Annotated in this window: 52 protein-coding genes and 4 pseudogenes (1 of these 56 running past the window's edge); 14 read left to right on the forward strand and 42 right to left on the reverse strand. The window is 33.6% G+C overall.

What is annotated here, in order from left to right; translation table 11 throughout:
• Positions 1-26 precede the first annotated feature (26 nt).
• On the reverse strand, positions 27-881 hold the full coding sequence (locus FG390_RS03060; RefSeq protein ID WP_141189573.1) for a hypothetical protein: 855 nt from the start codon (positions 879-881) through the stop codon (positions 27-29).
• Positions 882-1,396: 515 nt separating this feature from the next.
• Positions 1,397-1,906 (reverse strand): sigma-70 family RNA polymerase sigma factor, encoded by a 510-nt coding sequence (locus FG390_RS03065; protein WP_141189574.1) that lies wholly within the window; start codon positions 1,904-1,906, stop codon positions 1,397-1,399.
• Positions 1,907-2,570: 664 nt separating this feature from the next.
• Between FG390_RS03065 and FG390_RS03070 the strand changes: the two genes are divergently transcribed.
• From FG390_RS03070 to FG390_RS03080, 3 genes are all read left to right on the forward strand, one after another.
• Complete coding sequence (locus FG390_RS03070; RefSeq protein WP_141189575.1) at positions 2,571-2,789, forward strand: DUF1659 domain-containing protein; 219 nt, start codon at positions 2,571-2,573, stop codon at positions 2,787-2,789.
• Positions 2,790-2,813: 24 nt separating this feature from the next.
• A complete protein-coding gene (locus FG390_RS03075; RefSeq protein WP_309147167.1) occupies positions 2,814-3,038 on the forward strand; it encodes a DUF2922 domain-containing protein in 225 nt (74 codons plus the stop codon).
• A 63-nt stretch (positions 3,039-3,101) separates the two neighbouring features.
• The gene (locus FG390_RS03080) at positions 3,102-3,263 is read left to right on the forward strand and encodes a YvrJ family protein (RefSeq protein WP_141189577.1); all 162 of its coding nucleotides are present in this window, start codon (positions 3,102-3,104) and stop codon (positions 3,261-3,263) included.
• Between the two features lie 108 nt (positions 3,264-3,371).
• Here the strand turns inward: FG390_RS03080 and FG390_RS03085 are convergent, their stop codons facing one another.
• The 3 genes from FG390_RS03085 to FG390_RS03095 all read right to left on the reverse strand — a co-directional run bounded on the left by FG390_RS03085 (position 3,372) and on the right by FG390_RS03095 (position 6,585).
• Positions 3,372-3,698: a hypothetical protein gene (locus FG390_RS03085; protein ID WP_141189578.1), complete on the reverse strand. Its 327-nt coding sequence runs from the start codon at positions 3,696-3,698 to the stop codon at positions 3,372-3,374.
• 777 nt (positions 3,699-4,475) lie between these two features.
• Entirely contained in the window at positions 4,476-5,042 is a 567-nt protein-coding gene (locus tag FG390_RS03090; protein WP_141189579.1) for an REP-associated tyrosine transposase, read from the reverse strand.
• A gap of 4 nt (positions 5,043-5,046) precedes the next feature.
• A complete protein-coding gene (locus FG390_RS03095) occupies positions 5,047-6,585 on the reverse strand; it encodes a YifB family Mg chelatase-like AAA ATPase (protein ID WP_141189580.1) in 1,539 nt (512 codons plus the stop codon).
• 148 nt (positions 6,586-6,733) lie between these two features.
• Between FG390_RS03095 and FG390_RS03100 the strand changes: the two are divergent.
• Both FG390_RS03100 and FG390_RS03105 read left to right on the forward strand, forming a co-directional pair.
• Positions 6,734-6,877 (forward strand): annotated as a pseudogene (locus tag FG390_RS03100) (DUF2922 domain-containing protein); the annotation flags it as partial.
• 63 nt (positions 6,878-6,940) lie between these two features.
• A complete protein-coding gene (locus tag FG390_RS03105) occupies positions 6,941-7,102 on the forward strand; it encodes a YvrJ family protein (protein ID WP_141189582.1) in 162 nt (53 codons plus the stop codon).
• A gap of 346 nt (positions 7,103-7,448) precedes the next feature.
• Here the strand turns inward: FG390_RS03105 and FG390_RS03110 are convergent, their stop codons facing one another.
• The 8 genes and pseudogenes from FG390_RS03110 to FG390_RS03140 all read right to left on the reverse strand — a co-directional run bounded on the left by FG390_RS03110 (position 7,449) and on the right by FG390_RS03140 (position 15,573).
• Entirely contained in the window at positions 7,449-8,198 is a 750-nt protein-coding gene (locus tag FG390_RS03110; protein WP_141189583.1) for an HIRAN domain-containing protein, read from the reverse strand.
• A complete protein-coding gene (locus FG390_RS03115) occupies positions 8,199-9,101 on the reverse strand; it encodes a HipA domain-containing protein (RefSeq protein WP_246092812.1) in 903 nt (300 codons plus the stop codon). It abuts the gene before it with no gap.
• Between the two features lie 186 nt (positions 9,102-9,287).
• A pseudogene (locus FG390_RS03120) lies at positions 9,288-9,644 on the reverse strand (ATP-binding protein); the annotation flags it as partial.
• A 357-nt stretch (positions 9,645-10,001) separates the two neighbouring features.
• The gene (locus FG390_RS16010) at positions 10,002-10,301 is read right to left on the reverse strand and encodes an ATP-binding protein (RefSeq protein WP_258311559.1); all 300 of its coding nucleotides are present in this window, start codon (positions 10,299-10,301) and stop codon (positions 10,002-10,004) included.
• A 120-nt stretch (positions 10,302-10,421) separates the two neighbouring features.
• Positions 10,422-10,904 (reverse strand): magnesium chelatase domain-containing protein, encoded by a 483-nt coding sequence (locus tag FG390_RS16015; protein WP_258311547.1) that lies wholly within the window; start codon positions 10,902-10,904, stop codon positions 10,422-10,424.
• Positions 10,905-11,293: 389 nt separating this feature from the next.
• Positions 11,294-12,526 carry an MFS transporter gene (locus FG390_RS03130; protein ID WP_141189585.1) on the reverse strand — a complete coding sequence of 411 codons (1,233 nt, stop codon included), beginning with the start codon at positions 12,524-12,526 and terminating at the stop codon, positions 11,294-11,296.
• Positions 12,527-12,556: 30 nt separating this feature from the next.
• Entirely contained in the window at positions 12,557-14,167 is a 1,611-nt protein-coding gene (locus FG390_RS03135; RefSeq protein WP_141189586.1) for an N-acyl-D-amino-acid deacylase family protein, read from the reverse strand.
• Positions 14,168-14,265: 98 nt separating this feature from the next.
• Entirely contained in the window at positions 14,266-15,573 is a 1,308-nt protein-coding gene (locus FG390_RS03140; RefSeq protein ID WP_141189587.1) for a helix-turn-helix domain-containing protein, read from the reverse strand.
• Positions 15,574-16,318: 745 nt separating this feature from the next.
• On the opposite strand from FG390_RS03140, the gene FG390_RS16020 reads away from it, so the two are divergent.
• Positions 16,319-16,582, forward strand: a complete 264-nt coding sequence (locus FG390_RS16020; RefSeq protein ID WP_258311548.1) for a hypothetical protein — start codon at positions 16,319-16,321, stop codon at positions 16,580-16,582.
• 157 nt (positions 16,583-16,739) lie between these two features.
• Here FG390_RS16020 and murQ read toward each other — a convergent pair whose 3' ends face one another.
• The 8 genes from murQ to FG390_RS03185 form a co-directional block, all read right to left on the reverse strand.
• A complete protein-coding gene (gene murQ, locus FG390_RS03150) occupies positions 16,740-17,624 on the reverse strand; it encodes an N-acetylmuramic acid 6-phosphate etherase (protein ID WP_141189588.1) in 885 nt (294 codons plus the stop codon).
• Between the two features lie 53 nt (positions 17,625-17,677).
• Positions 17,678-18,535 carry a MurR/RpiR family transcriptional regulator gene (locus FG390_RS03155; RefSeq protein WP_141189589.1) on the reverse strand — a complete coding sequence of 286 codons (858 nt, stop codon included), beginning with the start codon at positions 18,533-18,535 and terminating at the stop codon, positions 17,678-17,680.
• A 71-nt stretch (positions 18,536-18,606) separates the two neighbouring features.
• A complete protein-coding gene (locus FG390_RS03160; RefSeq protein ID WP_141189590.1) occupies positions 18,607-19,572 on the reverse strand; it encodes an ABC transporter ATP-binding protein in 966 nt (321 codons plus the stop codon).
• A gap of 41 nt (positions 19,573-19,613) precedes the next feature.
• Positions 19,614-20,570 (reverse strand): ABC transporter ATP-binding protein, encoded by a 957-nt coding sequence (locus FG390_RS03165; protein ID WP_141189591.1) that lies wholly within the window; start codon positions 20,568-20,570, stop codon positions 19,614-19,616.
• Entirely contained in the window at positions 20,567-21,760 is a 1,194-nt protein-coding gene (locus FG390_RS03170; RefSeq protein ID WP_181406350.1) for a serine hydrolase domain-containing protein, read from the reverse strand. The genes FG390_RS03165 and FG390_RS03170 overlap by 4 nt, the downstream gene beginning before the upstream one ends.
• A gap of 28 nt (positions 21,761-21,788) precedes the next feature.
• Positions 21,789-22,622, reverse strand: coding sequence for an ABC transporter permease (locus FG390_RS03175; protein WP_141189593.1), 834 nt, complete (start codon positions 22,620-22,622; stop codon positions 21,789-21,791).
• A 10-nt stretch (positions 22,623-22,632) separates the two neighbouring features.
• Positions 22,633-23,574, reverse strand: a complete 942-nt coding sequence (locus FG390_RS03180; protein WP_141189594.1) for an ABC transporter permease — start codon at positions 23,572-23,574, stop codon at positions 22,633-22,635.
• Between the two features lie 127 nt (positions 23,575-23,701).
• Positions 23,702-25,222, reverse strand: a complete 1,521-nt coding sequence (locus FG390_RS03185) for an ABC transporter substrate-binding protein (RefSeq protein WP_141189595.1) — start codon at positions 25,220-25,222, stop codon at positions 23,702-23,704.
• A gap of 225 nt (positions 25,223-25,447) precedes the next feature.
• Between FG390_RS03185 and anmK the strand changes: the two genes are divergently transcribed.
• Positions 25,448-26,617 carry an anhydro-N-acetylmuramic acid kinase AnmK gene (anmK, locus tag FG390_RS03190; protein ID WP_141189596.1) on the forward strand — a complete coding sequence of 390 codons (1,170 nt, stop codon included), beginning with the start codon at positions 25,448-25,450 and terminating at the stop codon, positions 26,615-26,617.
• A gap of 141 nt (positions 26,618-26,758) precedes the next feature.
• Here anmK and FG390_RS16025 read toward each other — a convergent pair.
• A pseudogene (locus FG390_RS16025) lies at positions 26,759-27,082 on the reverse strand (IS21 family transposase); the annotation flags it as partial.
• Between the two features lie 179 nt (positions 27,083-27,261).
• On the opposite strand from FG390_RS16025, the gene FG390_RS03200 reads away from it, so the two are divergent.
• The 5 genes from FG390_RS03200 (at position 27,262) to FG390_RS03220 (ending at position 32,145) form a co-directional block, all read left to right on the forward strand.
• Entirely contained in the window at positions 27,262-29,229 is a 1,968-nt protein-coding gene (locus FG390_RS03200; protein ID WP_141189597.1) for a BglG family transcription antiterminator, read from the forward strand.
• Between the two features lie 12 nt (positions 29,230-29,241).
• A complete protein-coding gene (locus FG390_RS03205) occupies positions 29,242-29,679 on the forward strand; it encodes a PTS sugar transporter subunit IIA (RefSeq protein WP_181406352.1) in 438 nt (145 codons plus the stop codon).
• Positions 29,680-29,696: 17 nt separating this feature from the next.
• Positions 29,697-29,984: a PTS sugar transporter subunit IIB gene (locus tag FG390_RS03210; protein WP_141189599.1), complete on the forward strand. Its 288-nt coding sequence runs from the start codon at positions 29,697-29,699 to the stop codon at positions 29,982-29,984.
• Positions 29,985-30,069: 85 nt separating this feature from the next.
• Positions 30,070-31,344, forward strand: a complete 1,275-nt coding sequence (gene ulaA, locus FG390_RS03215; protein WP_141189600.1) for a PTS ascorbate transporter subunit IIC — start codon at positions 30,070-30,072, stop codon at positions 31,342-31,344.
• A 54-nt stretch (positions 31,345-31,398) separates the two neighbouring features.
• Positions 31,399-32,145, forward strand: a complete 747-nt coding sequence (locus FG390_RS03220) for a sugar isomerase domain-containing protein (RefSeq protein WP_141189601.1) — start codon at positions 31,399-31,401, stop codon at positions 32,143-32,145.
• Positions 32,146-32,602: 457 nt separating this feature from the next.
• Here the strand turns inward: FG390_RS03220 and FG390_RS03225 are convergent, their stop codons facing one another.
• The 20 genes and pseudogenes from FG390_RS03225 to FG390_RS03320 form a co-directional block, all read right to left on the reverse strand.
• The gene (locus tag FG390_RS03225) at positions 32,603-33,442 is read right to left on the reverse strand and encodes a DUF6236 family protein (protein WP_141189602.1); all 840 of its coding nucleotides are present in this window, start codon (positions 33,440-33,442) and stop codon (positions 32,603-32,605) included.
• A 395-nt stretch (positions 33,443-33,837) separates the two neighbouring features.
• A complete protein-coding gene (locus FG390_RS03230; RefSeq protein ID WP_141189603.1) occupies positions 33,838-34,641 on the reverse strand; it encodes a hypothetical protein in 804 nt (267 codons plus the stop codon).
• Positions 34,642-34,848: 207 nt separating this feature from the next.
• Entirely contained in the window at positions 34,849-35,706 is an 858-nt protein-coding gene (locus FG390_RS03235; RefSeq protein ID WP_141189604.1) for an aldose epimerase family protein, read from the reverse strand.
• 36 nt (positions 35,707-35,742) lie between these two features.
• Positions 35,743-36,698: pseudogene (manA, locus tag FG390_RS03240) on the reverse strand (mannose-6-phosphate isomerase, class I).
• A gap of 186 nt (positions 36,699-36,884) precedes the next feature.
• Positions 36,885-38,264 carry a sugar phosphate nucleotidyltransferase gene (locus FG390_RS03245; protein ID WP_141189605.1) on the reverse strand — a complete coding sequence of 460 codons (1,380 nt, stop codon included), beginning with the start codon at positions 38,262-38,264 and terminating at the stop codon, positions 36,885-36,887.
• Positions 38,265-38,291: 27 nt separating this feature from the next.
• Positions 38,292-39,440 (reverse strand): glycosyltransferase family 4 protein, encoded by a 1,149-nt coding sequence (locus tag FG390_RS03250; RefSeq protein WP_141189606.1) that lies wholly within the window; start codon positions 39,438-39,440, stop codon positions 38,292-38,294.
• Positions 39,441-39,636: 196 nt separating this feature from the next.
• Complete coding sequence (locus FG390_RS03255; protein WP_141189607.1) at positions 39,637-40,917, reverse strand: glycosyltransferase family 2 protein; 1,281 nt, start codon at positions 40,915-40,917, stop codon at positions 39,637-39,639.
• Between the two features lie 56 nt (positions 40,918-40,973).
• Positions 40,974-42,500, reverse strand: coding sequence for a polysaccharide biosynthesis protein (locus tag FG390_RS15700; RefSeq protein ID WP_181406353.1), 1,527 nt, complete (start codon positions 42,498-42,500; stop codon positions 40,974-40,976).
• Positions 42,501-42,536: 36 nt separating this feature from the next.
• Positions 42,537-43,616: a polysaccharide pyruvyl transferase family protein gene (locus FG390_RS03265; RefSeq protein ID WP_141189608.1), complete on the reverse strand. Its 1,080-nt coding sequence runs from the start codon at positions 43,614-43,616 to the stop codon at positions 42,537-42,539.
• 64 nt (positions 43,617-43,680) lie between these two features.
• The gene (locus tag FG390_RS03270) at positions 43,681-44,664 is read right to left on the reverse strand and encodes a glycosyltransferase family 2 protein (RefSeq protein WP_141189609.1); all 984 of its coding nucleotides are present in this window, start codon (positions 44,662-44,664) and stop codon (positions 43,681-43,683) included.
• Between the two features lie 219 nt (positions 44,665-44,883).
• Positions 44,884-46,188 (reverse strand): hypothetical protein, encoded by a 1,305-nt coding sequence (locus FG390_RS03275; protein WP_141189610.1) that lies wholly within the window; start codon positions 46,186-46,188, stop codon positions 44,884-44,886.
• 10 nt (positions 46,189-46,198) lie between these two features.
• Positions 46,199-47,041 carry a glycosyltransferase family 2 protein gene (locus FG390_RS03280; RefSeq protein WP_141189611.1) on the reverse strand — a complete coding sequence of 281 codons (843 nt, stop codon included), beginning with the start codon at positions 47,039-47,041 and terminating at the stop codon, positions 46,199-46,201.
• Positions 47,042-47,352: 311 nt separating this feature from the next.
• Positions 47,353-48,441: a glycosyltransferase family 4 protein gene (locus FG390_RS03285; RefSeq protein WP_141189612.1), complete on the reverse strand. Its 1,089-nt coding sequence runs from the start codon at positions 48,439-48,441 to the stop codon at positions 47,353-47,355.
• A gap of 190 nt (positions 48,442-48,631) precedes the next feature.
• Positions 48,632-49,318, reverse strand: coding sequence for a sugar transferase (locus tag FG390_RS03290; protein ID WP_141189613.1), 687 nt, complete (start codon positions 49,316-49,318; stop codon positions 48,632-48,634).
• Between the two features lie 3 nt (positions 49,319-49,321).
• Positions 49,322-50,206, reverse strand: coding sequence for a UTP--glucose-1-phosphate uridylyltransferase GalU (gene galU / locus FG390_RS03295; protein ID WP_141189614.1), 885 nt, complete (start codon positions 50,204-50,206; stop codon positions 49,322-49,324).
• Between the two features lie 27 nt (positions 50,207-50,233).
• Positions 50,234-51,001: a tyrosine-protein phosphatase gene (locus FG390_RS03300; RefSeq protein ID WP_141189615.1), complete on the reverse strand. Its 768-nt coding sequence runs from the start codon at positions 50,999-51,001 to the stop codon at positions 50,234-50,236.
• A 26-nt stretch (positions 51,002-51,027) separates the two neighbouring features.
• Positions 51,028-51,708 (reverse strand): CpsD/CapB family tyrosine-protein kinase, encoded by a 681-nt coding sequence (locus tag FG390_RS03305; protein WP_141189907.1) that lies wholly within the window; start codon positions 51,706-51,708, stop codon positions 51,028-51,030.
• Positions 51,709-51,727: 19 nt separating this feature from the next.
• Entirely contained in the window at positions 51,728-52,474 is a 747-nt protein-coding gene (locus tag FG390_RS03310; protein ID WP_141189616.1) for a YveK family protein, read from the reverse strand.
• A gap of 290 nt (positions 52,475-52,764) precedes the next feature.
• Complete coding sequence (locus FG390_RS03315; RefSeq protein WP_141189617.1) at positions 52,765-53,010, reverse strand: hypothetical protein; 246 nt, start codon at positions 53,008-53,010, stop codon at positions 52,765-52,767.
• Between the two features lie 430 nt (positions 53,011-53,440).
• Positions 53,441-53,707 carry a hypothetical protein gene (locus FG390_RS03320; protein WP_141189618.1) on the reverse strand — a complete coding sequence of 89 codons (267 nt, stop codon included), beginning with the start codon at positions 53,705-53,707 and terminating at the stop codon, positions 53,441-53,443.
• A 630-nt stretch (positions 53,708-54,337) separates the two neighbouring features.
• Between FG390_RS03320 and FG390_RS03325 the strand changes: the two genes are divergently transcribed.
• Both FG390_RS03325 and FG390_RS03330 read left to right on the forward strand, forming a co-directional pair.
• Positions 54,338-55,897 carry an alpha/beta hydrolase gene (locus FG390_RS03325; RefSeq protein WP_141189619.1) on the forward strand — a complete coding sequence of 520 codons (1,560 nt, stop codon included), beginning with the start codon at positions 54,338-54,340 and terminating at the stop codon, positions 55,895-55,897.
• A gap of 322 nt (positions 55,898-56,219) precedes the next feature.
• Positions 56,220-57,671, forward strand: partial view of an alpha/beta fold hydrolase gene (locus FG390_RS03330; protein WP_141189620.1) — the 5' portion only. It continues 24 nt past the right edge of the window; 1,452 of the gene's 1,476 nt are visible here — the first part of the coding sequence; the start codon lies at positions 56,220-56,222; its stop codon lies off the right edge, out of view.

Below are 57,671 nucleotides of genomic sequence, written 5' to 3' on the forward strand. Positions count from 1 at the left end.
ATAGCCGTATATTTGATTTGAGAAAATCATGATATACGGCCATTTGCGATGCGTACCGTAAAGGTGCGCATATTTTTATAGTTCGGGCTTACAGTTGTTCCTGTAACAGTAAATTCTCCACCACTGAGTTTATTATCCGGATCATCCCAATCCCATACTGATATTTGGTTCTCGGATGTATCATAAATAGTTACGTAGCTTACTTTATAAGTTCCAGATTCTGAGTTTGATTGTATTGGTATACTTCCCTCGTACATTCCTCTTGTAGGATTATAATTCATCGAAACATAAACTGATTTATTTGTTATTGGAGTTTTATAGTATAGACGTACCCTGCTTATCCCTACATCATCTGTCGCCTTCACACTCACCTTCACAGTATCATTTATTGTAGCCTTAGACTTGTCTACCTGAATACTCTCTAATGTAGGTTTTGTGATATCTGCTTCAGTTGTTCCTGTAACAGTAAATTCTCCACCACTGAGTTTATTATCCGGACCATCCCAATCCCATACTGATATTTGGTTCTCGGATGAATCATAAATAGTTACGTAATTTACTTTATAAGTTCCAGATTCTGAGTTTGATTGTATTGGTATACTTCCCTCGTACATTCCTGTTGTAGGATTATAATTCATCGAAACATACACTGATTTATTTGTTATTGGAGTTTTATAGTATAGACGTACCCTGCTTATCCCTACATCATCCGTAGCCTTCACACTCACCTTCACAGTATCTCCAACTGTTGCTTCAGTCTTATCTACCTGTATGCTTTCTAATGTAGGATTGGTTACATCGGCTACCGCCTTTACATTATTTATTTGCAATGTTCCTGTTAAAAGTATAAATACGATTAATGCTACAACGTTCTTCTTCACCCATGTATCCCCTTTAATTTATATATTTCTTACTGATATTATTAATGGTCGTTTCTCTTTCTCCTATTTAACTTTTATTTCCGAAGACTATTATCTTTTCATCTTATCAATTTCACAATCTTCTTTATGTATTAATGAATAACGAGGTAGATGAAAGCAACATAAATTACTCTTCAGTGCTTTCCCTTAGTCCATCTTTCCTAAGTTCTAAATTCCTATATTGTATCTCAATCATACTAACACCTCTTTTGATCTATCAAAAATCTCCTATGTTCTACATCGTTCATTATACCTGTTACTTTACGACTTGGAAATCATTGATTTTAATGTAAAAGATTCATATAAGAGCATCCCTCTCTAAACCTAGAAATCTATACATAAAGGATATATCTAATTAGGTATGTTGATTTAAAAAGAATTCATTTACGATATAAAAACCCGAATAACAGTATATTATTAATCGATCCATTATTCGGGTTAGATTTTATTTTTTTTACAATATGTAACAAATTCATTTATGACTGAAAAATCTCTATCCCAGCTTTTTTCATCTTCTTCATGGCTGATTTCTTCCATGATCTCACGGTATGTGGAGATACATGATGCTTTTTTGCAATGGTGTTAGTCTCTTGATCTTCAATAAATTGGAGTTTGAACCATAGAAGTTCACGTGGTGTAAGAATTGTGTCGAGTCTTTGGAGGATATCACAAGGGAAGTAGTTGTCTTGATGAGTTTCAAGTAATTGCTCCTTTATTTCATCTGTATAGACATGACGTGAATAGTGACGCTTTTTTGCTCGAATGTCTGATATTATTCGGCAGCGAATTTTTAATTCTGCATATGAAGGAAAGGCCCCCTTCTTTGGATCAAAGGAAATCGTCGCTTCATATAAGCCGATAAGCCCACTCTGAAACATTTCATCAAAGTCATTCTGACAATAAAGTTGTTTTATGATTTTTTTTATTAATGGTTCATACGCATTTGCCATTTCTTCAAATGAAGGTATCATCATTTTTCTATCCATGTATTCGCTCCAATAAGCGCGCGCTATTAAATTTACCGGTTACTAATAATTTATCAGATGTGTAATTAGTTGTGTGTCTTTTTCACCTCGATTCACATAATATTCACAAATTTTCTACACTTTTCGATATTTTTCGATTTCTCTCACCAAAATGAACTAGTTCTTGCGACTTATAATAGTGGGGTTATTGATTAAGCAAGAAATATTAATCAAAATAGGAGTCTACTCAAAAATCATGCTGCTCTTCTTTTACTCTGTGGGTAATAGACTCACAATAAACTTCTTATCTGAAAACTCGCAATGTAACGAATATAAAGCACCAACCACTCTTTCCTTTGATTTTTTCGCACAAGCATCCGTCAAATCAACAATACAAATACTCTCTTTCCCGGCATCACACGAACCTTGATATTTACCTTATACCCTTCCAATCCTTTTTAACAAATACTCGAACAATCATTGCCACATGATTAATCTCCTATAAAACAAATATTGTTCTTGTATTTAAGAGGTAAAGGTACTCTTATTAACAACAACTTCACACACTTGATTTTCAATATTTTTCGATCAAATTCGAGTGGCGACTAAACTATTAAAATTAATGACGTCCACTCACCATTTCTATCGACTACCTGCGATTTATAGAGTGAAGGAGGTGATCAACATGGCAAGTGCAGATACATTATCATCCGCTCTTACTTTAGTGCTTGATGGTGGGCTTGATGAGAAAGGAAAGCAAATCTTGAAAAAGAAAAGTTTTCGAAATGTTAAGGCAACAGCTTCTCAAGATGCGGTTTATGCTGTGGCACAAGCTCTCGCTCCACTCCAAACGCTCCCGTTAATCGACATCGAGCGTACGGACGTTGTCCAAATCCACGAGTAAAACTGATTTTATTAAGGAAAGGAGGTGAAGATCTTGAAAACTCTTCAACTTCAATTTGAAAATGTCCAAGGCGGCACGGCCACCGTTTCTTTAGACAACCCGGTTGAACCTGTAAATCCAGCAGCTATTCAGCTCGCGCAAAATGCCATTCTTACGCAAAACATTTTCAACTCCACTGGAGGCGATTATGTCAAAGTGAAAGGAGCTAAATTACTAGAACGTAATGTCACAGATATTGCATTAAGCTAAAGCAAAAGAGGGGTTTGCGGTCCCCTCTTTTCTTATGACTATTTGAAAAGGGAGGTCAAGCCGATGGATCAATGGATCGCTATGGCCAAGGATGTCGGTTTTCCCATCATGGTTACCTTATATTTACTTTACCGGATTGAAGGTAAGCTTGATGAACTCAACCGTTCCATTCGGCAGCTGCCGAATGCGATTGTCCAGACGTTGCCGAAGGATAAAGTGTCGTAAATAAAGCCCCATATCATCATTAGGAATCACGATGGTATGGGGCTATTTACTTTTCGATATAAGTATTTTCGGAAAAATTTGGGTGGTGACAGCACGCCAAACTATTCTTTATCCCATATATAAAGAGTAATATGTACTCATAAATAATTTTAAATAATTATTAAAACTAACTTCCGTTAATTGATGTGAATTTGACCACTCATAATATTTAATTTCACATTCTATAGCTTCTTCGATGATAATTTGAGCATTTATACTACTTAATTTCCCGTAGTTTCTTAATAATCCATAAACGATTCTTTCTGGTAACTTCATGTAGATGGTAGAATCACAAAGATTTTTATCTACATCTTTAAAATTTTTGGATTTTTCTTCGATAATTGATTGATCGTAATAGATGACATTCATTTTAACAAGTTGGTAATGATCTAACATTGTTTTAACTATCTTGGTTATAATCTTTCTTTCAATGCCATCACCATCGTAATTATTCCAGTGAATTTCTTTTTTAGCAATTACGGGTTTTAATCTTCAAATATGGGTAAAGAATAAATATTATTGGGTATAGATAGAGCCCCCATTAAATGTGGCCTGTCCTGATTTTTACCACTTTCATCATAGAATATAGATAAGTTGGCCATAAAATCCCTCTTTACATAGTTTAGTAAATAATGCATAATATAATTACAAATTATATAGTATATAACTATAACTCGTTGCGCCTTAGATCAGCGACGCGTTAATTCAACGTATGAGAGTATCTCGTGAAGCCATGACTTTTCGCGCGATACTCTTTTTTAATATATTATCACTCATAATGCACGTTAAATTAGAATTTTAACGTGAAATATCTATTAGTCACTAAATCTGATTTTGCTCTAAACAATCTTGTTTTTTTTAATTCAGGTTAACTTTAATTCTATAGAATTAACTACTCCCCTCCCAGTATGTGCTTTTTAAGAGTGGTAGGACGTCACACTATTGACCCAAAGCAGAATATTTGTGTTTCTTATTAAAAATCACATTTAATTTCGGCCTATTACCAGTGCCGCTTACAGTTAAAAGCAAATAAACCATCCTCATTGTGGATAACAGATACCACGTATATTCCGACAAATGAGGGCTGGTTGTATTTGGTGACTGTTATGGACTTGGTTCTCGTTAAGTAGTAAGGATTTTAATCAATTCCCTAAGCAGGCAAAGTGCTTAATCTTAAGTACTTTCTTCAATTTGAAGTTCTATAACATACTGACAATACTTTTCTACCTTTTGATCTAATTCTCCAAGAAAATGTTCCAATACTATGTCATGATTGATAAAAGGATGACGTATGAAAGTTTGATTCTGATAGTAAGAGAAACTACTCCATGGATATTCTTGAGGAAGGTTAACCATGTTCGCACGAACGGGGTTTAAGTGGATATAGCGGCTCACTTCAATCATTCCTGTTCTCGAATCGATCATCTTGTCATAGTATCGTTTCTCGTATACATGGCCTGTCAGATGGTAACGTGTATTGTAATAATTCGTATAGCGTTTGTTGATGAGTGACATGATTTTTGAAATGGGGTAATCTCGTGATCTTAACTGTAAATGAAAATGATTGGTCATTAAACAATAGGAGGCTAATTCAAAAGGGGTCTTTTCATATACTTTTCTAAGAATATACATGAAGGTCAGAAAGTCCGCAGCATCTTTGAATAGCGGATCTCTGCGATTTCCACGGCAGACAACATGGTAAAAATAGTTTGGTAGCCAAATGCGCTTTTTCCTTCCCATAATTTTACCTCACCTTGATATTATGTCTGTCGTTTGTTTTCTTCCCTCTTCTTAACGACATAGCTTCCCAAAGGGCTTCATTAGTGATCTTTTCATCGCCATTTAAATCGGCAATCGTTCTTGCTAATCTGTATATTTTTGTTTGAACACGGTTACTCCAGTGGTAGTGACTAAACCATTTTTGAACCATTTTTTGCTGCGTAATGGATATTGTTTGTAGGATGTGATCGATGGATATGGTGGCGTTATATCGATCTTTGCCATACCTCTGATATTGTCTTATTCGGCCCTCTATCACGCGATCACGAATGTCAGATGATCTTTCTCTCTTTTCTCTAGACTCTAAATCGAAAGAAACAGAAGTAAGATTTAATAGGATATCCATTCGATCGAGAACCGGTCCAGAAATTCGATTCTGATAAGCCTGAATTTGTTTCGGTGTACAGGTGCAATAGCGATCTCTTGCTCCTAGATAACCACAAGGACAAGGGTTCATGGCACCAATGAGAATGTATCTAGCGGGATAGGAAACGGTAGATGCTGCCCGGCTGATGGTCACCTTCCCTGATTCCATTGGCTGCCGAAGCATATCTAATGTTCGTTTCGGAAATTCAGCCATTTCATCTAGAAATAGGACACCCCGGTGAGCTAATGAAACTTCCCCAGGCTTGGGATTCGTTCCCCCACCTACCAAGGAAACAGCAGAAGAAGAGTGATGGGGCGATCTGAATGGCGGTTGATGAATAATTGGTAAGGATACTCCAGAAAGTTGATAGATACTCATGACCTCAAATTGATGATCTAGCGTTAATGGCGGTAATATAGAAGGAAACGTCTCCGACAAAAGACTCTTTCCACAACCAGGTGGGCCTATGAGAAGCACATTGTGACCACCAGCAGCGGCAATCTCTAATGCCCGTTTCGCTTTACTATGTCCAATAATATCTTGAAAGTCTTTTTGAAATGTAGGGGTTTGCTTAATAGCTAAATTTGAAGGTGAAACTTTGGGTTCCGTTTGAAGAGGTATAGAAAGCTGTCCAGAAAGTGTTTGCAGAAGTTCCGCTAATGAATGGACAAAATGAAGATCAATGTCTTCAATACTTGTCAAAGGCAAATCTGGAATAACAGGAAGATATAGTTGTTTAACCTTCTCTTTCTTAGCTGCAAGAACGGCGGGAAGCATGCCTTCTACTGGCTTAATGGTTCCATCGAGAGACAAAGCACCTAAAAACGCCGCATCATCAGGTATTTCATCTTGAAAATGATTAACCTCTTTCATCATTCCAATAGCCATTGCTAAATCAAAAATAGGGCTATTCTTCCTTTGCTCTGCGGGTGATAGATTCACAATCACTTTCTTATCTGGGAACTCACAATCTAATGAATATAGAGCGCCAACCACTCTTTCCTTTGATTCTTTCACACAAGCATCCGGCAAACCAACAATACAAACACTCTCTTTACCCGGCATCACTTGTACCTCGACCTTAACCTTATATCCTTCCAGACCTTTTAAACCAATACTCTGAACAATTGTTGTCACATGATACCCCTCCTATAAGAAACGAATGTATGTTCTTATTTTTATAATATAGGGCGCTTATAAACTTGTCAATAACTTTTTAATTTAATTTTCTATATTTTTCGACAAAATCGTGGTGACAGGCATGCAAAAATGAGATAATCCTGTTGAACCTGTGAATCCTGCAGTCATTCAAGCTGCACAAACTGCGATTCTGACGCAAAACATTTTCAACTCCTCAGGAGGCGATTATGTCAAAGTGAAAGGAGCTAAAATCGTGGAACGTAATGTCACGGATATTGTCTTAAGCTAAAGCATAAAGAGGGGTTTGCGGTCCCCTCTTTTATTATATTTAACCGATAAGGAGGCTAAAACGATGGATCAATGGATCGCTATGGCAAAGGATGTTGGTTTCCCCATCATGGTTACCCTATATTTGCTTTACCGAATTGAAGGGAAACTGGATGAACTCAACCGTTCCATTCAGCAGCTGCCGAATGCGATTGTCCAGACGTTGCCGAAGGATAAAGTGTCGTAAATAAAGCCCCATATCATCATTAGGAATCACGATGGTATGGGGCTATTTACTTTTCGATAAAAATAATTCTCGACAAAATTCGGGTGAGACTGGCACCCGAAACTGATGAAAAAAAAAAGTTCTACAGTCTACCAATTTGATAGACTGTAGGACTTTCTAGTGCAACCAGTTAGTGTTAGTTGTTAGAGTTAGCTATGAAATTGTGAGGAATATTTTTCTTGAACCTTCTCTACAGACATTCAAGAGCTTTGCCTTCAAATACCTTAGAAAACAAGCAATGTTCAGGTTTTGAGCCCATTAATAGGATTATAAATCAGGGGCGGCAGCAGACACAAAGAACCATTCCCTAGACATATTGTACTGGCTCAACATCTTCATTACTTGTTGAAGAATAACCCTTTTTTAATCGACCAACAATTGAAATATTAACTTTTAATTGTGGTTTTGCATAAGGGTTGATCTTCTCAATTTTCGCTTCATAAATATCTTTATTTCTGATAACATCAAACATAAATCCACTATAAAATGCCGGAATATATCCTAGCTTGTATCCTTTTTTACCCGATAATACAATTACTGCTTTGTTATCCTCGTCATTTAAAGGCTCTAACTCAAAAGTTACATGAGACTCTGCCTGTAATTGATTTTCTATTTTATCTCCTTCATAGTAACGCCAACCGGCAACAAAAAAATCAAAATGGAAATGGTCACCTAAAACACTAATAGGAGCTACAAACTCATATGGATCAGTAGCCAAGCGTCCACCTGTCGCGCGTAATAAGTCCATTTCTGTATAGTCTAGAGGCAGAGCAAAATCTTTTAAGATTTCTTTAAAGTCTGGCCTTCTTTTATCCGGTAATCTGCGTGCAAATGGTCCGAACAAGCGGTTAGAAACATATGACTTTTCTATATTACGAAATGACAAATGAGGCTGATATCCATTTTCCATCGCTTCAAATAAAGTTCGGCGCCTTCCACTCAACTCATAGGAAAAAGTATATTTTCCATCTTCATGAAATAAATTACCTACATGGTAGCGTTGTCTAGTCTCTTGATTTTGCCAAATTAACCATAAGACATAAGGTTTCTTTACCATTTAAACACTTCCTTTATACCAACTTAACAACCAGTTTTTACGATAAAACAGTAACTTTTTAACCCACATTTTATAAGTTAAACTCATAACTTCCTCTGGTATGGACTTCATTATTCCTTCGAGTAAATCCTCATCTATAATATTAAGTAAGTGCAATGCCTCTTGCACTTCTGTAGGATAATATTTTCTAATAACAGTCAACAAATCCAGATATCGTGGTTTCTTTTTATCTGGCAAGCCAATTAAAGAAAAACTACGGTTGCTAAAAGCCTTGAACATGTTTATATCTTTGAACATTAAATTAATTCTGTCTTCCTTTAATTGAAATCCTAATGATGCACCACTATCATAAATAGGTGCTAGTCGATAACCATCTCTCCCATATATTATACCCCAATTATCACAATGTCTATCCTGATTTCCGATAAATGCATCAAATACAGGGATTTTTATAAAGTCACGTTCAAGTTTAAATTCAGATAGAACTTTCATGATATTGAAGATATCATAATACTTTAGATTATAGCGATCAAAGTCATCAGCAACATTAAAAAAAAGGTCTCCACCTTCAAATAACTCTTCCTGCTTATCTATAAAATTTGCTGCTAAGATTGCTACTGTGTTATCTCTCTTTGCTAAATTTACATCCATAATAGAAAGCCCCATAGCTTTTCCTACTTCAGATGCAATTTTTTCTGCCCAGGCTTCTCCAGTATTTTCTTTAGGAATTTTAAACAGAAAACGCTGCTCTGTCTCAGGATGGATCAACCAATACTTCGCTCTAGTTCCTGAAACTTGCTTTCTTTCATCAATATTCCAATTCGTTACATCTATTAAGCCCATTTTTCCATCCTTTTTAAAGTTCTTAGCACTAATTATAATTAACCACCATTCAGTTGTCACTCATTTGATTTCGTTTCCTTTTATAATTATCACGTCAATACATAATATGATAACTTTTTGTATAAGATACTGAATATTGTCAACCAATAGGACCAGCTTTACCATTTGAGCCATCCATGCCAAGAAAATGAGCCACTACTGACAGAGAGTAAGCCACTATATCTATAGATAGCGGCTTAAGATTAATTATTTTTCTATTCCATTTCGCTCTCTCATTGATACTTTTCCATCTATTAAGATACTATAAGAATCGTGTACAATATGATCTAGTACCGCATCTGCTAATGTGTCTTCTCCTATTTTTTCATGCCAACCTCTAGGATCAAATTGTGAACAGAAAATTGTCGAACTATTAAGATGTCTCGATTTATAATTTCTAAAATCATGTGTTTCATTTCCTTTTAAAGGTGTTAGGAGCCATTCATCTAAAATAAGTAGATTGACATTCTTAAACAGCTTCATCACTTTTCGGAAGATACCTTCGTCTCTGGCAACAGCTAATTCATCAAGTAGATCGGGTAAACGAATATACTTTACTTTATAAATGACGAACTCCAATATCTTTTGATAATGGATATAAAAAAATACCTCCATATAAAAAATGGCACACTCTGAAGGTATACCTGTTAATTATACAAAGGTATAAAGCGGTAAACGCGTGACATTTACTGATATATTCCGTGTCATTCAGTGGTAAAAAGCATGTCAGAAGTGGTACATTTCAGTGGCCGTAATTATAAATTGCAATACACTCTAAGTCAATAATGTTTTAAATAATATTTCTATATTTTTCGACAAATTTTGGGTGGAGACAGGTACCACAAAGTTATGCCATCATTTTCATCTCCTTGTGGTTTAGGAATTATAGTGAAGGTTTGTGATAGTTTCTTCCATGGATATTCATGAGGATGAAACTTCCCCAGGCTTTGGGTTCGTCCCCCCGCCTATCAAGGATACGGCAGAAGAAGAGTGATGGGGCGATCTGAATGGCGGTTGATTAATAATTGGTAAAGATACTCCAGAAAGTTGATAGATACTCATGACCTCAAATTGATGATCTAGCGTTAATGGCGGTAATATAGAAGGAAACGTCTCCGACAAAAGACTCTTTCCGCATACAGGTGGACCTATAAGAAGCACATTGTGACCACCAGCCGCGGCAATCTCTAATATCCGTTTCGCATTACTATGTCCAATAATATCTTTAAAGTCTTTTTCAAATGTAGGGAGTTTGTTTAATAGCTAAATTTGAAGGTGAAACTTGGGGTTCCGTTTGAAGAGGTATAGAAAGCTGTCCAGAAAGTGTTTGCAGAAGTTCCGCTAATGAATGGACAAAATAAAGATCAATGCCTTCAATATACTTGTCAAAGGCAAATCCGGAATAACAGGCAAATATAGTCGTTTAACCTTCTCTTTCTTAGCTGCAAGAACAGCGGGAAGCATGCCTTCCACTGGCTTAATGGTTCCATCGAGAGACAAAGCACCTAAAAACGCTGCATCATCAGGTATTTTATCTTGAAAATGATTAACCTCTTTCATCATCCCAATCGCCATAGGCAATTCAAAAATAGGGCTATTCTTCCTATGCTCTGCGGGTGATAGATTCACAATCACCTTCTTATCTGGAAACTCACAATCTAAAGAATATAGAGCACCAACCACTCTTTCCTTTGATTCTTTCACACAAGCATCCGGCAAACCAACAATACAAACACTCTCTTTACCCGGCATCACTTGTACCTCGACCTTAACCTTATATCCTTCCAGACCTTTTAAACCAATACTCTGAACAATTGTTGTCACATGACACCCCTCCTATAAAAACAGATCGAATGTATGTTCTTGTTTTTATAATATAGGGCATTTATAACCTTGTCAATAACTTTTTAATTTAATTTTCTATATTTTCCGACAAAATTCGGGTGGTGACAGGCACGCAAAACTTACGGGAATCCCACCCGCTATATGTTACGATCTAGGCTCGGTCGCTCTGACAGGCACCCAAAACTTTTGATTAATTCAATCAAGGATTAATCTGCCAGCTTATCATTATGACAAGCATTCATATAAAAATAAAAGCCAAGACATATAGCACCATTGTCCTGACTCAAAATTATACTATTAAATTTTGTATAAACACTTTTTATTCCTCCATCTATGATGCACTTTCATATTACTTATCAAAGAATCTACTAAATTGCCTGATTTTCTGCCTCCAGAATCTTAATATCAACGGTAGATGGTTTTCTTATAACCACTGTTGCTATAATTGAAAGAATACATGAACCGATTAAGAACCAAAACGCTGCATTATAAGAGAACTTCGTGATGAGCATTCCCATTAATAAGGGTGATAGAAATCCTGCTGCCTGTGCTCCCATGTTAATGATCCCCATCGCTGATCCAATCACTCTTTTTGACATTAGCTTATGTGGTAAAGAAAAAGCAACAGTGAACGCAAAGCTTTTGAACACCATACATAGATTCATATAGATAATAGCTGCAACAATAGACTCTGATGTGAACATTAAATAAAGTGAAATCGCAGAAAGAACCATCCCCGCAGCAGCAAAATACTTCTCTCTATCAACAAAAAATTTGTCCAATATCCATCCATTAAAGAGCATCATAACACCTGTTGTGATTCCTGGCAATGCAGCAATAAATCCAGTGGAAAGTAAATTCATCCCCCGTACTTCTGACAAATAAGAAGGAATCCAAGAAGCCAAACCCCAGTTCACTATTCCTGCACCGAACCACATGATTGTTATTTTCCAAACCTCTGCATTAAGGAGCCATTCCTTATTTGGAACTTTGTGTAATATGATATGTTTTTCTTGCTTTTCATTTTGTGGTAAACGATAATATCGCCAATAAAAATAGAACATGACAACCCCGACAGCCCCTAGAACAATAAACATATTTCTCCACCCCATAATTACAAGCAATGGAGCAGCAACTAATGGAGCAAAAGCCATACCAAAGTAATTAGATGACATGAGTATGGCAGACGCATTAGGTCGCTCTTTATGCTCAAAGAAATCTGCAATGCCTTTTTGTGTAGCAGATGGATAGCCACCTTGACCAATCCCAAAAAGAACACGAACCAAAATTAATGAAATAAAGGACCATGCAAATCCTGTAGCAACTGTGAATACTGACCAGATAATCACTGACCATAAAATAATACTGCGTGAACCTAACTTATCGCTCAGCCATCCACCTGGAATTTGCATGATAGCATATGAAAAAAAGAAGCTACTCAATATCACACCTATTTCAGTAGCATTGAGACCAAATTCTGCTTTAATCGGTACTACTGCTACACTCATTACCATTCTATCAAGATAATCAACCAAAAAACCAACAAATAATAATACTAATATCGATTGTTTGCGATGTTTTTTCACATATGGACCAATCAATAAAATCAGCCTCCTATTTTATTTTAAAATTCAGATTTTTTCAGTTATATTTATACCTTCTTCCTCACGTGTAATTATTTGTCCGGGTAATTCACCTGTATATTGACCATCTTTTACAACCCACTTACCATTAATCAATACATCAAAGATTCCTTTAGGTAATTCAAGAGGATGTTCATAAGTAGCTTGATCTTCAACTGTGTCGGGATCAAACACAACAATATCAGCCCAATAATTTTCTTTAAGTAAACCCCGATCTTTTAATCTAACAATTTGTGCTGGAGCTCCTGTCATCTGATGAATAGCTTTTTCAAGTGGTAAGACTTTTTTCTTTCGAACATACTCACTTAATACTCTAGGGAAAGTGCCATATAATCTTGGGTGAGGCTTCCCACCAAATACACCATCGGAACCAACAACTTGGAATGGATGACACAATCCTAATAAGAGATCTTCCTCTACACCCCAATGAATAACCATGGTAACTGCTCCTTGTTCTTCTAAAAGGAGATCAAATGCAGCTTCATATGGATTTTGATTTCTGATTTTTGAAACCTCCAACATATTCTTTCCTTCTAGGATTTTATTTTCTTTACTTTTGACTGAGGCAATTATGATATTTTCCATTCCACAATTAAATATCCAGTTTTCATAATCCGTATTTGTTTCAATATCATTGATGATTCTTTTTCTCATTTCTGGGCTTTTTAATCGCTCTAGCATTTCTAGTGTGCCACCATCATGCATCCACGGCGGGAGAATAGCCTGAAAGACTGTTGAAGCAGCGGTATATGGGTATTGATCAAATGTCACTTCGATTCCTTCATTCCTTGCCAATTCCATTTTCTTTAAAGCTAAGGGGAATTTTTCTCTATTACGTTGACCAATCACTTTGAAATGGGAGATATGCAACCTAACTCCTGATTTACGTGCTACATCTATAACTTCATCTAAGGCTTCCAAATCATGCATACTTTCATTTCTAATATGAACAACAAAGCATCCATCATATTTTGCTGCACCCCTGCAAATTTCAATTAATTCCTCTTTATTTGAATAGACATTTGGCGGATAGACAAGACCTGTGGATAAACCAACTGCCCCCTGCCGCATACCTTCTTCTACTAATTCCCTCATCCTTTCCATTTCAACTTTAGTAGGTACTCGGCCATCAAATCCCATTACTAGAGTTCGAATAGCACCGTGGGGAACAAGATAAACGGCATTTCCAATCATTTTACTTTCTCTTAAAAAATCAAAATACTCATCTATTGTTTCCCATGGCCATTCCCCTATATCCCCGTCTAAACCATTTAATTGTTTTTGCCATAGAGGTTTTGTTTGGTTTGAGACAGGTGCAACAGACAAACCATCCTGTCCAAATACTTCAAGTGTAACGCCTTGCATTGCTTTAATCTTATGGACCTCAGGGATTGTGCAATTAAGGTCTGAATGAACATGTGAATCAATAAAACCTGGAGCTACTGCTAAGCCCGTGGCATCATAAACTGCTTCAGCTTCAATATTCTTTAAATCACCAATAGCTTGAATTCTACCATCTTTCACACCAACGTCTGTTTTAGTCCATGGATTTCCAGTTCCATCAAATACAAAGCCATTTTTAATAATTAGTTCAAGCATCTTCATAACATCCTTTCTCTGAATTTTTAATTTGTAGACACTCCATCAGTACTTCATCAAGTTCCTTCTTTGACACCACCTCCTTAAATGACATTCTCTTAATCTATATTCATATTTAAAGAATAAATTTTTCTAGGCCTGCCACGATTAATAGGCTGTTCTTCTCCAACAATTGTTGCTAATTGACTTTTCTCAAGAGTTGAAAGGATCCGTCTAGCACTTCGGACAGTTATACCTAATTCGTTGGCGAACTCTATTGCAGTGACTCTTGGTATGTCGAGTGAGTGACTAAGTGCCATAATCTTATTAATTGTTTCTACACTAAACCCTGTTTTTTTAGCAAGCTTAACTCTCCTTGGATCGATACTTCGAATGGAATAATTCAATTTCAGATTTTCATCAATTGCCTTTATTGATCCATCAAAATCTACAACATACCCCTTGCGCTTATTTTGACAAGCCTTATACAGTGCACTGTTTGCCTTTGTTTCAGCTTCATTCGCAGTCCTACCAAAACCTATCCCCAAATGACTTTCAATACCCGCCTTTGCATACAATTCATTTAGAATAGGTATTTCCTTAAACATTTTTGTTTTTCTTTCAATGGTTCCTCTCGTGGTAACAAATCGGACTCTATCATTTTCCCAACTAAATAATGCCTGTATTTCTTCACTAAAATCAATAACAACATTTTGAAGGATCGTCTTCTCTCTCTGAACCTTGTAATTGGACGTAATTTGCTTTTTTGTTTCTGAAAAATTTTCAAACTGGATCATGATGATCGCAATCTGTATATCCGCATTTTGTAAACTTCTATATTCTAACATCACCTGCTGTAAACTAGATCTTATCGATGATTTTGTTGGAATTACCTGGAACACAGGTATTTCTAGCTTCCTTAATTTTTCATAAACCGAATATACACAAGTAATGGCAACATCCACTTCATTATTAATCCAATGTTCATAATGGAATTTGAACAATTCTTCCACACCTTTCTCTTGCTCATACCGCTTGAACAAGATGTCAGAAGGTATTATCTCCAATTCCTCAAAACACTCCTCAACTTCACTTGAATGTAAAGTATCAATACTTAAGCGAGTACGAATTAGTGAATCACCATATTGTTCAACTATTTTAAATAAAGTTCGATATAATGCTGTTCCTGTAAAAGGAATATATACTAGCTTCTTTGATGAATCACTATAGTACTTTTTTGTGAGTTCATATGGAATTGGCCCAGCAAATAAGAAGATATCAGTAGTCTCTAAATGTTGTTTAACTAACTGAAGTGTTTCTTGTTCATTCTTATAAGGTGCTGGAATTATTTTTAGTTCTGACATTTTCTCAGCTTCTTGATTGATTAATTCTACTAGATCATCTGGTCCTATAGTAATAATATTCATTTTAATTTAATACCTCACTTACGCCTTATGTCCGTATATAGACCGTAAATAAAAATAATGTTTAATTGACTAATAATTAAACACATCATATCATTTAAAATAATACACGCAACATTTATGTAAAGAAATCTAACAAACTTTCCGATTTGAATGAATATTTTTTTATGCCAAAATTAAACAAAGTATCCCTTACCTAATAGGCATTAGATAAGGGCTTCACAATCTCGACTAATTTCGGGTGGGTCGAGTAGGAGGTAATCTTTCTGTCTTACGGCAGATTGTGCTCCACACCCCTCTCAGAACCGTGCGAGCGGTTTTCCCGCACACGGCTCTTCCTATCACCCTTCATAGAATATAAGTTGTGTGATCTCTCAACTCGTCTATATTTACTTTTACACTTGGCCTTGGAAGTAATTCGGGTTGTGACAGGCATGCAAAACTATAATAAGTTGGAAGGTGTTACTTTCGAAAATTATTGGGCACATGTTCGTCGTTACTGGCTAAAAACGGACAGTAAAAATGGCCGAAATTGGTGTGAGCTATTGTGACGATTTATACCGACTCGAAAGACAATTTAAATATTTGTCTCCGAGTAACGTAGAAAAAAACGCCAATAATACTCAAAGCCAATCGTTGAGAAGTTCTTTAATTGGGTTGAAACATCACCATTCTTCGGGAAAAATGCCCTCGCAAAGGCAGCTGAATACACATTGAACCGAGCGAATGGCCTTAGAGCATTCTTTTCTTGTCCAATGGTCGCATTGAGATTGGTAATAATCCAGCAGACAATACCATCAGTCCCAATGTCATTGGTCGAAAAAAAGCTGGCGCAAAATCCAACGCTATTTGTTTGAGTATCTCAGAAACCGCCAAAAGTAACGGTGTAGATTTCTATGAATGCATAAAAAAACTTTTAACTGATCTACCGAATCTCGGTATCAATCAAAACTTTGAAATTTTAGATCAATACTTGCCTTGGTCAAAAATGATTCAGGCAGCAAATAAATGAAATAAGCCGTATATCCGATTAAATAAATCATAATATGCGGCTATTTGCAATGCGTACCGGAAAGGTGCGCTTATTTTTGAATTCGGGCTTACGTTATATAACCTCGCACAGGGTTTGCTTTTCGATATAATTTAAATGATATATATTTATATTTATTCTATATCGCACCACGAATAAACCCTTGGGAATCTTTTAATCTCTGACGAGCCTCGTCATAAGAGCATGTTAATAGAATCATGATAATAGCAGCTTTCACATTATGATTTGCATTTTGTAATGTATTTTCAGCTGTACTATAATCGACGTTTGTTGCTTGCATGATAATATGTTTTGAACGTTCAATTAGTTTGAGATTAGTTGCTTTCACATCAACCATAAGATTTTGGTAAACTTTGCCTAATTTAATCATGGATGCTGTAGATATCATATTGAGCACTAACTTTTGAGCAGTCCCTGCTTTTAATCTTGTCGATCCTGTTAATACTTCTTGTCCAGTTTCAACTTCAATTGCTACTTTGGCATATCTACTTATTTCAGATCCTTTATTACAACTAATACTAACGCAATTTGCACCAACCGAATTGGCATATTTTAATGCACCGATAACATATGGTGTCCTGCCACTCGCTGCAATACCTATCACTGTGTCTTTTGATGATACACTGATTTCTCTTAAATCAAATTGGCCTTGAGTTTCCGAATCTTCAGCCCCTTCCACCGCCTCAGTGAATGCTTTCATCCCTCCTGCAATGAGTCCCTGAACCATTGAGGGTGATGTACTAAATGTAGGTACACACTCCACAGCATCTAATATTCCTAATCTTCCACTTGTTCCTGCACCAACATAGATCAGTCTTCCATTTCGCTGTAAAGAATTTACAACTTTATATGTGGCTTCTTCAATGGATGAAAGACATTTTGCTACGTTTTGAGCAACTGTTTGATCTTCTGCATTCATTGTCTGTAAAATTTCTATTACAGACATATTATCTAATTGCATCGTTTTATCATTACGCTGTTCTGTTAATAATTTTTCAAGCAATGTGATCATTCCTTTAATAAAATATTCAATTATTTGACAAGCGGAAACTAATTTTATTTCAATCTTAGTTTTTTATTGATTGTTTGTCCTGACTCATTTAAATATTGGATGGATTGCTCATAATTTCTGCTTACAATGGCAATATAGATGATATCGAGCACGTTTAATTGAACAATCCGCGATGAAGTAGCCGCACTTCTTATACCACCTTCAACTGATATTAACCCAATATTTAAATCTAAATATTTACCTAATGTATGATTTCCAATATGGGTAAAACCAATCGTTTTGGCTCCTCGTGACTTTGCCTTTTTAATACATTCAATGGTCTGGATGGTTTCACCCGAATATGAAAAAGCAACAGCTACATCCTTACTCGACAATGTGGCAGCAGAGGTCATTTGCAAATGACTATCACTGAAAGCTGTACAGTGTTTATTAATTCTCATAAATTTATGTTGGGCATCTTGAGCAACTAATTGAGAAGCGCCCGATCCATAAAAATCAATACGTTCAGCATTTTCAATCCATCGAATAGCCTGTTCTATTTTACTTTGATCCAAAACCTTAGATGTTTCATTAATAGAAAGCGCATTATTGTTTGAAACAGATGAAATAATCGTTGTAAGATCACTATTCGGATGTATCTCTTTGTATTCCTCTTCATTTATTTGTTGGGCTTGTAAATCTCCAGCTATTCTTATTTTTAAATCTTGAAATCCTTCAAACCCCAAACTTTTACACAGTCGAATGATTGCCGATGGGCTTGAATGACTTTCCTTAGACAATTCATGAACAGTCATTCTGATCACTTTATCTGCATTTTCAAGAATATAATTTGCTGCATTTTGCTCCGAGTTTTTTATTTTTCCTAAACCTAACTTTAATCTAGACAAACCACCATTTAACATGTATATCACCATTATTAATTTTTATTATTAATCTAAATATATGACACTTCATTTTCTATTTAATGTATAAATCAACTTGGTACATTGTAACAATAATAGATATGATTGTTTTCTGAATGATGTTGTTTGGGTATATCTACTCGACATTTATCTGTACTAATAGGACATCTTGAATGAAATGGGCATCCACTAGGAATGTTCGTTGGACTTGGTAAATCCCCTTTTAAAATAATTCTTTCCCTTTGAACATCAGGATCTGGTATAGGTACCGAGGATAATAGAGCTTTCGTATACGGGTGTTTCGGATTTTTATAAATGTCATTTTTATCTGCCATTTCTATGATTTTTCCAAGGTACATAACAGCTACACGGTCAGAGACATGCTTAACTACACTCAAATCATGAGAAATAAACAAATAAGTGAGATTATATTCCTTTTGTAGTTCTTTCAGTAGATTTAAAATTTGGGCTTGGATAGAGACATCTAAAGCAGACACTGGTTCATCTGCAATAATTAATTTAGGTTTAAGCATTAAAGATCGAGCAATACTGATTCTCTGACGTTGTCCACCTGAAAATTCATGTGGGTATCTTTGTAACTGTTTCTGTGATAATCCAACAGATTCAATAACGTCATTAACTCTTTTTTCTCTTTCTGCCCGTGTCCCTATTTTATGAATGATAAGTGGATCTAACAGTATTTGTTTTATTGTTTTCTTTGGATTTAACGAAGAAAAAGGATCTTGGAAGATAAACTGAATATCACGTCTCAAGAGTCTAATCTTTTCCTTTCCCAAATTATTAACTGTTATACCATTAAAAATAATCTCTCCTTCTGAAGGTGTAATCAGACTACCTATTAATCTTCCAGTTGTAGACTTTCCACACCCTGATTCACCAACAAGACTAAGGGTTTCCCCTTCAAAGATTTTTAAGTTAATTCCATTCACTGCTTTTACAGATTTCTTTTTCCCCCAAAAGCCGCCGTTTGACTCGAAATGTTTCTTTAAGTTACTTGTTTCAAGTAATATACTCATTACATCCTCCCCTAGCCGCTGTAATTAGCGTTAAAAATAGATCAAGCAAAATAACATCGCGCCTTATGATCACTATTAGCTTTTATTAAATCAGGTTCTCTATTAAAGCAAATATCTTGTGCTAATTTACAACGTGATGCATATCTACATCCAGTAGGCATTTCATTAAACATGGGTACACTTCCTTCAATTGTGTCTAGTACCTCATATTCTTTTTCCATATTTGGCATCGAACTTAATAAGCCTTTCGTATACGGGTGTTTAGGCTGCTTAAATATCGTTCTTACATCTGCCTCTTCTACGATTTGACCAGCATACATAACAATGACACGATCACACATTTCCGCTACGACACCCAAATCATGCGTTATAAAAAGTATTGATGTCCCATTTTCTTTAGCTATTTTTTTCAATAACTTTAATATTTGTGCTTGAATGGTAACGTCTAACGCCGTTGTCGGCTCGTCTGCAATAATTAACCGTGGATTACACGCCATCGCCATAGCTATAACGATTCTTTGACGCATCCCACCCGATAGTTGATATGGATATTCGTTATAGATTTCATTAGGTCGCGGTATACCCACAGCATTTAATAATTCTATAGTGCGTTCCTTTGCATCGCTTTTAGACATTTTTAAGTGTCTTATTACTGGTTCAGAGATTTGTTTGCCAATCTTGTGTAGCGGGTTGAGTGAAGTCATAGGTTCTTGGAATATGAGTGAAATATGATTTCCTCTAACATGTCTAAACTCTTTTTGAGTCATTCTTAAAATATCATGGCTTTCAAATTGAATTTTTCCAGTAACTTGTGCATTTTTATCTAATAATCTCATAATGGCTAAACTTGTTATACTTTTACCGCAACCCGATTCCCCTACAACCCCCAAAGTTTCACCAGGGTTAATAGAAAAGTTTATATCTTTTATTATAGTAGTTACATCCTTGTTTTTTTTTATTTGAACCTTCAAATCTTCTACTTTTAAAAGGGAATTCAATAGAATACACCATCCTTCCTTTGGTTGACAATCTCTGAAACCACCGAATTATGATAAGTCATTCTCCACTGATTGATATTAGGATTTACTTTTGGATGTACTCGATTGGTCAAAACGATAATCGTAGTATCTAAGAATGGATCACACCAGATGGATGTGCCTGTAAAACCAGTATGGCCAAACGCTTCCTTCGAAATATATTGACCACTGGAACAGTGTGTTCCAGAATGTGACTTTTCAAAACCCAGTCCTCTTTTAATGGACATATAGTTAGCATGACATCTTGTTGCAAAGTGAAGCAACTTGGAATCAATAAAAGGATTGTTATCTATATCCTTCCACAAGAGTATATATTTCTTTAAATCTTCTATGTTTGAAAACAGTCCCGCATGACCGCTCACACCATTTAACCCATAATAGGTATTACTATCATGTACTACACCGTGAATATCTCCTGTTCTCCATTTATAGTCATTTATCTCTTTCGTGCTTATTGAAAAAGCATTTTGAGGTAATTTATTCGTTATTAATTTATCTACATAATTCACTGCCATATTTTTTTCAAATTCATTATTGCTTTCTGTTGTTGCAATATTGTTATTAAAATTTAGTGGTCTATAGCCAGTCTGATTCATATCGAGTGGCTTAAATATTTTTTCCCTAACTAGTATATTTAATGGAGTATCCCAAATTCTTTCTAATATGAATCCTAAAAGCATAAAACCTATATCACTATAAACAATTTTTTCTCCTACGCTATAGATTAGTGGTTCTTGAAATATCATTTTTTTATAATTTTCAGAACCATGGATTTTAATAAAATAGGGTCTCCATCCAGGTAAACCCGAACTATGTGTGAGGAGATGAAAGATCGTGATATCTTTAAACCTTTTATCATTAATATTTTTTTCTAATTCAGGAAAATAATTTACGACTCTATCATTTAATGATAGTTTCTTTGATTGAATGGTTAATAGAATCATTGGTAAAGTGGCTACAATTTTTGTTAATGAGGCAATATCATATAAACTATCTAGCTGTGTTGGCTTTGCATTTTGTCTACAAGAAAGTAACCCACTTGAAGAAGATATATCTATGTAATTACCCACTTGAATATTTGTCACTGCTCCTGGAAATATATTTTCTTCAATTCCTTTGTTCAGCATGTTCTCCGCTATTTGTCTTAACAAATCAATCCCTCTTTTCAGAGATTCCATTTTAATTCTTTCCTCTTAAAGGATTAAAAATATCGTTTAAAGCATCTCCAAATAAATTAATTGCAAAAATAGTGATAAGCATAGCGAGACATGGCCAAATAATCATGCCAGGTGCCAGTTCCATATATCGTCTTGACTCTGCAATCATTCCCCCCCAAGATGGATTTGGGGGTTGAACACCTAATCCTAAAAAACTTAATGCAGACTCAGTCAAGATTGCCCCTGAAATAGCTAAAGTGGATTGAACAAGAAGTGGAGCTGTTATATTTGGTAATATTTCTAAAAATAGTATTCGCGTATCTTTTGCACCTAATGATTTCGCACTCTCAATGTATTCTAGATTTTTCACACCAAGAACCGAACCTCTCACTAACCTTGTAAAGACGGGAATATTAACAATACCAATTGCTAAAATTGTATTAAATGTTCCAGGTCCTAATGCTGCAACAATGGCTAAAGCTAATAGAATTTCAGGAAATGCGAATAAAATATCCATTGTTCTCATAATTAAACTGTCATACCATTTACCAAAATAACCAGCAATTAATCCAAGAATAATACCTATTCCTACGCTAATAATGACTGACGAGATACCTACTAATAAGGATATTTTCGCGCCAGAGATAATTCTACTAAACAAGTCCCGTCCAAATTGATCTGTTCCAAGAAAAAATTCTGATGAAGGCCCCTGTAATCGGTACTCTTTATTCATCTTATTAGGTGAGTGCAAAGGCAAAAATTCAGAGAAAATAACAACTACTATAATAAACAATAAAATAATCATGCATATCAATGCAGTCTTATTTTTAGAAAAGTTCTGTAACATTGAACTCATTCTAATCCTCCTAATATTTGATACGTGGATCTATCCAACAATAAATGATATCGACAATTAAATTAACAAAAACAAAAATGAGTGAGATAAAGAGGACTCCACCTTGAACAACAGGAAAATCACGATGATAAATTCCATTTAATATATATTGACCAATACCAGGAATGGAAAATAACTGTTCCACAATAACTGCTCCACCTAATAAATAGCCGATTTGCATACCACCAATGGTTATGATAGGAATCATTGAATTTCGTAAACCATGTCCTACTATGACGGTTCCTTCGGGGTTTCCCTTTGCTCTAGCAGTTCGAATAAAATCTTTATTTAGCGTTTCAATAAATGATGTTCTTGTCATTCTCATTATTCCAGCTGAAAGCACGATTCCCATGGTTATAGCAGGCAAAATAAAGATCTTTAATGCACTGATGGGATCATCCCAAAAATTCACATAATCAATAGGAGGATACCAACCAAAATAAACCGAAAGAATTAATAATAATAGTGTTCCAATCGCAAAGTTAGGAATAGAAATACCTAGCATAGAAATTATTCTTAATATGAAATCAACAACTGAATTTGCTTTAACTGCTGATAAAATCCCTAATGGAATAGCAATGATCCAACCAATTAAAACTGATAGTAAAGTCAGTTGAAAAGTGACTAAGAATTTATTGATTAATGTAGGAAGAACACTTTGATCCGTTTGTACTGAGGTACCGAAGTTTCCTTGAATTAAATGAACAACCCAATCGAAATATTGTACGATTAAAGGTTTGTCTAAACCCAATTTGGCATTTAATGCTTTGATTGCCTCTGGAGTTGCATTATTTCCAAGTATGATAGAGGCAGGATCTCCTGGTACCAAATGAATAATTAAAAAAACGATAATTGAAATACCGATAATAATAGGTATGAGTGAAAATAACCTTTTCAGTATATATTTTCCCAATTTTCTAATTTACCTCCATTGATAGAAATTACTCAATTGACAATATCATTCATTCCCCCGCTTCAAGCATATAGCTCTATAATCGGATAAAAGTTGTTATCCGATTATAGACGCTCATTAATTACGCTTACTTTAACGTTGCATTTAATAATGCATATGCTTCGCCAGCTGCACTTGGTGTAAAATGACTTACCCGGTCATTAACAGCATAATAGTTGATAGGTGATGCTAAAAATAAATTTGCTGCATCTTGATTGACAAGTAGTTCTTGTGCCTCTTGATAAAAATTCTTGCGAGCATTGCTATCTGTTGTTTGTAGGGCAGATTGAACTAATTTATCAAATTTATTATCTGAATAGTTCCATACATTAGCCGATCCATCCGTTGCAAAGAAAAATCTTAATGATCGATCTGGATCACTTCCAGAAGTATTTCTTCCAATCATTAAATCCATTTTTTTAGATTTCCATACTTCGATATATTTGCCCCATTCTAATTGCTCTATCTTTGCATTAATTCCAATTTTCTTTAGTTGTTGTTGTAATACTTGAGCTGTATCAACCATGTCTGGATAAGTAGACGCTGTTTGAATAACAGTACTGAAACCATTTGGATATCCAGCTTCTTTTAGCAATTCTTTAGCCTTACTAAGGTTCTGTGTATAACTAGGAAAACTTTTAACATCTGCAGCAAATTCTTTTTGAGCTGGAGATATTGGTCCTGTTAATTCAGCTTTTCCTTTCCAAACCGTATCAATGATCTCATTTCTATCAATTACGTAACTTAAAGCCTGTCTTACTTTTATATTATTAAATGGTTTCTTATCATTATTAATTCCTAAATAACTATATTCCATAGATTGATATTTTTTGATCTTTATGTTCTTTGATTTGCTTAACAAACTCGCAGAATCTGAATTCAAAGTAGCAATATCCACTTTTCCGGCTCTAATAGCCGCCAATCTTTGCTCATCGTCTTTCATAATATTAAATTTTATAGATTTTATTTTAGGTTTATCTTCTAGTTTGTAATCAGTATTTTCTTTTAACAATACATATTGACCATTAACTATTTTACTAAGCTTATAAGGGCCTGTCCCCACGGCTTCTTTATTCAAGTTCTTTACATCTTTAGAAATGATTGATGTATAAACACTGGAAGTATTTGTGATAAATGCCGAATCAGGATTATTCAAGTGGAATACAACAGTATTTTTATCAGGTGTTTGAATATCCTTTATACTAGTAAAATAAGATTTCGCAATGGCTCCTACTTTAGGATCTAGAATTCTGTTGAATGTGTATTTCACATCATCAGAGGTAAACTCTTTACCATTTTGAAATTTTATTCCTTTTTGTAAATTAAAAGTTATGGTTTTTCCACCATCACTTACTTTCCATGAGCTAGCTAAACTTGGTTCAATTTCAAAATTACTGTTAATTTTAGTAAGACTATTATAAATAAGCGAATATATTCTTGAGCTTGATGCAGCTGGAACTGTTTGAGGATCTAATCCTACGGGATCTTGGTCAGCTGCTATGACCAATTGATCTCCTCCTTTTGAACTCGAAGTCCCATGGTTTCCCCCACATGCTGTTAAAGACAGACATACCAACAATAATAATGACATTAACAATTTTTTGTTCATTTTGCCCCTCCTATTAATGTAATGCATAAACCTTACTCCACACTTGTAAATTCCGTATTCAGTTAATAGTCTCTTAATCTAAGCAATAAATAGTTCCCTTTTTTCTCTATATTTATTATTTTCTTTATTTTCTATATGTGGTATTATAAAATAAAATTTCAATAATTTCTATACTTTTTTAAATATTTATACCAAAATTCTTAAAATACATAAATGGAGGTCTAAATGAATAATAGTAATTTCATTATTGGTTTGATGACTGGAACTTCGGTAGACGGTGTTGACGCAGCTTTGGTAAATATTTGTGGATATGGTAAAGGGTCAAAAATTAAACTCATTCATTCCAAAACATTTGATTTTCCAGATGAAATTAAAAATGAAATATTTTTAGCTATGGATATCGAAAAATCAAATGTTGAATTAATTTGTAGTTTGAATTATAAACTTGGTCAACTCTTTGCAAATTGTGTACAAAAACTATGTCATGAAGCCTCTGTAAAAGTCTCTGATCTCACGGCAATAGGATCACATGGACAAACAATCTATCATATACCAAATCCGTTGGCTTCCAATATGAGTTCAACTTTACAATTAGGTGAACCCGCTATAATTGCATATGAAACAAATACAACAGTCATATCTAATTTTAGAGCTATGGATATGGCTGCCGGTGGAGTGGGTGCCCCCCTAGTTCCCTATACAGACTATATATTGTATGGAAATAATCAATTTGGACGTACATTACAAAATATAGGTGGAATAGGAAATGTAACAGTTCTACCTAAAAATTGTGAGTTAGAGGATGTATTTGCCTTTGATACTGGACCTGGCAATATGATTATAGATTCATTATGTAATAAGTTATTAAATGAAAGCTTTGACAAAGATGGAAAATATGGTAGCAAAGGTAAAGTGCAGAAACATATAGTTGATACATGGATGAAAATGGATTATTTTATGAAAACACCTCCTAAAGCAACGGGAAGAGAATTATTTGGAGAACATTTTGTTGAACAAGAATTAAAAAAATATCCAGGTATTTCTTCAGAAGACTGGATTGCAACAGCAACTTATTTCACCGCAAAATCTATTGCACACGCATATTTAAATTATGTATTTCCAAACGTTGAAATAGATGAAATTATTATTGGTGGGGGAGGAAGCTATAACCCAACACTAATTCAAATGTTAAAAAACTTGTTGCCTAATTACACTATTAAAACACAAGAAGATATTGGATTCTCTTCTTCTTCTAAAGAAGCTATTGCTTTTGCCATTCTAGCCAATGAAACTCTGCATAGAAAACCATCAAATGTTCCAAAAGCAACAGGCGCTAAGCAACATGTTGTATTAGGCCAATTCACTTATCCTCCTTTTGCCGATTATGAATTGTGACTGCTATCTTATTTATGGAAAACTAAAAATGAAAGTACAAACTAAAAGCACAGTACTACCCCCTTCAATCACGAAGGATAGTACAGTGCTTTCATTTTAAATTCTTGCAAATTTTATAGAAATATTTCGGGTGGTGACAGTAGATTGAGCACAGTTTAAATTATGATTATCTTTTAGGTATTGCCATAAGACTCTTTTGTAATAAAATATCTACTTTGACTCTTCTGATAAGAAGAGCGCTATTATTTCATATTTATCATTCATCTTTGATGCCCGTTTTCGAATACTTTTCGGCCTATACCCCTTAAGACATTAATCAATCATTCTTCGATCAACTCCCATATCTCGAGCCAATTTACTTTTATTGATTTTCATTTTTAAGTTCTCCATTAATGGTTTTAGTTCGGGTAGATATGTAAGACTTTTAATTTCGATATCTGTATTTATGTTATATATGCATAATATTCACATTCCAAGAATATTACGCAGTGAAATCATCAGAACTGTACATACTAGAACAAACACTTTTGTACATTATTAAAGTAGCTTTATAAGCAGGCACCCAACACTTATTACATTAACTTCCGAAACAACGGAAGTAGAAAGGGATTAATTTTTCTGATTATTTTAACTATAATAACACTATGGAGGATGTGATAAAGATGATTTCCTTAACGAAAAGACAAATGAATATATTGGAGCACTTATTATCAACTAAAGGTTACACCAAAACAAAAAATTTAGCTAAAACACACAATGTAAGTGAGCGAACCATTCGTTATGACTTGGACTTTATACAAAGCTATTTGAAGGAATATAGTATTCCTCTACTAAGAAAACAGAATCATGGTATAAGCCTGGAAATGACACCAAAACAAACAATGACCTTACATTCTGAATTAAAGCGTTTTAATCACATTGTCTTAACGAAAGAGGACCTCATCTATTCTATGTCTATCACATTAACTATTGTAAAAGTCACTACACTTGAAAGATTGGGGGAAATTCATGGCATAAGCAAAAATCGTGTATTTCATTACATTCCTGAAATACAATCATTATTAAAAAAGTTTGGAGCAAAATTGGAAAGAAAACCGTCAAAAGGACTTTTCTTGGTTGGTAATGAAATTGATATAAGACATGCGTTCTATTCCATAACGCACCATGTCATCTCAAACAGCCTTGTGACTGAAGACTATATATCAAATCTCTTTGATTCAAAACTATTTGATTCAGCAAAGCAATTTATATACAAATATGAAAAAGAAGTGGATATTAAATTTAGCGACGATGCATATGTTGAACTATTTTTAATCATGTGTTATCAACATATTCGGAAAAAAAATAGCAAATTTGTGAGTTATTCGTTTACAGATAAAAAAGTCATGATGCATTCAAAAAGGTATCAAGCAATCATGCAGTTATATCCATTATTCTTTAAACAAATTATATCTGATGATGAAGCATTTTACTTATTTAAGCAGTTTGAAGTTTTCAAACTATCCGCTTTTCCACAAGAGAATATATCAAAACATAATGAAGAAGCATACAACATGAGTCTATATTTCGCTAAAGAAGCATCTCAAGCTATTGGAATTGATTTTGTAAAAGATTTAGAACTAATAAATGGACTAACCTATCATTTGCAAGTATCACTGAATCGCATCAAAAATAACTTTGATATAGAAAATGTACTCACCGAACAAATTAAGTACAAATTCCGATTTATCTATGAAATTATACGTAAAACAGTTATAAAGCTTGAGCAGAAGTTAAAGATTACATTTCCTGAAGAAGAAATCGCTTTTATTTCTATGCATTTTGGTGCTAGTTACGAGCGTCATACGTTGTCTGGCAACATGCCGTCGGCTCTCGTTGTTTGTGGTTCAGGTCTAGCAACATCTTCACTTCTAGCCAGTCGTTTGAAAGTTATGGTTCCAGAAATGAAAATCTATGGACCTATCAATATTTCTCAGCTTGAAGAGTATGATCTATATAATATTGATTGTATTATTTCAACTGTTCATCTTCCTATTCCAAGTCATAAAGTCATAGTTGTTAATCCCCTCTTAGAATCAGAAGACTTGGTCAAACTTAAAAAAATCGTATTTAGAAAAGCGTATAAGAAACAGATGGATGCCTTACTAAACATTGATCATCAAAGTTTATCTATATTGGCTCATTTAATTCCTGAGAAACATATTCAGCTTAATCATCATATTGAAGATTGGCGAACTGCAATAAGAGAGGCAAGCAATCCTTTATTACATTCTGGTTGCATTTCGACTCAGTATGTTAGTGCCATGATTAGAGCCGTTGATGAACTTGGTCCATATATGGCATTTATTCCTGAAGTAGCTATAGTCCATGCCTCATATAAAGACGGGGTTTACAAAGATGGGTTGAGTTTATTAACCTTTTCAAACCCTATTTTTTTTGGTGATAAAACAGATGTTAAAGTCAAAATTATTATTGTTATGTCATCTAAAAAAGCTGAATCAGATCATTTTTTGAAATTAGTTAAGATTTTAGAGAATGGTCAAAATTTATCAATAATACGTCAAGCTACACAAATCAAAGACATTTTATATTTGGATAACAGAGACAGATAGGTGTTGATTACTTTGAAAAATTGGATACAAAAAGAAAATATAAAACTCCAGCAGCAGGTTTCAAATTGGCAAGAAGGTCTTCAGATCGCTGGAAACCTATTACTGCAAAATAAAAGTATTAATCCATCTTATATTGATGACATGATTCAAGCAGTCAAACAGTTAGGACCTTATATTGTTATAGCTCCGCACATAGCAATTGGACATGCTAGACCTGGTAAGAATGTCATCAAAGATGATATAAGTGTTATTACTCTAAAACAACCTGTTAAATTTGGAAATCAAGATAATGATCCAGTAAATATAATTTTCACCTTTTGTGCAACCGAAGATAGTAAACATATTCATCAGTTACAGCAATTAGCTTACTTACTAGAGGACAACATACTTTTAAACACCCTTAAAACAAGTACAAACATTAATGAGATTTTTGAGGTTATTAATCAGTAAAGGGAGAGAAGAAAATTATGAAAACATTACAAATCTTAGCCGTATGCGGTTTTGGTGTGGGGTCATCCTTAGTCTTAAAGATGAAAATTGATGAAATGTTGAAAGAAGAAAACATAAAAGCGAAGGTATCTACCGCTGATGTTGGCTCTGCTTCCTCAACACCCTGTGATCTCATATTTACTTCAAAAGAGCTGGCAGGAAAACTATCGAATACAGTGAAGGTGCCAGTTATATCCGTTTCTAATTTTATAGATAAAGAAGAGATAAAAATAGCTGGATTACATGCCATAAAAAATCTTTTATAACACTTGTCATAACCCACAATCCACAGTCATCTTTACCATTTACTAATAACTAAAAAGAGATTAATAGATAAAGGATGGGATAGGTTTGCAAATCTTAGATTTCATCATTAACCAAATACTTAGACAACCAGCGCTTTTTTTAGGTATTATTGCAGCACTAGGATTAATTGTACAAAGAAAAGAATTCTCAGATATTATGAGTGGTACGTTTAAAACAATTATTGGTGTCGTTATATTAACACAAGGAACATCTATATTAATCAGTTCAATAACCCCTCTCTCTAACGTATTTAATTTATTTTATAAAATTCCAGCATCTCAGACGTTACATCCAATCGGATCAAATCATTTTATTGGAACCTATGGTAGTCAAATTGGGCTCGCAATGATGTTTGCTTTTTTAATTAACCTCGTTGTTGCCCGCTTTACTCCAATAAAACATATTTTTTTAACTGGACATATGCTTTTTTGGTTCCCATTTATATTTACTGCAACTGCAGTGGAAAGCGGTTTGAGCGGTATCTCGATCATTATTTTTGCGACCATCTTCACTGCCATCTATATGATTATCGCTCCTGCATTGATAAGACCTTTTGTTAGAAAAGTGACAGGCGGTGATTCATTTACCTTAGGGCATCCTACAATAGGTTTATCTCTTATCTCAGGATTGCTTGGAAAAGTATTCGGAAATCCCAAAAAATCAACAGAAGATATAAAGTTTCCTAAACAAATTGAATTTCTAAGAGAAATAACCATTACATCTTCCATCGTTATGTTCCTTGTTTATCTAGTAATGGGGCTTCTTGTAGGCGTTGATAAATCAAAAGAAGTTTTTGATAAATCACAGAGTCTTGTCACCTTCTCACTACTCCAAGGAATTACCTTTGGTGCTGGATTAACGATTTTGCTCTTAGGTGTACGGATGATGCTAGCAGAAATCATTCCAGCGTTTAAAGGGATATCAGATAAAGTTATTCCCAATGCTATTCCTGCTTTAGACTGTCCAATTATTTTTCCTTTTGCGCCAAACGCCGTGCTTATCGGCTTTATTGTATCGATGATTACATCGACAATTACTCTATTCATTATAGGTTCAACAGGACTTCTTCCTTACGCTATTGTTCCTCTAACCATCACCTGCTTTTTCGAGATTGGGACTGCTGCCGTCATTGGAAATGGAACAGGCGGTCTTCGTGGTGCTGTCATCGGATCTGGGGTCGCCGGTGTATTGATGATAATTCTTGTTGGTCTATCTATACCTTTTCTACAACATACTGTATCAGATTGGATCATCATCTTCGGTGGTAATGATTTTTCATTATGGTCCGTTATTTCAGGCTTAATCGGTAAATTGTTTTAATATCACGTATATAGACAACTATACTTTTGGTGTTTTTCAGTAAGGAGGAAAAATATGAGCGACTATGTAAATGATTATTTTAATCATGTTCAACAAATAGCCCTTCAAGTAAAAAAATCACAGATTGATAATATTAATGATGCTGCACATGTATTTACAGAAGCTATCAAAAATAAATGTTGTATTTATGCCTTCGGTGCATCACATGCGGGAATTATTACTGAGGAACTATTTTATCGTACAGGTGGTTTAGCTGTTATCAATCCAATATTATCTTCGTCACTCATGCTAAATACACGCCCTGTTACGATGACATCTCAACTCGAGAGACTTGCCGGTTTTGGTAAAATCATCTTTTCATCGATTCCAGCAGAAAAAGGAGATGTGCTCTTAATACATTCTGTCTCTGGTAGAAATCCCGTCTCAATTGATATTGCACTATCAGCGAAAGAAAAAGGACTTACTGTTATTGTTCTGACAAATTTGTCTTATTCAAAAAAAGTAAACTCAAGGCACACTAGTAATAAAAAATTGTATGAGGTCGCTGATATTGTCATAGATAACTGCGGTGACTTTGAAGACTCTTCAATAAAACTTTCTGGTTTAGAACAAAAAATTGGTCCGACATCCACAGCTATAGGGTCATTAATTGTTAATTCGATTGTCATTAAAACAGCAGATAACCTTTTAAAATTAGGGATATCTCCACCTATTTTTCATAGTGCTAATGTTGATGGTGGAGATGCTTTCAATGAATTACTATTAAATAATTATAAAGATAATATTCATTATATGATGTGACACACTGTGAAAAGATTATTAATTCTAGCGATTATTACTCAGTTGTTATAAAACATATTTCTAAAAAAGACTCCCACCACTCTCCAATGAATCAAAGGACAGTGGGAGTCTTAACAATGTAAAAGGGTTCTATCTATCTTTACAACTTATCCTAAAATAACTATCCATCGTCATCCTAGGATTCAAAGTAACTAAATCTTCCTTCGTATTTATCGCATTAGGTTTCGCCATCCAAGGCTCAACACAAACGAAATCTTTCCCAGGCTCAGACCATAAAGTTATATAAGGAAATTCTTCTCCATATTCCAATATTAAATTATGCTGGGAGTAAATTGGAGATTTAAAGATTCCTTGCTCGCTATCTAGCAAGATCATAGCCTCGTTTGTGTTGATCAAATTAAAGGTGCCAGTTATACCTTTCTCCTTCTAAATTCGGGTGGTGACAGTAGACGCAAAACTATTGAAGTTCTTTTTCTGCATAATATAGATAAGCAAAGTCTCGAAGATTATCTGGAATCGCTTTTGGTCTCAGAGAAACTTCAGAACTTACTTTAATAAACGAGGATGCCAGTCCCAAAATAGCTCCGTATTCAACAGGGAAATGAAATACTGCTCCTGCTCCTGCACCCTTAGCAGTTTTTATTGCGGCATCAAATAAATTCGGAACATCAATCTCAACTTTGAGACCTCCTAAAAGTCTATGAGAAAAAGATTCATCCATAACTTTATGCAGGTCCATTAAACTTCTTTGCAATTTTTCAATATTCTTTATCTCTGCTCTATCTTGATCGGATGAATCAGCAACCTCTAAATACAACTCATCCATCATTCCACGAAATGATAATAATTCATCTTTTCTTCGTTCTTTAAAATATAATATGTCGTCAAGCGATACTTTATCGGAAGGAATAGGTAAAGCTTGATGTAAATTTATCTCTATATTCCTTTTCTTGACAGTATCATTCTTAGGAAGCACCAAATGTGTATTCGTCTGTCCTAATGACCAGCATCCTTTTTCTGCTTCATTATTTTTATTTAGAGCGATAATTTGGCCTTTTAAATATAGTTCTGTCATTTCTCCGCTTAATAGAACTTGCACATTAGTTTGTTTTAGTACACCGACTTGTTTTAAAAACTCAATATCTGGTGATTCTCCAAATCCAATAAGATTATTTTTTGGAAAATCAATCTTATCCCAGTAAAGTAAATATTGTCTTAATTTTATTGGGTTTAATCCTTTAATAACCATACTGTTTTTACCTGTTATTTCAACAGGAGAAATTACTATTCCTCTCATAATTTAACAATCTCCTTTTTCTGCCTATATTCGGCAGAAAGGTAGGTAAATCCTTCTTGTGATTACGGTCAATGGAATGTAATACCATCACATAGTTCTTACCACCGAAAGACAAAGAATATATCAGTAAATGACAGATTATTTACCGCTTGACCTTCTTTATAATTAGTGAGCATTCTATGAGTGTGACATTATTACATAGGAAGTATTTTTTGTATCATTTATTATCGAAAGATATTGGAATTACATGATTAGGGATCAGTCTTAGGCATCACAAAGGTTTGGGGCTATTTACTCTTTTCGATATAAATAATTTTCTAAAAAATACGGGCGGTGACAGTAGATTGCGTCTCTAAAATAAAAACCTCACAAACCTATGTGATGTTAAATCGATTTTAAATTATAGGACCGTAAAAATAATTGCACTTATAATTGATCCAAGATTTTAATGCCGATATTACAGCTTGCTCAATATCCGCGATTTTAGGTTTTTCATCTGGAGCAGTTATTTTAGTTGCTCCATGTCTGCATAGTAATCCAGATGCATCTTTTGCATTTATATAACGCGAATATTTATATGCGTTATTTAAATCGTTCAGTAATTCATCAGTGATATTGGGGGTACCTTTTCCGAGTTTCAACTTGCTGTTATTGGTACTTAAGTTCAAGTCAGTTTTTATATTTTCAATTATCTTATAAGCATTTATTAAAATATAAATAATTTGTTCTCTACCTAGAGTCAATAACAGTAGGTTTTCTCTAATTAAAGGATATCTAATCATGGCTTTAATAATACCACTTACACCTCTATAGTTAGCATCCTCTGAATTTAATTGTTCTGTTAATTTTTCATCAAATGGCATATTTAATTCTTGAAAAAACATATCTAAATCTTCTTGGGGACCATAGAACTTTTGGTATGTTGTGCCATTAAAATAATATAAAGTACCCTTATGAACGATTCTGTTTCCACCAAACAAGATGTTTATTCCACTAAATAATTTAAGTAAGGACATCATTCTATAATAAGCTCTAACCGGATTATCTACGGGAATAACATCTACATGTGGAGAAGAAAAATAAATATTATTTTCATCATATTCTTCGTCCCCATTAAATAATCGTAAATGCGGTCTTAAATTTAGAACCTTACCCGCATTTAAATTTAACTCAATTGACCAAGAGTTATCTTTTCGCATAAAATTTCTCCTTGTTTTAATTAATTATCTACAATTCAAGGGATTTTTGGTCTCACCCGCCGAACCGGTAAAATCGCTAAACTAAATTATAGAGATTTCCACAAATAAGATTGAACAGGTTTCACTCAAAAATTATCACTTTTTGTATACTTAGAAAGAAGTACACAGCAGCTAGTGAGGCTGCTAAGGTGAAACAAATCGTACACCCTAGCTATTCCCCCCCTTCTCCACCAATCCCACTTCAAAGTAAGTGTTCATTTCACGGTCCTGCAAGATCTGGTGCAGGTAATCTTTCGTATTCATTGCATTGGGTCTTGCCATCCATGGTTCTACACAGACATAGTCCTTTCCAGGTTCAGACCATAACGTGATAAATCGGAATTCTTTTCCCATCCATAGCATTAAATCATATTGAGCGTTCATTGGGAATCGAATGTGTCCTTGTTCACTATTAAGCAAGGTGAGGGCTTCTTTCGTTTCCGTTAAGTCGAATGTTCCGGTTACTGTCTTTTCTTTACCGTCATTAACATCAAAGTACTTTGTGGCATCTGTCTTCACTTCTATTACTTTATGATCAACATTGAAATAGGGATGGAACCCAGCGTAAAAAGGTAAATGATCATCTGATAGATTCTTATACTGTTGACGTATTTGAAGTTTCCCTTTTTTTAAGGTATATTGGAAAGTTAATTTGAAATCAAAAGGATATTGTCTTTTTGTTTCGTAACCTGATTCGAGTGAAAGGGTTATAGATTGAGTATCGAAATTGATTTCCTCAATGGTCCAAGGCAAATTTCGGGCAAACCCATGATTATACATGGTATAGGTCTTTCCCTTATGTTTATACCTGTTACCTCTTAATCGATCACATATTGGAAATAAAACAGGGATTCCCCCTCGTACATTCCGCTTCTCATCGTGCAAGGACTCTTCATCCATATAGAGACATTCTTGTCCATGTAATATGAGACTCGTTATCATTCCTCCTCTTTCAGGTGCAATTTTAAAGGAGGATTGTGTTGCTTCTTCTTTTATTTCATAGATTTTGAGACTTGAGGTTTTCATTAATGGCTCATCCTTTCAATCCGAGAAGTTTTTCTATCAAACTACATGAGAAACGATAAGTTCACATTGCCCTTCTAACGAAAATTCTTGTATCGCTGCTGGAAGAATAAAATGATCTCCAGTATTAAGCGAAAATGTCTTGTCTCCAATCACTAATTCGCCATTGCCTTTAATGGCACTTGCTAATAGAAATGGCCAGTCTTTCGTAATAGTTTTAGATTGTCCGCGAATATCCCATTTAGACACAGAGAAGTATTTTTCACGACATAGTTCGGTAAAGACGGCTTGTCCTTCTTGTTTTATGTGGTATGTAAGCGTAGGATCTTGATGTGGATACTGTGTTACTTCAATAGACTGACGAATATGTAGATCTCTTTTGTTACCTTGAGCATCCGTTCGATTATAGTCATAGACACGATAGGTTATATCAGAGCTTTGTTGAGATTCTAAAATAAGAATGCCACTGCCAATAGCATGAATCGTTCCGCTTGGTACATAGAAGAAATCACCTGGTTTAACTTTCACTTTAAGTAGGAGATCCTCCCAACGTCCTTCATTCACCATTCTTTGAAATTCTTCCGGTGATGAAGCATTATGACCAAAGACAATCTCTGAATCTTCTTCACAGTCAATAATGTACCAGCATTCTGTTTTCCCAAAAGGCTGCTGTTCCTTCTCTTGTGCATAAGTATCCTCAGGATGAACCTGAACGGATAGATCCGTTTTTGCATCTAATATTTCGTTAATAACGGAAAGTCTTTACTCTTAAAATGATCAAATAACTCCGGATGACTCGTCCAAAGTTCATCTAGAGTTTGACCTTCGTATATTCCACTTTTAACTACAGAAGGACCATGAGGCAAAGCCGAAACTCCCCAACATTCCCCCGTTGTTTCTGATGGAATTTGATATCCAAATGTGTCTCTTAACTGCGTTCCACCCCAAATACGATCTTGAAATACTGGTGTAAGAAATAATGGCTCTTGAGACAATTTAAATGCTCCTTTAGTAACTTACTTAATTTCTCTATGAACCTACTTTTGTAAAAAACTCTCACAAAGTATGAATACCTATGTGAGAGTTGAATGTTCTACTTATAAAATTAATCTCTTATTGAAAAGGTAAAAATAATCACTTTGACAAAAAAGGTTAGATCAAATAAACTTTTACTTTAAAACTTATCCTTGCACAAATTGACTATTTAATTCAACTTCTTCCCAAGTCATATAGATTCGATTGATATCCGCTTCCACAAGTTGGCTACCTGTTTGTACCTCAATCAATTCAAGATCAGTGGTCGCTTTTATTGCATGTGCCACGCCCTCTGGAATTGATAGAACATCTCCGACTTTAATTGGCTTTATTACACCATCAATAGCAAACAACCCTTCACCATTGACAATTGTCCATACTTCTTGACGTAATTCATGATACTGATAGCTAATATGTTTACCGTTCTTAACCTTTACTCTTTTGGTAAGAACCTCTTGCTCATTTTCTTCATATCGTGTATAGTCAAGGACTTTATATGAACCCCATAGTCTTTCTTCATACATTGGACGCTGTTCAAATCCGTTCATTACCTCTTTTATTCTAGGACTTTGTTCTTTGTTTGCTACTAAGATACCGTCTGGACTGACAGCGATAACAGCATTTGATACACCTAAAACCGTTACAGGGATATCAAGCTCATTAATCAAATGGGTATTTTCACTATCTTCACTAATGATCCCTTTACCTAATTGATTGGTTGCCATTTCCTCAGTCAAAGTATTCCAAGTCCCAAGATCTTTCCAGTACCCTTCGTAAGGTAAAGCAACAATACTGTTAGCTTTCTCTACCACTTCATAATCAAAACTAATTTTAGGTAATTTATCAAATTGTTTGGATAGCTCATCATACTGGATTGGTAATCCTTGAGCTTCAAGTTTTGAAATAATGTAATCCAATTTAAATGCGAAAACGCCACAATTCCATAAAGCAGAGTTTTCAATTAAGTCTTTCGCTTGTTCTTCCGTTGGTTTTTCCGTAAATCGATTAACTTTTACATAATCTTCACTTTCATGTTCTCCATCAGGGACTATGTAACCGTATTTTGAAGAAGGATAAGTTGGCTTAACACCCATAAGAGCGAGATCAGCATTTGTATCCTGTAAAAGTTTCTCTAAATCAGTGATCCGATTAAAGAAGTGATCATCAACATAAGGATCAACAGGAAGAACACCAACAACATCATTTAAACTAGCACCTTGTACCGAGTAGAGGTAAGTGGCTGCAAGTGCAATAGCTGGAAATGTATCACGACGAGTTGGTTCTACAATCAATGGAACATTATCTCCCAATTGATTATGTAGCATTTCCACTTGGCTTTTACTTGTGGCAATAACTGTTGATTTATCTAACGAAACCTTTTCTAATTGTCCATAGACGCGTTGAACCATGGAACAGAGATCTTGGTTATCATTTTCAAGGACTTTTAGAAATTGTTTTGATCGGGCATCATTTGATAGTGGCCAGAGGCGTTTGCCTGAGCCGCCTGAAAGTAAGACTAATTTCATAGTTTCTCCTCCCAAATTTAAATTTAATTAATGATTTAACATTAAGTTTTCAGTGCCCCATTTTTCTCTTACTTTATTTTCTACGTAATCTCTAAATTCATTTCTAAATCTTTCTTCAGAAAAAGTTAATGCATTATCTCTACAATTATTCGGATTAATATGTTGATAATTTTCTTCGAATACTTGTACAGCTGCTTTTAGGGAATCTACAGTTTGTTCTTTGAAAAATGTACCTGTTGGTCGTTCTTGATCTAGACCACGAACAGTCTCAAGAGCTCCACCTTTACCATATGCAATGACAGGCGTACCACATGCCTGTGCTTCAACTGGTGTAATGCCAAAATCCTCTTCAGCAGCAAATACGAATCCTTTTGCTCTTTGCATGTAATCTTTCAATACACTAAATTCTTGGTAACCTAATAATTTAACATTTGAAGTGACTTTACTTTTAATTTTATTGAAATCAGGACCAGTACCAATCACATAGAGAGTTTTATCTGGCATTGTTGAAAATGCTTCTACAATCAAATCCATTTTTTTGTAGGGAACCATGCGAGAAGCTGTTACATAAAAATCTTCTTTTTCAATCTGCAAATCAAAATCCTTTACACTAACAGGCGGATAAATTGTATCACTTTCTCTGCGATATACTTTCCAAATCCTTCTACCAATATAATCTGAATTTGACAAAAAGTAATCTACTCCGTTCGATGTACGATAATCCCACAATCTCATTTTGTGTAATATTCTCTTCGCCATCCATCCCTTGATTCCCTTATCTAAGCCCGACTCTCTTAAATATTGATGTTGTAAATCCCAAGCATATCTAATCGGTGAGTGGATGTATGAAATATGAAGTTGATCAGGACCTGTAATTACCCCTTTAGCCACACAGTGAGAACTTGAAATAACAACGTCATATTTAGAGACATCTAATTGTTCAATTGCTAACGGCATGAGTGAAAGGTAACTTCTATATTTTTTCTTGGAGAAAGGTAATTTTTGAATAAAGGATGTTGTTACTGTTTTATTTAGAATAAAATCTCTTTTACCTTCTGGAATAAAATCTACTAAACTATATAAGTCGGCATTAGGGTACACTTTTAACATTTGTTCTAATACTTTTTCAGCACCTGCATATGTTACTAACCAATCTACTACTATTGCTATTCGCATAAAATAACCCCTTGAATTTTATTAGCATCTATTATTGAAATAATTAATTAATTCATAGATCATACATTTTATACTACTAATTAATTTATGAATATTTTCGTATATCAAAATTTCATAATCTATGATTAAATTATATAATAATTTAGAATAAAGATTTTTTAATAGTTTAGTAGACATCATCCCTTACTTCAAAAAATTAATTTTTAGATGAAGCAAATTTTAACAACAAATTTTTAATAAGTACGATTTTCGATTCTCTTTTTAATATTTTGTATATATTTGAACAATTTTCATAAGACCAATTTAGCATAAACTTAATATTTTTGTATTTTTTGGCTGAATTTTTTATATAATATGAAATCGTTACATAAGCATTGTAATCAAACCATTTTTCCATATCATTTGCATCGTAACCAAATTTATTAACAGCAATTTTTTTAATCATTTTTTTTTCATTTAAATTTTCAATAATAAATTCTTTTGTAAGGTTAAATGTTATATTATTACCGTGAATTCTATATACTCCAACTATTGTATTTAAATATCCAGCATCTCCAACTAGTAATGAACGAAGATAAATAGATGAATCATTAACCATCTTCATGTCTAATATATTCATTTTAATTAGTGAATCGCGTTTAAAAACTGCAGTTAATGTTGATACAGGCTTTGGGTAACCACTCTTCTCAAAGTGCATAAAATAATCATAGTTATCAACAATTTCGTCTAAGTTTAATTTTGAAGCGATAAGTTGGTTATTTTTTGAATTTTCATAAAACACATCAGCTGCAACAAATGAAATATTTGGATGCTTAGTATGAAATTCTATTGCTTTACTTAAGTATTTCTTGTCAATCAGATAATCATCATCATCCAAGAATAAAATATAATCACCCTGTGCATATTTTTTAAATGCAAATTTTCTATTAATACCTGGACCTTTATTTATAGTATTTTTATAATATATAACTCTTTCATTATCATCATAACTTTTAATCATTAATTCTTTTGTCCCGTCTGTAGAATTATCATCTATAACAATAATTTCCAAATTATGATAATTCTGATTAAGTATACTTCTTATAGCTTGATTCAAATACTTTTTTCTATTATAAGTCGTAATTATTACACTAACTTTTGAAGTCATCTGAATATTGTCGTGTATACTTTCGCTTTTTTGGTTGTTTAAATTTAAATTCTTAATTAAAATTTCACTAACTTCTTTAGTCACATTAAGTTGTTTTTTTAAATAAAAATCCAGTACATCTTCTGAAAGATTACCATCCACAAAGTTAAATAATAGTTCAAATAATAAATCAATATTTTTCAATAAAGTTTTATTAACTTTTTTATCTAATTCATTTTTTAGGTCACACATTTCTTTTTTGATCTTTTTTTTATTTCTATTATTAATAAGGCATGTGTTAATTTCACTAATTATCTCCTCGGAATTTTCTAAATATGGAGCTAAATTCATTTTAATACCTCCAGATAAAAAATACACTCTGATACTAAAAACAAAAACTCAACGAATTAGTTAGCAACTTGTTTTTCCTTTTTATAATTTTTAATATAATTTATTAAAAGGTTTTTTGAAAAAACAAATATGTCTCTTTCAAATAATGAACATAAAATCAAATATAAAGGTAAAATAACAATAGTTAATAATATTGCTGTGGTAATAATTTCAAAATATGAAGTGAGTCTTATATTTATATTGTGAAAAATGATGTTTACTGTTATGAAAATAATTAAATTTATTATCCATCTTTTAATTGTTATGATCGGCTTTCTATTTAATATTTTTAAATTGGAATATATTATCATATCGATTGAGCGATATAACAATGCACATATGGTACCGATAAGTACCCCATAAATACCAATAAAATTAACGAAAATTATTGAAAGAACTATATTAATTGAAGACTCTAATATAGACCTATATTGTGTTTTTCTAAAATGGCCAGCTATATTAATTAGGTTATTAGAAGATACTCTAGCATTTACTAAAAGTTTTAGAAAAACAAATAATATAGGAATCCAAAAGTCAATATAATTAACATCATTTATACCTGCAGTATAAAGTCTCATAAAAGGTAAAATTAAAATATACGCAACAGTGAATAATGCAAAAACAAACGCCATAAAGTAAACTTCATATGCGTCTTGAAACCTAAGGAACTTTTTAGAATCTTCATGATACGTTTGTCCAAGAGCAAAAGTAATACTACTATTAATCGTATTAATAAAATTATCAAGAACAGTAAATAGCATATTATATAACACATACACACTAACTATTTTTAAATTTGTATAGATAGTTAGTATTAATACATCTGTATTATTAAAAATCAGAAATGATAATTGGTGTATTAGCACTGATTTTTTTTGAGAGATAGCTTGTAAATTTGGTTTTTCATTTAGTTTAATCCACGTATATTTTCTAGCTATATATATCTTATAAAATAGTATTTGAATAATTGTTAATATAAAATATGAGGTTTGAATAATAATAATATTAAATCCTTTAATTATTAATATAATCTTGGCAATATTAATTAAAATATTAATTATTGTTGTAATAATGGTGACGATATAGCTTTTGCCTTCAGCTATTAAAAATATTTTATATGTGCCTTGAAAATAATAATTAAATGCACCTCCCAATCCAGTTAGTAAAATAACTGTAGCAATTGTTATTTTATTAATATTACTATGAACAATTATTGGATAAATAATGGAAATTAATATAACACTTATGAAATAGTATATTCCAGTTTTTTTATAATATAATGAAGTTGCTGATAATATTTCATTAATGCTTCGTTTATCCCCTTTTGTTACTTGTTTATATAATGCTTGGAGTGAAGCAGCACCTACTCCCGCCTCTAAAAGAGACAAGTATATAACAATCTGTCCAATTGATGATAATAACCCATTAACTTCAGAGCCAAAATGGACTAAGAATAATCTGGGAATAATTATACCTAATAATATAGTGATTAATTGGCTTCCAATTCCAAAAATTAGATTTAATATACTTCTTTTAGCTTTCATAGTTTCTCCTTTGTCAAAGGATCATATTTTTATAACTTAAAGTTTCAAAAATTCATCTAAAACTTTAAATTGTTCATTGGACTTTTTAATTATTTTATCCATATATATAGCAATATTATTATCTATATTGATATTATTAATATCAAAATCATCTAAATCCTTTATCTCACAATAACTACCAGAATAGTTCAAGTCTTTAAGAACATTCGTCATTTTTTCACTATATATTATTGGAATTACCTTTTTGCCAAAAAGAAAACCTAATATCATTGAATGAAATCTTGTTGCAAACAATATATCAATTTTACTTAATTCTGAAAGCAAGTATTCTAGGTTATCCCTATAACATACAACATTAATTTTTCTCTTTATATTCAAATCAAATAGTTCTAAAAGCTCTTTAATTGCTTTTTCATCACCTTCATTTTTACAAAAAGAAAACAACGTAATGCTATGTTCTTTTTCTATATAATACTCACAAATCGATTTTAATTTCTTCAGATATTTTTCTTTATATTTTTTTAATTTTCCACGATTACTAAGATCAATTATTGATATTCCAACATTATTATTATGTTTAAATGATGGAGGATACTTAAGATTAAATACAACATCTGGAGCTACTCGTATATTATTAAGATCATTAAACAATTTATACGATTTATTATCCCTAAAACAAACATCATTATATCTCGTTAATATTTGCTTATAGCTCTGTAAAAAAGATTGTGTTTCATAAGGGCCAAAATTACAACCAATTAAAAAATTCGGCTTATTTGACATAATCATTTTTCTATCTATTTCAATTTTTTTTTTCCAATTTTCATCTTGCATAAACAAAGAACCACCAATATACACATTAGCATCTACTAAATAGCCTATTAAAGTTCTTATAATTGACTTATATAAAAATTTAAATGAGATTTTATCTATAAATTTTAATAAAAAGTTAGATGATATATATTTTAGGTTTTTTAATTCATCAAATGTATGTTTATTTTTTTTATCACCATAAATATAAAACTTTGTTTTTTGATATTTTTCACATAGAATTTTAACAAATAAATCATCACCAAGATTCTGATTTAAATAAAATGATATAAAAATTTTTTTCAAAACAACACCTCATTATTAATAATCAAATTAACTTTAATTTTTTGTGATAATATTAATTCTTCTACTAAATTTTATTGAAAAAATTTTTGATGTTTTTTGGATATCTCCAAAGGTATTTTGCATATTGATATTTTCCATTTAAATAACTATCTATTATAAACCATTTTACCTTGCCATTTATTCCCCTCTTATTAATAAATTCACTCTTTTTCCAATTAGGAAAATATAAATTAAGAGTTTTGTTAACCTTATTAATAATTTGGTCTTTTAGATTTAAGTCATCTACAAATATTAATTTCAAGACTAAATTATATAATATATGTTCAATAAATAGACTTTCAAGCTCCTTTTCGTAAATAAGTAATTTTTGATTTAGTTTCAACTGGTTATAAACGTTTATAACCATAGTTATTAAATCCGTTATTCTTTTAGGATTAATGGTATTAGTTTGAGAATCTTGCCTTGAAATATCATAATTATAAAGTGGTTTATCAATCTTTTTAATGTAACGAGAATTGGCAACTACTACAGGCACTATCCCTAAATCTTCATACCAATACCCTTCAGGAAAGCTTAAATTTTCCCATAAACTTTTTCTATAAAATTTGTTCCAAGGTACTGTAGATGCTGTATGTAGTTTAGTGCCAGTCACTATATGCTTTTTTATACCTTTATTATTAACTCTATAGAAATCAAATATTAACAAATCATATCTTGTATTCACTATCTCTTTAATACATTCCAATATAGTATTTTCTTCTAGATAATCATCACTATCAACCATCAAAATATATTCTCCTTGAGCTAATTCAATACCTAAATTTCTTGCACTAGCTTGTCCTCCATTTTTTTTATTTGTTATTTTAACACGAGAATCTAAACGACTAAATTTTCTTAATATTTCTAAAGATTTATCAGTGGAACCATCGTTTATTGCAAGTATTTCTATATTCTTATATTTCTGATTCAATATTGAATTAATACATCTCTCCAAATAATCTTCAACGTTGTATATTGGTAGAATAACACTTACTAAAGGAGTTTTCATTTTTCACAAACCTTTCTCAATTCTGTTTTATGGTTACCCCTAAAGCTTTTAGTATTACTTTATAGCTTCCGACTGTGGTAAGCACTATTTAGATAATCTTATTTACCTTTCCTATATTTTTAGATCAAACTCTAAAAATCTTTTATTTTAACCACTTTCTTAATATGATTATATGATGTTATAAAAATCAAAATATAAACAACCGTAAATACCCTCTTATTAATTCCTTTTTTCTTTTTTCGGGTATTCTAGAAAAAGAATAAAAAGTAAGCCTGTATAAAATACAAAAAAAATACAAGTCCAAAAATCACTCCTATTAATTAAAAAAATCAAATATGGAAATCCAGAAATCCAAAAAGCAGCATTAACTTTACTAAGAAATATTATAAATTTAGTTAGAATTATAAATATAATGGGGAAAATAAATAACCCAAATTCTCCAAAATTCATATAAGCTTCGGCAAAAGGGTGACTGCCTAAACCAACATTAGTTATTTTTAAAGTAAAAAACCAACTTCCCATGTCTATTAAATGAATAGGTCGTAATAAACTTGGTACCATGAAAAATAAGCCTGAAAAATAATTAAATGGTCCTTTTATGTCATACTCCATAAAGGCAAATAATATATATTGCGGTAATGCAAATTCGTGCAATGAATCTATTAAATTAAATCCATCAAAAAATAATGGCATGCTTAAAAAAATAATTATTAAAGTTATTATTAGAAATCGAAAAAATCTACTTTTTAATTTTATTGCCCAAATTCCAAGCATAACAATAAGAAGTTCTTTCCTAGATCCAATAATTATAGAAGGTAACCAGAAAAAAATAAATAAAGTAGAAGACAATACCAAAAGTAAATTGCTAGATTTTTTTTTGTATAAATTAATTATACAAATTATTATTATCAAACTAAGGCTTATTGAAAACAATTGATAGTAAAAACTATGAGTTATTAATATGTCTGCAGAATAGACCCTTCTTGCAGAGTGTATTACATTTCCTAATCCAACTTTCAAGAGTTGTATCCAATTTATCATCATTAAGATACTAAAGATTGCATATAATAGCACTTTACGCTCTTTGGATATATTATTAATTTTTTTTTCTAACTGACTTATCCTGACGTATATCATACTAATATCTTTAGAACTAAAACCTAATTTTGTAAATAATAAAATAAAAATAATAATTATTGAAAAAAAACTAACCTCTGTTGCAGAGTATATTAATTTCTCCGAAGCCCACCAAAATGGTCTATATCCGAAATTATATAAAATGCTTTCTGTTGTGTTATATAATGTTAGTATGAATACAATTCCTATTTTTAATTTTGAAGTTAAGTTTGTCATGACAAAATATACAATCAAGAAAATATACCATGATAAAATTAGTTTAAAAGAAACTCCATATATGATTAAGATCAATAAAAAAATTGTTGGTATAAATATATTTAAAAAATATCTTATAGATACTTGTTGATATATGCTTTTATGTTTTGTTAAATTACAAGTTAAATCCATTTATATCACCCTATCCATTTGACATCCAACCAATTAACCTACCTTTAAACACACTGAAATGATATTTTGATTTACCAATTTTACCCATCAACAAGGAAAGTAACGTTCCAATAAAAGGTTTTAATAAAATGTATAGAACATAATGTATTGAATAATTATGTTTTTTTAAAACTCTACCCATACCTGCTCCATAATTAAATGCTTTTTTAATTACATTTGCATTGTATGTTTTAGTTGGATTCGGATGATGAACAGTTATTTTATGTTCATAATATATTTTTTTACCAAGTTTTAGAGCATTTAATAGAAAATCAGTTTCCTCTCCTGATCCCCACAATGTATTTGCTCCAACCCCAAGTTTTTCATCAAAAGTTCCGACTTTATTAATAACATTTATCTTCACAAAAATAGTATACGATATTCCTCTTGCCCAAACATTCCTTTGATTTACATCTCCAGAACTTTGATCAAACCTTCCAATTGATGCTCTTCCAAATTCATCAACTGGTAGCCCTGTTAAACCATCATATTTAGGGTTATTATAAAAAAATCTATAGACTTTTTCTAATAGATTATTATCATACCAACAATCATCATCTGGAAACGCTATAATTTCCCCGCTAGCATATTTAATACCTATATTTCTACCAATTGAGAGCCCTTTTAAAGATTTCACATATTTTAATTCGATTTTATTTTTAAAATAATTAACAATATTAAGTAGTCTGTCATCATCATTTTGATCAACTATTATTAACTCATAGTTTGAATATTCTTGAATTAACAATGATTCTATAAATTTTTCAATTTCATCAGTTCTATTAATTGTTGTTAATATTAAAGAAAATTTCATATTATCACTCCAATGAAAATTCAATATTAAATTTTTAAGCAATTCTCCTCTTTTTAATTATAATTTGTAATACTATTTGAAAAATTCATCATTTTTAATGAAATTTGATTAAATCTTTTAATTCTAAAACAAACCTAAAACATAATTGTATGTAAAATAGGTATTATACGAGTATTATAAGGGTGAATATATATGCAAAAAGTCCTAACTAATACTCTGTTATGTCACCACTTACAACAACATTTAATTTATAAAATTCTTTTAAAGTTTTTTTAAGTTCTAGTTATATAGCAGACCAACCTTAACTACTATTATTTTTGTTCCATTACCATATTGTTAATTTCATTAATTATTGTTTTTAAACCTTTTTCCCATGTGAATTTCTCTGACTGCTTAATACTATTTCTACTTAAATTTTTTCTTAAATTATGGTCCGATAATATTTTTCTTATCTGCTGAGCAATTTCAGTAGGTTTTCGGGGATTTATATAAAGTGCAGCTTCTCCGCAAACTTCAGGTAAAGATGAAGTTTTAGAAACTATTACTGGACATTCACATGCCATAGCTTCTAACGGAGGCAATCCAAACCCCTCATAAAAAGATGGAAATACAAAACACAAAGCATTTTCATACAACGCTTTTAATTCACTATCCGAAACATAACCTACTTGAATTACAGTATTCTCATCAAACGAATACCCTAATTCTTTAAAAACTTTATTATTTTTTCCACCTGCAATAACTACTTTAATTTGACTCTCAGAAAGAAGTTCAATAGCTTTTAATATACTTTCAAAATTCTTGTTCGGATTTAGACTACTTACAGCTAAAACATATTGATTTGTTACTAAATCATACGAATCTATGATACTACGTGATGATTCAATTCTTAGTATATGTTCTTTTCCTTCTGAAATTATTTTGATATTTTCACTTGAAATATTGCAATACTTGGAGATTTCTTTTCTCGAAAAATCAGAAACAGTAAAAATTTTAAGAGAGAATTTTGTTATTATTTTGTAAATCATTCTGTAAATAAAGACAAATGCTTTTGAATATGTTTCAGGATTTGTATAAACAGCTGCATCATGTATAACTATAAATTGTTTACGTTTAAATATAGGTCCGGTATTGCAAAGATTTAATAACAATCCATCTTTTGAATAGCGTGGTAGTTCTATTTGTTCCCAAAGATGACCACCTAATTTACCACATTTTATAATTTTAATATTATTATATCTAATGTTTATATTGTTTTTATGAGGAACAAGTACTTCAATATTTAAATCCGTGTTATTTAGATATTTGTCCAATTCTAGAATAATTTCTCTTGCAAAACGTTGAACTCCTGTAATTGACTGTGTTAAAAAACGTCCATTAATATAGAATTTCAACCCCATTCTCCATTCTTATAAATAATATTATTTTATATTTTTAAATTCAAAAAATTCTTTAATATCTATTTTTTTCATTAAATTATATTAAACTTTTCATGATATAAATTTTCCACTTATTTTGTTCCAAAAATTTTTATAACTAATCTGTAGTATTTTTAACAAAAATAGTCCTAAAAAACTCATATACAAATTACTAATATGCACCACGCCTTAATATAACCATAGAAATTGTCTTAATTAAAATCTTAATGTCTAACTTAAAAGTTTGATTTTGGACATAGAACAACTCAATATCAACTCTCTCTGGATACCCGACTGAACTTCGCCCAGAGACTTGCCAATAACCTGTTACTCCAGGTTTTATAGAAAGAAAACGATTTAACTCATTCCCATATTCTTTTAATTCTTCCTCTACGACCGGTCTTGGCCCTATTAAACTCATATCTCCTTTTAGAACATTTATTAACTGAGGTATTTCATCTAAACTTGTTTTCCTTAAGAACTGTCCAAATTTTGTAATTCTTGGATCTTCTTTAGGTTCTAATTTATAGTTATTCGCTATATATTTTTGATAAAGCAGCTTATTTGTTTTTAATTTCTTATCTGCATCAACAACCATTGAACGAAACTTAAAAATATAAAATTCTTTACCATTCAATCCAATTCTACATTGTTTGAAAAAGACAGGTCCTTTTTGTTCTCCGAACATGTAAAAGAATGCAATAAGTAAGAACAAAGGCATGCTTAGAATTAAGCCAACAAGTGCACCAAATACATCTAAAATTCTTTTAAAAACAAAATATATCCGGTTATTTCTTGCAGAATTTCGCTTGATTGATCCATTATATGGAACTTCCTCATTGAATTTTGTTAAGGGCATTCATTACACCCCTAACTTAGTATTAATTTTTTGTAATATCTTATTAATCCCCTCAAGCACATCATTCTTAATATCCTCATTTTTCAACGCCAACTCAACTTGAGTGAGCACAAATCCAACCTTCTCCCCAACATCATAACGATTACCTTCAAAATTATAAGCATCAACACCTTGAAGATCATTCAATCTCTGAATAGCATCAGTCAATTGAATCTCTCCACCAGCACCAATCTCTTTTTTCTCAAGAAAATTAAAAATTTCAGGTGATAAAACATAACGTCCCATAATAGCTAAATTAGAAGGTGCATCTTTCTCAGGCTTCTCCACAAACTGTTTAACACTATATAATCGACCATCTTGGCTCGTTGGATTAATTATCCCATAACGATGTGTTTGATTCTCAGGTACTTCTTGTACTCCGATCACAGAACGACCTGTTTTTTCATATTGTTCAGTAAGTTGACCAATACATGGTTTTTCTGCCTGAACAATATCATCACCAAGTAATACCGCAAATGGTTCATTCCCAATAAATTTTCGTGCAATCCATACAGCGTGACCAAGACCAAGTGGTTCTTTCTGTCTTATGTAATGGATATCAATCTTAGATGATTTTTGTACTTTTTCTAATAAGTCCAACTTTCCTTTTTTAATAAGATTATCTTCAAGTTCGAAGGCAAAGTCGAAGTGGTCTTCGATCGCACGTTTCCCTTTACCTGTAACAATAATGATATCTTCGATGCCTGCTTCTACCGCTTCTTCCACAATATATTGAATGGTTGGTTTATCGACAATTGGAAGCATTTCTTTCGGCATGGCTTTTGTAGCTGGCAAAAAACGGGTACCGAGTCCAGCAGCAGGAATAATCGCTTTTTTTACTTTTTTCACTTCAAAATCTCCCCTCAAGAGTTTAATTTAAAATATCCCCAAAAACTTTTTCTCTCTAATTCTATTAGGCTCTTCCCTGTTCACCATTTTCCCATCGATAATAAGCTCGGCATTTTCCTGAAATAAGTAAACCATGTCTCTACCAAAGTTTTGTTCAAGCTCATGGAATGCTTCTCTCATATAAAATGGTCGATTTGTCGTATTATGGGAATCTGAGGCAAGGACATGGGTTAATCCATGCTCGACCATTTGCATTGTTAACTTTTTAACTTTCTTTCCATTCTTACCAATAAGACTTGCTGCGGTGATTTGAGATAGTGCTCCATTTTTGACTAGGTTATAAAGCATGTCTGGATGATCAAAGATTTCTTGATTACGTTCAGGATGAACGATAATCGGAGTGATTCCCTTGACTTGCAAGTCAAAGAATAATTGTTCTGCGTATCTCGGGACATTCTGTGTCGGAAATTCAACTAATATATAGGAACCCGTTTCGTTAACGGTCACGAGTTCTTCCTCTGATTCAGGCAAGGCCATTTCACCAAAGATTCTCGGCTCTTGTCCAGGTAAAACTATGACGTTGATGTTTTCTATTGCGAAGAGTTGATTAATTAATTCAACATTTTTTACAACAGAAGCTTTAGGATTATCCCAAGCTCGATTACGGTGATGAGGAGTCGCTACGATATGGGTAATCCCTTCCTTCATGGCTTCTCTCCCCATTGAAAGAACCATTTCTTCATTTTCTGGTCCATCATCAACTCCTGGAATAAGATGACAGTGGATATCTATCATAACTACACCTCCCCCTATACAATCGATTAACTATTACCGTAATAATAGTAGTAGTGACTACCTTTTGTTTGCTTCTTACGGTTTAGAACCACACCTAGCAATTTTGCTTGGGCTTTAACAAGTAATTCTTTTGCACTTACAGCCGCTTCCTTCTCTGTTGTACCGCTTTGAACAACAAGAACGGTCCCATCACATTGATTCGCCATGACTTGTGCGTCTGTTACCGCAAGCACGGGCGGTGTATCAAAAATAACCACATCAAATAACGTGAGAGCATATTTCATAAACGCATTCATAGCAGCTGAACTTAATAGTTCCGCTGGATTCGGTGGGACTGGGCCACTCGTTAGAACAAATAAATGATCGACTTCGGTCTTTTGAATGGCTTCTTCTAAGGTGTCTTTCTTCGTTAAGACCGTCGTAAGTCCTGTTGTATTAGCGAGTCTAAATGTATAATGAGCCGTTGGTTTACGTAAATCCGCATCAACAACTAGGACATTCTTCCCTTGCTGGGCCATCACAACGGCAAGGTTCGCTGTTGTTGTTGATTTCCCTTCACCTGGACTTGATGAGGTCACCATGATCGTCTTTAATTCTTGATCCACCGTTGAGAAGTCAATATTCGAACGTATCGTCCGATATTGTTCTGCGATCGGGGATTTTGGGTTATTAAAGGAAACGAGACTGCGCTGCTTCATTTCTGTCATAGTTTTTCTTTTGCTTAATTTACGCTTCAAGGTGATCCCCCCTTGCCTGTGTATGTGCCGCATGGGATGTTTTCTTCACGTGATGTTGATCAGCCGATATTTCACTAATCGTACCAAGGACAGGAAGACCCAATAATTTTTCAAGGTCATCTTCCGTTTTAACGGTATTATCTAGATACTCTAGCAAGAAAGCAAGACCGACAGAAATCATTAATCCAACAACAAAGGCAATCGCCATGTTCATTTTTGGATTCGGGCTGACTGGATTTTCACTACTTGCTAAATTGGCTTTCGAGAGAACGGTCACGTTATCCACTTTCATGATTTTCTTAATTTGTGTTTTAAAGATGGAAGCCGTTTTATTAGCAATTTGAACAGCCTCTGCTGGATCGGTGTTTTTGACCGTCACATTAAAATATTGAGCGTTTTGGACTGTTTCGACAGAAATCATACTTTGAAGAGCTTCTGCTGAATAATCTAAATTCAAATCCTTTATCACTTGATTTAGGATAATTGGACTTTTCACAATGCCGCTATACGTATTGACGAGCTGTACGTTTGTTTGCACAGCATTCTGATTATATAGACTATCTTTTGAGCTTTGCTGGTTAACTAGTATTTGAGTTGATGCACTATATTGCGGTGTAATAAAGAAAAAAGTAAAAATAGCGCTTATAATTGTAGCTAATAGGGTAATGGTAATAATGAGAAGTAGACGTTTCTTCAACGTTGCAAAAATCTCTTTCAAACTTATCGTTTCTTCCATAGTCGCCTCCACTTTGTCAAATAATTTAGAATTAGATCTCATAATGTTGTCATTATAGCATATTTGTAGATGAATAAGGCTACTATGTTCTAAATTTATAAAATTTAACAACTTGAATTGTTGTCTTAAGCTGTTATGAAGTAGACAATAATTTCTATTCTTCCACTCTTTAGACTTAAAAATGCTTATTAAAGTATAATACAAATTTAGACAATTTTAAAGAGATTTTTCCATACCTTTATTAATATACCGGGAGTCTATCAGTCTCTTAAATAATAGAATAAACTCGTTTATTCTGGAATGATATAGTAAATTTGTTCCCTTTTTTTTGCAAACATTCGACTTTGTTTGAAGAAGACTCGATAACCACCTTGTTGCAAGTCATCGTAATCCACTTCATGCAATTTATTCTTTTTCGCGAACTGTTCAATGGCTTTCTTGACATCATCTGCAAGGATTGTTTCAATTGGCTGCGAATTCTCCGCCAGATGTGATTTTCTTCCGTCATATTCAATAAAAAATGAAAATTTGGTCATGATATGCTCCGCCCTTTCTCCTCATAGCATTCTTTGTCTATTTTTTTATTTTCGTATTTTTGTTGGACCAGTAAGTCGGTCGTTATCAAATTGATAATATTTGTTATTGAAATGAAACGTTAAAACAAAAAGCTAAACGTTTAACAGGTTTAACTTTAAGGAGCTTAGATCAAAGATTCATAGATGATTCGTAAGGTTTCTAGAATTATGTCGTTACTTTTTTCCCTCTAAACATGCAACTACCGGGAGGCCATGTTCTTAAAGACGAGACAGGGGCGAGAATGATCTAACAAAGTCATCACCCTTCTCTTTTTCCTATTTATTTTTATTTAAACAGTTCAAATAGCCCTATTACTTTCCATTGATTTTCCATTATAACTTACCACATTATGAGAGTCTAGGAAGATATTTCGGCAATTTTTGCTATTTTTTATCCATCTTCATACAATGTCACTTGGTACATCGTCTCTTCCAAACAATCCCCTTTTCGCTTCGAGTAAAAGACATGGTATGTACGGGCATTGACTTTAAACAGCCCGCTATATGTTGCCCTATACATCTTTTCAAAACGCTTGACGGCTTGTTCGATCGAACGCGCTTTGACCAGCGTGACATAATGACGTGGTAGTGACTCCTGCACGCCTCTTTCTCTTTTTAAGAAAAATAGAAACTGCGCCGGTGGCGATGATCGTGACATGCTTACACCTCCCAAAAACAACGGACTCGATTAGTGATAAAATTTTACAAAATGGAAAGAATAGACTAAAATGATGTCATAATAATCAAAATCTTCGGATGCTATTTAAGCAAACCATTAGATATGACATATCTCACACATTTTCTATTAAGTTTCAACAATTTACGTAATGATAACACACCGACCGTTACACTATCATTACACCATTGCGATAAAACGCTAGTATTGTAAATCTTTTTAAATTTATTAGTCGGTCGTTGGTCGTGGTTTTGAGTTTATGTATGTACGGGTCTTAAGCTTCATTCATATCGTCCTAATAATTTACAGATTAATATTTAATCGTATGACATTAGTAGAAAAGACAGAACACCTTTTTTGTGTTAATTCTGATGGTTATAGTGCAAGAGAAGTATGACTATGTGGGACCATACAATTTCAGGCATAGAGCATATTCAATGTATGATCATATTTAGAATAGATTGTTCGTTAGGGGTAGTATTTAAAACTGTTTTGCTCTAAAGTCAAACCGTTAATAAGTTTTGAGTACGGAGCATAAATAAGTAAGGACACTAGACAAGGTAAGCTAGCGTGTTCAAATGATATTTTATACGAAGAAATGAGGATAAAACCATGCCCTATCTTAAAATGAAAGATTATGATCTGTACTACTCTTACCATGACTATGAATCTAGCAGACCTACACTTGTCTTCATTCACGGTTTAAGTTTTGACTCGTCAATTTGGCAATCTCTCCTGCCTCTACTTGGGCAAAACTATAATACGCTGATCTATGATATCAAAGGACATGGCCGCTCGGTCGTCACCACAAAGGAAATAGCCTGTTTTTTCCAAGATCTCTGCCATGAATTCCGTGCCTTGATAAATCATCTTAAGCTGACGAAGGTTCATCTGATTGGCAGCATCACGGGCGGCAATGTGGCATTAGGCTTTTACCCTATTTTTAACCATATCGTGAAATCGCTTACCTTGTTGTCCACTCCCTTTTCTATTCCGAATCTGTTCTTACAAGAAGAGCAGGACCTTCATAAGACCTTAACTCAAAAGGAGTACGCACGGCAGCTGGCGGGGAAATTCATTTATCCCTGTACAAGCGAGAAACGTAAGATCGTGGAAAAAGCTTTGTCCTCCCTCAATGAGCGAGGTTTTAACTACCCACTCAATCAACAACTGATGAAACCGGATCTCTCTTCCATCGACTGTCCGGTACTCATTTTACACGGGGAGTATGATCCTTTATATCCCGCACATCATGCGATTCTTTATGCGAATGATTTGCGAAACGCCAGGGCCCTCATTGTTGCCAACAGCTCGACCCTTGTTGCGCTAGATCGTCCTGAAATTGTGAGTCAGTTTCTCCTAAACTTTTTGGAGGATGAGAAGGTTAAACAGAAGACGGTCCCTTTTTATAGCGAAGATTTTTTTACAAAATGTCTTGAAGATGTCTCATTGGTGGGACCGATGAGTTGGAGTACTCAGGCCATGAATTCAGAGAAGCCGATCCTTCAGATTCACGCACAAGGCTCCTTTCAAGTTTACTGGGAGGGCACCCCTGTGGAGGGGACGTGGAATCGCCGGAATGCGAAGGAGCTCTTAGTCTTTCTTGCTTTCCATGATGGAGTGGCCACGCGCGAGACGATTATCACTATGTTCTTTCCACATCAATCGATGGAAAAAGCGCGAAATGCCTTGCGCGTTCAGCTGAGCCATCTGCATTCTCTGTTCAAACAGCAAGAAGACGAGCGACTGAACGAAGCTCTTTCCATAACACGAGAAGGCGTTCAGCTTCTCGTGCCAGTCGAGTGTGATCTTGTGGATTACGTCAAACAGCTCGACAGCCTGTTCAATCCAAATGAGTCACTCATGAAGCGATACGTGAAATTCATCGACATATTGAATGCCGGTTCTTTTAACCTTGTCTCCATGTTCCGAGTAGAATGGTTCGTGAATCTCAGTGACAAAGTGGATCAACGTCTCACAAAAGCGATGCTGAATATCTATGAGGAATTAAAGAAACGACACTATATCTATGAAATGAAACGGCTCTTGCGGAAATGCGAACCGATCGAACCGTATGAAGGCTTCTGTAAAGAAAAGTTACAAGCTTTGAATACATTACATCCAAAAATCGATAAAAAGAGTGTTTATTATTCGGAAATAGAGGGAATGTAATCTCTGAAAGTTTAATTACCCTATCTCCTCTCATATTATTTCCTTTGTTTTACGATAAGGAACCCTAACACCTATGTGTTAGGGATTTTTTTTACACTTAAGAGTGGCCTGGAATGCGATTGGGAACCCCTGTTGTTTTAACCCTACATAAGTCTTTAGACCTATCATAGGTCATTTGTAACGGCGATTTTTGTTAAAAATGTTTGAAATGTCGTATCTTGCTCCTTATCTAATCGATTGTTGTCGATATTTTTGGAATGATTTTTATTTTATTAGGACTTATTACATTGTATGATACTAATAACTAAGGGGGATTCGTACAATGTCTTATATTCAAATGAATGATTATAAGTTATATTATGAGTACTTTGAACGCCATACGTGTCTGCCGACTGTCGTCCTAATCCAGAATTTAGGTCATGATTCTACATCTTGGAAGCGACTTTTGCCCTATTTTATAACTAAATACAATGTTCTTGTGTATGATTTTTATGGACATGGGAAAACCGGCTCTTCCTCTCGTCCACTGAATCTTAAACAACTACACTTGGAATTTAGGTCGCTTTTAAGCCATCTTTCCTTAGCTGATGTACATTTAATCGGTTGCAGTTTCGGAGGGAACTTAGCGTTAAACTTTGCGACGACCTTTCAAGATGACGTCCAATCGATCACGCTGCTTTCCACCCCCTTTCGATTCCCATCCGGTTTATTGCACGGTGAACATATGGAACAGACCGGCGTCACGGGTGCCTATGATTATTGTTATGAATTAGCTAAGCAGATGATTTACCCTATTGACGAAGAAAAATTAAATATCGTCTTACAAGCGATGCTCAAAATCCCATTGAACATTCTCATCCAATCGACGACGCTACTGATCAAAGAGGAAACACGATTAACGGATATAACATCCGTCACCCAACCCGTTCTTATTTTACACGGTGAATACGATCCCATTTTCCCTGCCAAAATGGCTATTTTATATGCCAGCCATTTTAAAAAAGCCAGAGCTTTGATGATCGCTAATAGCTCAAGCGAAGTCGCCCTTGATCGCCCAGACGTCGTCGCCTCGTTCGTTGATCAATTTTTAGACGATATCACAACGAAAGTGCCCGCCCGAAAAATAAAAACAATCAAGGGCGCTGTGATATCTCTCGGCTCCCTGCGGATGGAAGTCATGAAAGACTACCGAGTAACATGGAACAACCAACTTGTTGAAGGGCATTGGCTCAGACGGCATGCAAGAGACTTTCTCTTATTTCTGATTATGAACAAAGGCTCCGTCACACGAGACAAATGCGTCGACGAATTCTTCAGCAACCTGGACTACCAAAAAGCCAAAAACCATTTGCGCGTCACACTCAATCATTTAAAAAACATCTTCCGGCAGCATCCTGATCTCGCATTGCATGACGCCCTTATCATCACACGAGATCAAATTACACTAAAAGCTCATATTGAATGTGATTTACTCAATTACCAACAAGCCCTTGACCACCTCTTTGACCCAAAATTTGGCGTCATGAGACGTTACTATCCGTACATGTACTTCATTCACTTTGACGTCAATCGCAAATTTGGCCAGGATATTCGCGGCGAATGGGCCACTCGCATTCATGATCACATCGAAGACCAACTACACGACATGTTCCTCCTCCTCGTTGACGAACTCAAACAACGAAACTTGACAGTAGAACTCACTCAGTTGTTGCAGCAATACAAACTAGCTGAGCCCTATCCGGGATATTGTCAGGAGGAACTTAAGAATATCGAA

It is taken from the genome of Terrilactibacillus laevilacticus (genome assembly GCF_006517395.1).
Taxonomy (GTDB): Bacteria; Bacillota; Bacilli; order Bacillales; family Sporolactobacillaceae; genus Terrilactibacillus; species Terrilactibacillus laevilacticus.

Bases quoted from the DNA above. Each gene is read 5' to 3' on its own strand.
- FG390_RS03175 (WP_141189593.1), bottom strand. From the start codon at position 22,622: ATGAGTTCAATGTTACAGAACTTTTCTAAAAATAAGACTGCATTGATA.
- FG390_RS03065 (WP_141189574.1), bottom strand. From the start codon at position 1,906: ATGGATAGAAAAATGATGATACCTTCATTTGAAGAAATGGCAAATGCG.
- FG390_RS03280 (WP_141189611.1), bottom strand. From the start codon at position 47,041: ATGAAATTTTCTTTAATATTAACAACAATTAATAGAACTGATGAAATT.
- FG390_RS03285 (WP_141189612.1), bottom strand. From the start codon at position 48,441: ATGGGGTTGAAATTCTATATTAATGGACGTTTTTTAACACAGTCAATT.
- FG390_RS03110 (WP_141189583.1), bottom strand. From the start codon at position 8,198: ATGGTAAAGAAACCTTATGTCTTATGGTTAATTTGGCAAAATCAAGAG.
- FG390_RS03210 (WP_141189599.1), top strand. From the start codon at position 29,697: ATGAAAACATTACAAATCTTAGCCGTATGCGGTTTTGGTGTGGGGTCA.
- FG390_RS03085 (WP_141189578.1), bottom strand. From the start codon at position 3,698: ATGTTAGATCATTACCAACTTGTTAAAATGAATGTCATCTATTACGAT.
- FG390_RS03235 (WP_141189604.1), bottom strand. From the start codon at position 35,706: ATGAAAACCTCAAGTCTCAAAATCTATGAAATAAAAGAAGAAGCAACA.
- FG390_RS03325 (WP_141189619.1), top strand. From the start codon at position 54,338: ATGCCCTATCTTAAAATGAAAGATTATGATCTGTACTACTCTTACCAT.
- FG390_RS03275 (WP_141189610.1), bottom strand. From the start codon at position 46,188: ATGGATTTAACTTGTAATTTAACAAAACATAAAAGCATATATCAACAA.
- FG390_RS03105 (WP_141189582.1), top strand. From the start codon at position 6,941: ATGGATCAATGGATCGCTATGGCAAAGGATGTTGGTTTCCCCATCATG.
- FG390_RS03290 (WP_141189613.1), bottom strand. From the start codon at position 49,318: ATGCCCTTAACAAAATTCAATGAGGAAGTTCCATATAATGGATCAATC.
- FG390_RS03160 (WP_141189590.1), bottom strand. From the start codon at position 19,572: ATGAGTATATTACTTGAAACAAGTAACTTAAAGAAACATTTCGAGTCA.
- FG390_RS03080 (WP_141189577.1), top strand. From the start codon at position 3,102: ATGGATCAATGGATCGCTATGGCCAAGGATGTCGGTTTTCCCATCATG.
- anmK (WP_141189596.1), top strand. From the start codon at position 25,448: ATGAATAATAGTAATTTCATTATTGGTTTGATGACTGGAACTTCGGTA.
- FG390_RS03315 (WP_141189617.1), bottom strand. From the start codon at position 53,010: ATGACCAAATTTTCATTTTTTATTGAATATGACGGAAGAAAATCACAT.
- FG390_RS03320 (WP_141189618.1), bottom strand. From the start codon at position 53,707: ATGTCACGATCATCGCCACCGGCGCAGTTTCTATTTTTCTTAAAAAGA.
- FG390_RS03090 (WP_141189579.1), bottom strand. From the start codon at position 5,042: ATGGGAAGGAAAAAGCGCATTTGGCTACCAAACTATTTTTACCATGTT.
- FG390_RS03200 (WP_141189597.1), top strand. From the start codon at position 27,262: ATGGAGGATGTGATAAAGATGATTTCCTTAACGAAAAGACAAATGAAT.
- FG390_RS03070 (WP_141189575.1), top strand. From the start codon at position 2,571: ATGGCAAGTGCAGATACATTATCATCCGCTCTTACTTTAGTGCTTGAT.
- FG390_RS03245 (WP_141189605.1), bottom strand. From the start codon at position 38,264: ATGAAATTAGTCTTACTTTCAGGCGGCTCAGGCAAACGCCTCTGGCCA.
- FG390_RS03225 (WP_141189602.1), bottom strand. From the start codon at position 33,442: ATGAGAGGAATAGTAATTTCTCCTGTTGAAATAACAGGTAAAAACAGT.
- FG390_RS03155 (WP_141189589.1), bottom strand. From the start codon at position 18,535: ATGTTAAATGGTGGTTTGTCTAGATTAAAGTTAGGTTTAGGAAAAATA.
- FG390_RS03255 (WP_141189607.1), bottom strand. From the start codon at position 40,917: ATGAATTTAGCTCCATATTTAGAAAATTCCGAGGAGATAATTAGTGAA.
- FG390_RS15700 (WP_181406353.1), bottom strand. From the start codon at position 42,500: ATGAAAGCTAAAAGAAGTATATTAAATCTAATTTTTGGAATTGGAAGC.
- FG390_RS03220 (WP_141189601.1), top strand. From the start codon at position 31,399: ATGAGCGACTATGTAAATGATTATTTTAATCATGTTCAACAAATAGCC.
- FG390_RS03250 (WP_141189606.1), bottom strand. From the start codon at position 39,440: ATGCGAATAGCAATAGTAGTAGATTGGTTAGTAACATATGCAGGTGCT.
- FG390_RS03135 (WP_141189586.1), bottom strand. From the start codon at position 14,167: ATGCTTGAACTAATTATTAAAAATGGCTTTGTATTTGATGGAACTGGA.
- FG390_RS03140 (WP_141189587.1), bottom strand. From the start codon at position 15,573: ATGAATATTATTACTATAGGACCAGATGATCTAGTAGAATTAATCAAT.
- FG390_RS03300 (WP_141189615.1), bottom strand. From the start codon at position 51,001: ATGATAGATATCCACTGTCATCTTATTCCAGGAGTTGATGATGGACCA.
- FG390_RS03305 (WP_141189907.1), bottom strand. From the start codon at position 51,708: ATGACAGAAATGAAGCAGCGCAGTCTCGTTTCCTTTAATAACCCAAAA.
- FG390_RS03230 (WP_141189603.1), bottom strand. From the start codon at position 34,641: ATGCGAAAAGATAACTCTTGGTCAATTGAGTTAAATTTAAATGCGGGT.
- FG390_RS03270 (WP_141189609.1), bottom strand. From the start codon at position 44,664: ATGAAAACTCCTTTAGTAAGTGTTATTCTACCAATATACAACGTTGAA.
- FG390_RS03185 (WP_141189595.1), bottom strand. From the start codon at position 25,222: ATGAACAAAAAATTGTTAATGTCATTATTATTGTTGGTATGTCTGTCT.
- FG390_RS03310 (WP_141189616.1), bottom strand. From the start codon at position 52,474: ATGGAAGAAACGATAAGTTTGAAAGAGATTTTTGCAACGTTGAAGAAA.